Below are 57,169 nucleotides of genomic sequence, written 5' to 3'. Positions count from 1 at the left end.
CATGACGGATGAACAGATCGCCCAGCTGGCGCCCGCCGCGCGTCACGCGGTGATCGTACGTGCGGGCAATATGTCCCTGGGCGTGAACCTTCTAGTGCAGCTGACCAAGAAGGTCGCCGCTGCGCTGGACGAGGATTTCGATATCGAGGTGATCGAGGCGCACCATCACCACAAGGTCGACGCGCCTTCCGGCACTGCGCTGATGCTGGGCGAAGCCGCCGCCGAAGGGCGCGGGGTCAATCTGGCGGATGTCTCGGACCGGGGCCGCGACGGTATTACCGGTGCGCGTAAACGCGGCGATATCGGCTTCACCGCGATTCGCGGTGGTGACATCGTCGGGGAGCATGACGTGCTGTTCGCCGGTGCCGGAGAACGCATCGTGTTGCGCCACATGGCCACCGACCGCGCCCTGTTCGCCCGTGGCGCGCTGAAGGCGGCGCTGTGGGGGCAGGACAAATCCCCCGGTGAATACGACATGATCGACGTGCTGGGACTTTAAGCCGTCACCTTTTGGCTGTCATGGTGCCGCCCCCAACCTGAACAAGGGGCGGTGAAGGAACGCTGCCGATTAGAAATCGATGGCTATGCCTTTCTTTTCCCAGTCGCCATAGCGGGCGGGGTCGGGGCCGTCGCGTCCGCCAAGCTCGGTCGGGGGTGGTGCCTTGGCAGCTTCGGCCTTGCGGCGCTCTTCGGCTTCGGCCAGGGCGCGTTTGGCTGCGGGAGGCAGGTCTTTTTCTGCGGGGCCTTCCGGCGTGGTCTCGTCGCTCATCGCGGGTTCCTTTATGCTTGGGCCATGATATACGCCCCTGTCCGGCGGGAACAAGCCGCCGAGACGCAAAGCCCTTCTGATCCCTTGCTGGCTCTACGCCGCCATAGAAAGCCGAGACCCGATGTCCGACAAAGCCCCCGATGCGCTGCAGGCCCGCAGAACCACGATCTATCTTTTGGATCAGGTGCTGGGTGAGGGGCGGCTTCTGGCTGAATGTTTTGCGGCGGGTGCCCTTGAAAAACTGCAGCCGCAGGACCGCGCCCGCACCCAGCGGCTGGCGTTGGAAGTGCTGCGCAGCCTGGAGCGTGCCGATCGGATCCTGCAGAAGCACCTGAAAAAGAAACCGCCGCTGACGGTGATGAACGCGCTGCGCCTTGGCACGGTTGAGCTGTGCTCGGGCGGGGCCGCCCACGGGGTGGTCAATGCCATGGTGACCATCGTGTCGAAACACCGCCGCCATGGTCAGCTGAAGGGCATGGTCAACGCGGTGTTGCGCAAGGTTGCCGATCAGGGGCCTGCGGAATGGGCCAAGTTGCGCATTCCCCGCCTGCCGAACTGGCTGCGCAAGCCGCTGGTGCAGGCCTGGGGCGCTGAGGCGGTGCTGGGCATGGAGGCTGCGCATTTTGCAGGCGCGCCGCTGGATATCACCGCCAAACCCGGTGCGGACCTATCGGCGCTGGGCGGGGAACTCCTGCCCACCGGATCGCGGCGCCTGTCCGATGCCGGTCAGGTTTCGGCCTTGCCGGGGTATGAGGCCGGGGAGTGGTGGGTGCAGGATGCAGCCGCAGCGCTGCCCGCGCAGATGCTGGATGTGCAGCCCGGCGAACAGGTGTTGGATCTTTGCGCCGCACCGGGCGGCAAGACCATGCAGATGGCGGCAGCCGGGGCGCAGGTGACCGCCGTCGATGCCTCTGCCGGACGGATGGAGCGCCTACGCGAAAACCTTGCCCGCACCAGGCTGAGTGCGGATCTGATTGTGGGTGATGCACTGGAGCAGACCGGGCAATTCGATGCGGTGCTGCTGGATGCACCCTGTTCGGCCACCGGAACGATCCGGCGCCACCCGGATCTGCCCCATGCCAAGGATGGCAGCGAATTCGGCGGGCTCATTGAATTGCAGGCGCAGATGCTGGCCCATGCCTGGGATCTGGTCAAACCCGGCGGGCGCATGGTGTTCTGCACCTGCTCCCTGTTGCCGGATGAGGGCGAATGCCAGGTCGAAGAGGCGCTTGAGATGTTTCCGGACATGACAGCCGACCGTGAGTGTTTTGACGGTCTGGGCACAGATCCGGCCTGGATCACCGAGGAAGGCGGCTTGCGCCTGCGTCCGGATTACTGGGCGGATCGGGGCAGCCTGGATGGGTTTTACATGGCGCTCTTGCGCAAGGCGGGCTGACCTTTCTCCCACCGGAACGTGCTTTGATTTTGCCCGGCGGGGCAATTCCGCCGGTGCCGCCGGAGGGTGTCGCATTCGTCGGTGACTTGAACCCCTCCCCGGGTTATGCTGCGCCCAAAACGCCAACGGCGTGAGGCAGAAGAGCATGTCCAGATACGATAGAATGGCGGGGCGCAGCACCCGCCTGCTGAACCGGTTATATGCCTGGCGGGCGCGCAAGCAGCCTGCGGCGACGGGATTCGTATCGCAGCCTGAACCCCGCACCATTGGCAGCTTTGCCCGCGGCCGGCAGCTGGTGGCGGGGAACCTGCTGCTGGCGGGGTATCTGGTCGAATCGACAACCACCGGGCTTTGGGAAGTGACGGCGCCGGACGCCGCCTTTGACGCCGAGCGGCACGGTTTTGCCTGGCTCGACGATCTGGCGGCGGTCGGCGATATCAAGGCCCGCGTCAAGGCGCAGAATTGGGTCTGGGGCTGGATCAAGGCGCATGGGCGCGGCTCGGGGCCCGGCTGGTCGCCGGATCTGACAGGGCGGCGCGTGATTCGATGGATCAACCATGCGATTTTCCTGCTGAACGGCAAGGAACGTGCGGAATCCGAGGCCTTCTTTCGCTCGCTATCGCAACAGACATGGTTCCTGGCCCATCGCTGGCAGGGGGCCACGCCTGGCCTGCCACGATTCGAGGCGCTGGCGGGGCTGATCTATGCGGGGCTTGCCCTTCAGGGGCAGGAGGCGCTGGCTGATCCCGCCATCCGTGCCCTGAGCGCAGAATGCGACCGGCAGATCGACGCGCAGGGCGGATTGCCGACCCGCAATCCCGAAGAACTGCTGGAGGTCTTTACCCTGCTGACCTGGACTGCCGCCGCCTTGCACGAAGCCGGGCGCAGCGTGCCAGCGGCGCAGACCGCGGCCATTGAACGGATTGCGCCAACGCTGCGCACCCTGCGCCACAGCGATGGCGGGCTGGCACGGTTCCACGGTGGCGGCCGGGGGCTGGAAGGCTGGCTGGATCATGCGCTGGCGGCCAGCCACGTATCGGCGCGCCCGGTCGAAGGGTTGGCGATGGGCTATGCCCGCTTGTCGGCACGCCGGACCTCGGTGGTGATTGACGCGGCCTTGCCACCGCAGGGGCGGGCCTCGGCTAACGGTCATGCCTCCACCCTTGCCTTTGAACTGACCTCGGGGCGGCGGCCTTTGATCGTCAATTGCGGCTCTGGGGAAACCTTTGGTCTGGAATGGCGCCGCGCCGGGCGGGCCACACCTTCGCATTCGACCCTGTGCCTGGAGGGCCATTCCAGCGCCCGGCTAGCTCCGCCCAGCCGTGGCACCGGTCAGGAAGAACTGGTTGGCGGCCCCACTGACGTGCAGATTCAGCTGGAGCAGCTCAGCGATGGCAGCCGGTTTCAGGGCGGCCATGACGGATACGCGCGCGAATTCGGTCTGACCCACGCGCGCACGCTGGATCTGGGCTTTGACGGGCGCGCACTGGCGGGCGAGGACATGCTGGTAGCGCTGGATGAGGCGGCCGAGCGGCGCTGTTCAAAGGCGCTGGACAGCCATGGAGAACGCGGGATCGGCTTTGATATCCGCCTGCATCTGCACCCGGAAGTGGATGCAACCCTTGACTTGGGCGGCGCGGCGGTATCCATGGCGCTCAAGAGCGGCGAAATCTGGGTTTTCCGCCATGACGGCACCTGCGAATTGAAGCTGGAGCCGGGCGTTTACCTGGAAAAGACCCGCTTGAAGCCGCGTGCGTCAAAACAGATCGTTCTATCTGGCCGGGTCATCGACTATGCAACCCGCGTCCGGTGGACGCTCAGCAAGGCACAGGAAACTGCCGAAGCCGTGCGCGACCTGAACCGGGACGACCCCGAGATTTTTGATTGAGCCTGCAAAGGACCGCCCTGCCATGACCGATCTTCACCCCGTACGCCGTGCGCTGCTTTCCGTATCCGACAAGTCCGGTCTGATTGACCTTGGCAAATCGCTGGCCGAGCGTGGCGTCGAGCTGCTGTCCACCGGCGGCACCGCCAAGGCGCTGCGCGATGCGGGGCTGGACGTCAAGGACGTCTCTGACGTCACCGGTTTCCCGGAAATGATGGACGGCCGCGTGAAGACCCTGCACCCGATGGTGCATGGCGGGCTGCTGGCGCTGCGCGACAATGACGCCCATGTGGCGGCGATGAACGAACACGGCATTGGCGCCATCGATCTTCTGGTGGTGAACCTCTACCCGTTCGAGGCGGCACTGGCCCGTGGTGCGGATTACGATGAGATGATCGAGAATATCGACATCGGTGGTCCGGCGATGATCCGCGCGGCCTCGAAGAACCACCTGTTCGTCAACGTGGTGACCGACGTCGAAGACTATGACGCGCTGCTGGCCGAGCTGGACGCGAACGACGGTCAGACCTCTTATGTTTTCCGCCAACGCCTGGCGCAGATCGCCTATGCCCGCACCGCGGCCTATGATGCTGCCGTCTCCAACTGGATGGCGGGCGCGCTGGAGCTGGAAGCACCGCGCCGCCGCGCCTTTGCCGGTGAGCTGAAACAGACTCTGCGCTATGGCGAGAACAGCCACCAGAAAGCAGCCTTCTACACCGATGGCTCGAACCGTCCGGGTGTTGCCACCGCCGTGCAGCTGCAGGGCAAGGAGCTGTCCTACAACAACATCAACGACACCGATGCGGCCTATGAGCTGGTGGCCGAGTTCGATCCGGCGGAAACCGCTGCCGTCGCCATCATCAAGCACGCCAACCCCTGCGGCGTGGCGCGTGGAGCTACCCTGGCCGAGGCTTACCAGAAGGCATTCGATTGCGACCGCACCTCTGCCTTTGGTGGCATCGTGGCGCTGAACCAGCCGCTGGACGCCGAAACCGCCGCCAAGATCACCGAGATCTTCACCGAGGTGGTAATCGCGCCGGGTGCCTCGGATGAGGCGAAAGAGATCTTTGCCGCCAAGAAGAACCTGCGCCTCTTGCTGACAGACGCGCTGCCCGATCCGCGCAAGGCGATCACCGCCTACAAGCAGGTCTCTGGCGGTGTTCTGGTGCAGGACAAGGACGTGGGATACATCGGCATGGACGATCTGAAGGTCGTCACCGAAAAGGCCCCCACGGATGAGCAGATGCAGGACCTGCTGTTCGCCTGGAAAGTGGCCAAACACGTGAAATCCAACGCCATCGTTTATGTCAAAGGCAGCGCCACCGTGGGTGTCGGCGCCGGTCAGATGAGCCGTCTGGACAGCGCCAATGTCGCCGCCGCCAAGGCGCAGCGCATGGCGGATGAGCTGGGTCTGGATGCAAGCCTGGCCAAAGGCTCTGCCGTGGCGTCCGATGCCTTCTTCCCCTTCCCCGACGGTCTCCTGGAGGCTGCGGCTGCTGGCGCCACCTGCGTGATCCAGCCGGGCGGTTCGATGCGGGACGATGAGGTGATCAAGGCGGCCAATGAGGCTGGGCTTGCCATGGTCTTTACCGGCATGCGCCACTTCCGTCACTGATCAGCTGGAACCAAGCGGAAAATGGCAGTGCGTATGATGTTCTGGGGCGCGTTCTGGGCCTTTCTTCTGGATCAGGCCAGCAAATATCTGGTGATTCACTGGATGGGCCTGTCCCAGCGCCAGAGCATCGACGTGCTGCCGCCGCTGTTGAATTTCCGCTATGGCGAGAACACCGGCATTAACTTTGGCCTGTTCGATGGCGGCGAGGATACGGCGCGCTGGGTGTTGATCGGCCTCTCGCTGCTGATCTGTGCCGTGCTGGCCATCTGGATTCGCCGCTCGCACCGCCGCGCGCGCTGGATGGCGTTGGCGGCGGGGCTGGTGATCGGCGGCGCGCTGGGCAATGTCGCGGATCGGCTACTCTATGGCTATGTGCTGGATTTCCTCAACATGTCCTGCTGCGGCATCAACAATCCCTTCGTGTTCAATATCGCCGATGTGTTCATCTTTGCCGGTGCCATCGGGCTGATCCTGTTCGACCGGAACGCAAAAAAGCCCGCGTGACCTCGGGTGCAATATGCGTTAAAAGCGCGGGGAAACTGGCAGGAGTAACTGGGAATGCGGATCCCTTTCGGCATGATTGTTCTGGTAGGCGCGGTGGCCGTCGCGGGCTGCTCGCAAAAAGGTCTGCGTGATATTCGCAAGACCGGGACCGGGCCGGATGAATTCCTTGTGCTACCGAACAAGCCGCTGAACGAGCCCGCAGATTACAGCAGTCTGCCGGAACCAACACCGGGCGCAGGCAATATCGCTGATCCGACCCCTCAAGCCGATGCGGTCGCGGCGCTGGGCGGCAAGCCCTCTGCGCTGGTTCCTGGACAGGGTGTATCCTCCTCGGATCTGGCGCTGGTCAGTGCTTCCAGCCGCTATGGCGTGTCGCCAACGGTGCGTCAGGAACTGGCCGAGGAAGACGCCAAGTTCCTGAAGAAAAAGCGTATCACCGGGCGGATCCGCCTGTTCCCTGTCGACCGTTATGAGCAGATCTACGCCAAGCAGACACTGGACCCGTTCGAGACAACCGAACAGTTCCGCCGCGCCGGTGTGGCAACCCCTTCTGCGCCGCCGCCAAGCGGAGAGTGAGCCGCGCCTCTGCTGCGCAGCTTGACTGGATGGCCGTCCGCCGGGCGGGTTAGCACGTTCACAATTTTGACAATTCGCTATCGTGACAGGGCGCCTTGTCTCCCTGCGACCTTGGCTTAGGTTGCGGTTCGTCAAGACATCCCCAATATGGGTAGTACTATGCCGGGTGCGCTGGTGGCTGTCTTTGCACAGCCCGACAGGCCCCGGATGTGACGGACAGAGGCAGCATGTCTTTGGAGAAATCTATTGGAGGACGCCGCATGATCCGACGGATCGCACTGGCCGCCATCGCTGTAACAGCCGTTCTTGCCGCGCCGCTGCGCGCTGCAGAACCGGCTGAGGACATGGTGACGGCCTTTACCCTTGAAAATGGCATGGACGTGGTGGTGATCGAGGATCACCGCGCGCCAGTGGTTCAGCATATGGTCTGGTACCGCGCCGGATCCGCGGATGAGCCGCCGGGTCAGTCCGGGGTTGCGCATTTTCTGGAGCACCTTCTGTTCAAGGGCACCGACAAGATGGAGCCGGGAGAGCTCTCGGCGACGGTGGCAGCCAATGGCGGCCGGGATAATGCCTTCACCAGCTATGACTACACCGCCTATTTTCAGCGCATTGCAGCGGACCGGCTTGAACTGATGATGCAGATGGAAAGCGACCGTATGGTCAATCTGCGCCTCAGCGAGGAGGAGATCGTCACCGAGCGTGAGGTGATCCTGGAAGAGCGCAACCAGCGCACCGACAGCGATCCGCGGTCCCTGTTCCGCGAACAGCTGAGTGCGGCGCAGTATCTGAACCACCGCTACGGTCAGCCGGTGATCGGGTGGCGCCATGAAATGGAGACGCTGGACAGGGAGGACGCACTGTCCTTTTACGGAACCTATTATGCGCCCAACAATGCCATTCTGGTGGTTTCGGGCGATGTGGAACCCGAAGAGGTCCGACAGCTGGCCGAAAAATACTACGGTGTGATCCCGGCGAACCCCGACCTGCCGGAACGGTTCCGCAGCCAGGAGCCACCGCAGACGGCAGAGCGGCGCATGGTCTATCGCGATCCACGCGTGGCACAGCCCTATGTGCAGCGCTCTTATCTGGCGCCGGAACGCAACAGCGGTGCGCAGGAAAAGGCGGCGGCACTTTATCTTCTGGCTGAACTGCTGGGGGGCGGCAATACCTCCTATCTGGCCAATGCTCTGCAATTCGATCAGCAGCTGGCGGTCTATACCGGTGCCTTCTATTCGGGGGTGTCGCTGGACAAGACCAGTTTTTCCTTCCTTGTCGTCCCGGCCGAGGGCGTCGGGATGCAGGAGGCTGAGGATGCGCTTGACGCAACCTTTGCGCGCTTCCTTGAAGAGGGTGTCGACCCCGATCAGCTGGAGCGGATCAAGCTGCAACTGCGCGCGGCGGAAATCTATGCGCGCGACAATGTGGATGGGATCGCCAATCGTTATGGTCAGGCGCTGACCTCCGGGTTGACGGTGGAGGACGTGCAGGAGTGGCCCCATATCCTGCAATCGGTCACTGCGGATGAAATCATCGCTGTCGCCCGCGAAGTGCTGCAGCCCGAGGCGTCGGTCACTGGCTGGATGGTGCGCGCAGATGAGGAGGTCAACCAATGACGGGATTTGCCATGATACGTGCCGGGCTGGTCGCCTGTTTTGCCCTTCTGATCTCTGTGCTGCCGGTCAGCGCCGAGATCCGCATCAAGGAAGTCACCTCGCCCGGGGGCATCACCGCTTGGTTGGTCGAGGATCATACGATTCCCTTCACCGCGCTTGAGCTGCGGTTTCGCGGTGGCACTTCGCTGGATGCCCCGGGCAAGCGTGGCGCCATCAACCTGATGACGGGCCTTCTGGAAGAAGGCTCCGGCGAGATGCCGGCGCAGGACTATGCCCGTGCGGTCGAAAGCCTTGCGGCCAGTTTCTCTTATGACGCGGATAAGGAGGCGGTGTCGGTCTCTGCCCGCTTCCTGACCGAGAACCGGGACAAGGCCATCGACTTGCTACACCAGACCCTGGTGGCGCCACGGTTTGATCAGGACGCTCTGGACCGGGTGCGGGCGCAGGTTCTGTCCGGCCTGCGGTCGGACGCTGAGAACCCCAATGACATCGCCGGGCGTGCCTTTTCCAAGATGGCCTTTGGCGATCACCCCTATGGTTCGGACGGCTCGGGCACCATCGATACCGTGTCCACCCTGACGCGGCAGGACATGTTCGATGCACATGATGCGGTCTTTGCCCGCGACAGGCTGTTTGTCAGCGCCGTGGGGGATATCGACGAGGCCGCGCTGGGCGCCTTGCTCGACACGCTTCTAGGCGATCTGCCAGAGACTGGCGCACCGCAGCCGGGTCCGGCAGCGGTCACGATCGAGGGCGGAACCACCGTGATCGATTATGACACGCCGCAATCCGTTGCGCTGTTCGGGCATGTGGGGATCGACCGGGAAGATCCGCGGTTCTTTGCGGCCTATATCATGAACCAGATCCTGGGCGGCGGTTCCTTCGAAAGCCGCCTGATGACCGAAGTGCGCGAAAAGCGCGGCCTGACCTACGGGGTTTATTCCTATCTCCTGCCGCGTGATCTGGGCTCTGTGTACATGGGCTCGCTCGCCTCGGCCAATTCCAAGATGGCCGAAGCGGTTGCGGTAATCCGCGAAGAATGGAGCCGTCTGGCAAGGGAAGGCGTTACTGAGAAGGAATTGCAGGATGCCAAGACCTATCTGACCGGGGCCTATCCGTTGCGTTTTGATGGCAACGGCCGCATTGCCTCGATCCTGGTGGGGATGCAGCTGGACGGCATGCCGATCGACTACGTGCGCACCCGCAATGACAAGATCAACGCGGTCACTCTGGAAGAGATCAACCGTGTCGCCTCGGAAGTGCTGCAACCGGACAATCTGCATTTTGTGGTTGTGGGGCGGCCGGATGGATTGAAAACCGGCGGCTGAGCCTTGCACTTTCCCTGAAATGACAACGGGCCGGAGAGAGATCTCCGGCCCGTTTTGTTTCGGCATTCTATCCGGCGTTATTCGCCGTAGGGCACCCAGATGTTCTTGATCTCTGTCGCCGCCTCTAGGAACCGGCGGCTGTGGTCCGTGTCCCAATCCAGCGCGGTGCCATTGTTGACCCATGTGCGTTTGAGATTGCTGGCGGACGCCTTTTCGATCTCTGCCGACAGATCGGTGGAGGAAAAGCTCCAGACCGCATCGACGTTCATATGCGATGCCAGCGGTCCTGCCAGATCGACATGACTACCGGTCAGGATATTGATCACACCTGCGGGCACATCCGAGGTGTCCAGCACCTGATAGAAATCAGTTGCAGCCAGCGGGAAGGGTTCGGAGGCGGTCAGCACCACCCGGTTGCCCATGGCGATGGCGGGCGCCATCACCGAGACCAGCCCCAGAAGTGGCGCCTCATCCGCACAGAGCGCGCCGATCACGCCAACGGGTTCCTTCATCGCCAGCGCCACGCCGCGGATCGGTACGCCATGCACCTGACCGTCGTATTTGTCGGCCCAGGCGGCGGCGGTGAAAAGGCGCTGGATTGAGGCTTCGACCTCCTTGGTGCCGCTGCGCCGCCCGGTCATGTGGTCGATGCGATGGGCGAATTCCTCGGCCCGGGCCGAGAGATTCTCGCCGATATAATAAAGGATCTGCGCGCGCAGATGGCCGGTGGTCTTGGCCCAGCCCTTGGCCCCGGCGGCGGCCTCGACAGCGTTGCGCACATCCTTGCGGCTGCCAAGGCCGACATAGCCGAGAATGGCGCCCGATTTGTCATGCACCGCGCGGGAATAACCGCTGTCGGGGCGGGCCTGCTTGCCGCCGATATACATCTTGGCGGTGCGGTCGATGGGATCGGCGCCGCTGCCCTGACCGGTGAAGCCTTTGACCTGCGCCAGCGCCTTGGGTTTGCCGCGGGGTTTGGTATAGGCCGACAGCCCTTCCCAGCCCCCTTCGCGGCCAAAGCCGCTTTCGCGCACACCGCCAAATCCGGCGGCGGCATCGAACATATTGGTGCCATTCACCCAGACCACGCCGCAGGCCAGTTTCGGCGCGATATCAAGGGCGAGGTTGACGTTCTCGCTCCAGACACTTGCGGCAAGGCCATAGCGGGTGTTGTTGGCCAGCTCGACCGCCTCGGCCGGGGTGCGGAAGGTGCAGGAGACCAGCACAGGGCCAAAGATTTCTTCCTGCATCAGTCGGTCTGCGGGGGTCAGCCCCTCGATCAGAGTGGGGCGGAAGAAACAGCCTTCCTCGGGCATGTCCACCTGCGCCTGATAGGTTGCGCCTGCGTCATTTGCGGCGACCAGATCGGTGATCGTCTTCAGCTGCACCGGGTCAACCACGGCGCCCACGTCGATACATTTGTCCAGCGGATCGCCAAGGCGCAGCTTGTCCATGCGGGCGCGCAGTTTGGCGTGGAACTTCTCCGCGATATTCTCCTGCACCAACAGGCGCGAACCGGCGCAGCAGACCTGCCCCTGATTGAACCAGATCGCATCCACCAGCCCTTCGACAGCGCTGTCGATGTCGGCATCGTCAAAGACGATGTAGGGCGACTTACCACCCAGTTCGAGTGTCAGCGCCTTGCCGCTGCCTGCGGTGGCTTCGCGGATGCGGCGGCCCACGGCGGTGGAGCCGGTAAAGGCGATCTTGTCCACGTCGGCGGCCACGATCATCTCACCCACGGCGCCGTCGCCGGTAACGATGTTCACAACGCCCTTCGGCAGACCCGCCTGACGGCAGATGTCTGCAAACAGCAGCGCGGTGAGAGAGGTATACTCCGCCGGTTTCAACACCACGGTATTGCCCATGGCGATGGCTGGCGCCACTTTCCACGCGAGCATCAACAGTGGGAAGTTCCACGGGATGATCTGACCGCAGACCCCAAGGGCGGCGCGGTCCGGCAACTCGCTTTCCATCAATTGGGCCATGCCCGCGTGATAGTAGAAATGCCGCTGCGCCAGCGGGATATCGATGTCCCGGCTTTCGCGGATCGGTTTGCCGTTGTCCATGGTTTCCAGAACGGCAAACAGGCGGCTGTGTTTTTGGAGCAGGCGTGCGATGGCATAAAGGTATCTGGCGCGGCCCGGCCCGCCCAGTTTCTCCCACTTGGGCTGGGCGCTGCGCGCGGCGGCGACGGCGGTGTCCACGTCGGCCTGCGTTGCCTGGGTCAGGGTCGCAAGCACCTCTCCGGTGGCGGGGTTCTGGCTGTTGAAGCCATCGCCTGGCGCGGTAAAGGTGCCATTGATGAAATGGCCGAACCGGTCGCCCTGATCGACAAGCCAGGCGAGTGCCTCGGCGGCGCTTTCGGGAGCGGGTCCATAACTCATGGTGTCAAAGATCTCTTTAATGGACATTTCAACGTGCCTCAGACGGGCAGCCATTCGTCTTGAGGACGCGCTGTGATGACGGGGGATGGCGAAGAAGTGCTCCCGCTGGCCTTATTGGGCGTGCAACCAGATTTCCACCGCAATTCGGGCAGATCCCGCCAAGGATCTCATCGGTGCAATCGGCGCAGAAGGTACATTCGAAGGTGCAGATCCGTGCGTCCGGGCTTGCTGGCGGAAGATCGCGATCACAGCATTCACAGTTTGGGCGAAGTTCAAGCATACTCCTGCTCCTCTCAGGCCATCGGGTGGCGGTAGCCGACGGAATAGGCGCCGGTAACATGGTGTTCGAGCTGGCGTTCGATATCGCCCAGCAGGGAAGAGGCGCCAAAGCGGAACAGGTCGGGCTGCAGCCAGCGGTCGCCCAACTCCTCCTTGATCAGCGACAGGTAGACCAGCGCGTCCTTGGCCTTGGAAATACCGCCGGCGGGTTTATAGCCGACGCGGTAGCCGGTGCGTTCGTGATAGTCGCGGATGGCGCGGATCATCACAAGGCTGACGGGCAGGGTGGCATTGACGCTTTCCTTGCCGGTAGAGGTCTTGATGAAATCGGCGCCCGCCATCATGCAGATCATCGAGGCGCGCGCGACGTTGCGCAGACTGCCCAGCTCTCCGGTGGCAAGGATCGCCTTCACATGGGCATCGCCACAAGCGGCGCGGAAGGCTTTCATCTCATCATAGAGCGCCTGCCAGTTGCCACTCAGAACGTGGCGGCGCGAGATCACGATATCGATCTCATGGGCGCCTGCCTTGACGCTTTCCTCGATCTCGGCAACGCGCAGGTGGAAGGGAGAGAGGCCCGCTGGAAACCCGGTGGAGACCGCTGCGACCGGAATGCTGGTGCCCTTGAGCGCGGCAACCGCCGGGGTGATCATGTCGTGGTAGACGCAGACCGCGCCGGTGGTGATATCCGGGGTGCCAAGCGCCTGTAGAATGTCCGCGCGCACTGGCTGGCGCGCCTTGGCGCACAGGCGGCGTACCCGCCCCGCGGTATCATCGCCGGAAAGCGTGGTCAGGTCGATGCAGGTGATCGCCTTCAGCAGCCACGCAGCCTGATACTCTTTCTTGACGCTACGGCGTCCGGGCAGCGTCGCACAACGCCGCTCAATCGCCGAAGTATTGGCCTGCAGGCCAAGCGCCCAGTCCAGATCCAGCTCCATGCCGGGATTGCGCGGCTCACCGACCTGCGGCAGCTGCGCGTCGCCCGCGGCATTGGCCTGAGTGCTTTGCGCGGAGATGTGGCTTTCCATTGCGGGGATCCTCACCAAAGTTCTGCGCGAAAGTCGCACGGGTGCGGCATCTTGGCAAGCAAGCCGCCTGCTTTCCGTGCAGTAAATTGACCGTTTGGAAAAACCAGCCGTCTTTCTTGAGAATAATTCGCATTTACATTGACAGTTTTGAGAATCGTTCTCATATTGCCTTCAACACCGGCCTGAAAACCGGCATGAAGGAGAACGAGGATGAGAGTTTCGCTCAATGGCCTGATGCGGCTTGCGCTGTTGCTGGTACTGCCGCTGACACTGGCCTTTGCGGCGGGTCGCGCCGTGGCCGAGGCACCGCTGAAAATCGTAGCCACCACGGGCATGATCGCGGATGCCGCGCGTCAGGTCGGCGGTGATGCGGTTGAGGTGCGCGCCCTGATGGGGCCGGGGGTCGATCCCCACGCCTACCGGCAGACCCGGTCGGATATCGTCGCGATGACCCGGGCGGATCTGGTGCTGTATCACGGTCTCTACCTTGAGGCGCAGATGGAAAGCTTCCTGCACGATCTGTCCCGCAAGCGGAATGTGGTCGCGGTGGCCGAAGGTCTGCCAAAGGATCTCTTGCGCGCCCATGACGATTACGAGAACAAGTTCGACCCGCATGTCTGGATGACGCCGAACCTGTGGAAACGGGTGGTGATGAATATCGCTGCGGTGCTGAGCGAAGCCCGCCCGGCCGAGGCGCAAACCTTTGCGGCCAATGCTCAGGCACATCTGGCGGATCTGGACCGGTTGATCGCCTACGCGAGCAAAACGCTGGAAACCGTGCCGGAAAACAACCGGGTGCTGGTCACCGCACATGATGCCTTTGGCTATTTTGGCCGCGATTTCGGCTTCGAGGTGCTGGGCATTCAAGGCATCTCGACCCAATCCGAAGCGGGTCTGAATCGGATCGGTGAACTGGTCGATCTGCTGGTTGAGCGCAAAATCTCGGCGGTCTTTGTCGAAAGTTCGGTGTCGGACCGTTCCATGCGCGCCCTGATCGAAGGTGCGGCGGCGCAGGGCCACGAGGTGCAGATTGGGGGCGAGCTGTTCTCGGACGCGATGGGTGCCGACGGCAGCTATGAGGGCACCTATCTGGGTATGCTGGACCACAACGTGACCACCATCGCCGGGGCGCTGGGCGCAGATGTGCCAGAGCGCGGCATGGATGGTAAACTGTCGGCGGGGCTTTGATCATGACACAGACGGTTGAACTTGTGCGCGATGCCGGGGCAGACATCGCATCGACTTCCCCGGAAAACAGCCCGCTGGCCATTCGCGGCCTCACCGTTACCTACGGAGAGAAACCCGCTGTCTTCAGTGTCGACATGACGGTCGAGCCGGGCAAGATGACGGCCATCATCGGACCCAACGGGGCGGGTAAATCGACCCTTTTGAAATCCGCACTTGGGATCGTGCCGCCGGTGTCCGGCCGGGTGCAGGTCTTTGGCCGCCCATTGGAGGCAATGCGCGCCCGCATCGCCTATGTGCCGCAGCGCGCCAGCATCGACTGGGACTTCCCGACCCGTGTCATCGACGTAGTGATGATGGGGCTCTATCGTGAACTGGGGTTGCTGGGCCGGATCCGGGGTCATCACCGGACCGTGGCGCGTGATTGTCTGGATCGGGTCGGCATGGGCGATTTCGCCGACCGCCAGATCGGCCAGCTTTCGGGCGGCCAGCAGCAGCGGGTGTTCCTGGCCCGCGCACTGGCGCAGGATGCGGACCTGTACCTGCTGGACGAACCCTTTGCCGGGGTGGATGCGGCGACAGAAAAGGCCATCATCACCGTCCTGAAATCCCTGCGTGCTGCGGGTAAGACGGTTGTGGTGGTGCACCACGATCTGGCCACCGTCGCGGAATATTTCGACAATGTCTTTCTGATCAACACCCGAAAGGTTGCCGAAGGCCCGGTCGCCGAGGCCTTTACCGCGGAAACCCTGCAGGCCGCCTATGGCGGGCGCCTCGCGACGGCGCAGATCGATCAGCTGGCGGCGGCAAAGGTCTGATCCCATGTTGATGGACGCGCTTTTCCTGCAATTGGGCTACAACGCCACGCTGGTCTCCCTTGGGGCGGCCCTTTTGGGCGGCGCCGCTGGGATTACCGGCACCTTCCTGTTCCTGCGCAAACGGGCGCTGGTCAGCGATGCGGTCAGCCATGCAACCCTGCCCGGTGTTGCCATTGCCTTTTTGGTGATGGTGTTCCTGGGCGGTGACGGACGCAACCTGGCCGGGCTGCTGCTCGGGTCTGCCCTGTCGGCGGCGCTGGGCCTCTGGTGCATGAACTGGCTAACCCGCAACACCCGTCTGGCCGAGGATGCAGCCATCGGCGCAGTCCTGTCTGTATTCTTCGGGTTGGGGATCGTGCTGTTGACGGTGATCCAGACGCTGGGCGTGGGACGGCAGGCGGGGCTTGAGGGCTTCCTTCTGGGATCGACCGCCGGCATGCTGTTCAGCGATGCGATGATCATCGCCGCAGGCAGTGCAGCGGCCCTGCTGGTGATCCTCCTGACGCGGCGACCGATGATGATGGTGGCCTTCGATCCCGAATATGCCGCTGCGCGCGGCCTGCCGGTGCACCGCATCGACCTTTTGATGATGGGGCTCGTCATGGCTGTAACCGTGGTGGGGCTAAAGATCGTCGGCCTGATCCTGATCGTCGCCCTGCTGATCATCCCCGCCGTCACCGCCCGTTTCTGGACTGAGCGTTCGGATCGTGTCGTGGTCTATGCGGGGCTGGCAGGCGGTGCCTCTGCCTATGTCGGCGCGGCGATTTCCGCCTCGGCGCCCAACCTTCCGACCGGGCCGATCATCGTTCTGGTCAGTTTTGTGCTTTTTGCCCTGTCTCTGCTTTTCGCCCCCGGGCGCGGCGTGTTGGCGGCGGTGCTGCGTCACCTGCGGTTCCAGCGCCGGGTGCATCTGCGGCAGGGATTGCTGGCGCTGGCGCAGGAGCAACCGATCTACGAACCGCTGACCCTGCGGCTGTTGCGCCGCGCTGGATTGGTGCGCGCCGACGGAGTGGCCACCGACAAGGGACGCGCCCGCGCCGCCAAGGCCCTGCGCGATGAAAAACGCTGGGAACTGGTGCGCAGCGATCTGGCACATGAGGCCGCCGCTGCGCTCTATGACGGGCTGCGCGAGATCGAGACCGTGCTGACCCGCGATCAGATCAGCGAAATCGACCGCCGCATCGGCGGCCCGCAGGAGGTTCCCGCAGGATGATGGGCTCTGAATTCGTTCCCCTTTCGCTGACGCCGCTGCTGATCGGTACATTTGCCGCCGTGGCCTGCGCCCTGCCGGGCAATTTCCTGCTGCTGCGCCGTCAGGCCCTGATCGGGGATGCCATCAGCCATGTGGTGTTGCCGGGCATCGTGGTGGCCTTCCTGCTGACCGGAGCGATTGCGGCCGGGCCGATGCTGCTGGGCGCGGCGGGTGCAGCCGTCACCGCCGTCATCCTGATCGAGGCGGTGCGCCGTCTGGGCCGGATCGAGCCGGGCGCGGCCATGGGGGTGATCTTCACCACCATGTTTGCCGCCGGTGTGCTGCTGCTGGAACAGACCGATACCTCCACCGTGCATCTGGACGTGGAACATGCGCTTTATGGCAACCTCGAAAGTCTGATCTGGCTGGATGCTACCGGCTGGTCCTCTCTCTGGGATGCCGAGGCGCTGCGCTATCTGCCGCCGGAGTTGCCGCGCATGGGGCTGACACTGCTGGGCGTGGTGGCCTTCATCGCGCTGTTCTGGCGGGCGCTGAAAATCTCAACCTTCGACGAAGGCTTCGCCCGCACGCTGGGGATCCGCACCAATCTGCTGGGACTGGCGCTGGTGGTCACCGCTGCGGTGGCGGCGGTCGCCGCCTTTGATGCGGTGGGGTCGATCATCGTCATCGCCATGTTCATCTGCCCGCCTGCGGCCGCGCGGATGATGACCAACCGGCTGGAGGCGCAGGTCGGCTGGAGCGTCGTCTTTGCGGTGCTGTCGGCGGTGCTTGGCTATGTTCTGGCGGGCTATGGGCCGCTGTGGCTAGGCGGTACGGATGCGGTCAGCGCGGCGGGCATGATCGCTGCCGTCTCGGGCATGATCCTGGCGGTGACGGCCCGGTTCGGCCCTTGTCGCCGCCGCGCGGGGGCGCCTGCCGGAGGGTAATCCGCCGCTGCCTCGCGCGCTTTGCGGGTGGCAGAATCGAAGGGCTCCATGCTAAATTTTGCGGTATGAGCAGCCCAGACCCCCAAATCCGCGACAATTCCCGCCCCGTCATCCGGCAGCTGGAGGACAGCGCCATCAACCGGATCGCGGCGGGTGAGGTGATTGAACGCCCCGCTTCGGCCGTGAAGGAACTGGTGGAGAACGCCATCGACGCAGGCGCCACGCGGATCACGGTGGAGATTGCCGATGGCGGCAAGACCCTGATCCGGGTCACCGATGATGGCTGCGGCATGACGCCGGAGGATCTGCCGCTGGCCCTGTCGCGCCACGCCACCTCGAAGATCGACGGATCGGACCTGCTCAACATCCATACCTTCGGCTTCCGGGGCGAGGCACTGCCCAGCCTTGGCGCCGTAGGACGCCTCACGATCACCAGCCGCGCCGCAGGCAATGATGCGGCGCAGATCCGCGTTGCTGGCGGTGGCATGGAGCCGGTAAAACCCGCCGCCCTGCGCGCGGGCACCGTGGTCGAGCTGCGCGATCTGTTCTACGCCACCCCGGCGCGGCTGAAATTCATGCGCACTGACCGGGCCGAGGCGCAGGCGATCGGCGATGTGATCAAGCGCCTTGCCATGGCCGAACCCTCTGTTGGCTTCACCCTGCGGGATGTATCCGGCGGCGGCGAGGGGCGCGTCACCTTCCGCGCCGATCCCCTGTCTGGCGATCTGTTCGATGCGCTGCACGGGCGGCTCGGCTCGGTGCTGGGGCGAGAGTTTGCCGAAAACGCGCTAAAGATCGACGCCACCCGCGAAGGTTTGCGGCTTTATGGCTACGCGGCGCTGCCAACTTATTCCCGCGGCGCGGCGGTGGCGCAGTTCCTCTTTGTGAACACGCGTCCGGTGAAGGACAAGATGCTGACCGGCGCCCTGCGTGCGGCCTATTTCGATTTCCTCAGCCGGGACCGCCATCCGGTGGCGGCGCTGTTCATCGATTGCGATCCGACCCTGGTCGATGTGAACGTGCATCCCGCCAAATCTGAGGTCCGCTTCCGCGATCCCGGGCTTGCCCGAGGGCTGATCGTCTCAGCCCTACGGCACGCACTGGCCGAGGCTGGGCATCGCGCCTCCACCACCGTGGCCGGGGCGACGCTGGGCGCCATGCGCCCCGAACAGGCCACCCCGCAGTCGGCGCCACATGTCTACCAGATGGACCGCCCGTCGATGGGCGCCCGCACGGCGGCCTATAGCGCGCAGCGACCGGATTACGTGCCGGTGCCGCCCTATCAGCCCTCTCCGCCGCCGCAGAGCCAAGGCTTTGCCGAGATGCGCAGCGCCTTCAGCGGTCAGACCATCGAAGAGCCCGTGCAGCCCGCGGAACCGGGCATGCAGGAGGCGCAGTCCGAGGCCCTGCCATTGGGCGCAGCGCGCGGTCAGGTGCATGAGAACTACATCATCGCCCAGACTGCCGATGGCATGGTGATCGTCGATCAGCACGCCGCCCACGAGCGGCTGGTCTATGAAAAGCTGAAGCGTCAGATGGGTGAAAACGGTGTCGCGGCGCAGGCGCTGCTGATCCCGGAAATCGTCGAACTCTCCGACAATGACTGTGCCCGCTTGCTGGCGGTGGCGGATGAGCTGGGTAAATTTGGCCTTGGCATCGAGGCCTTTGGCGGCAATGCCGTGGCGGTGCGGGAAACCCCGGCAATCCTTGGCGAGGTCAACGCCGAGGCCATGGTGAAGGATATTCTGGACGAGTTGGACGATCAGGGCGAAAGCCAGCTGGTGCAGGCGCGGCTGGAGGCGATTCTGAGCCGGGTGGCCTGCCATGGTTCGATCCGTTCCGGGCGGCGGATGCGCGGCGAAGAGATGAATGCGCTGCTGCGGGAAATGGAGGCGACGCCCCATTCCGGCCAGTGCAACCATGGCCGCCCCACCTATGTGGAGCTGAAACTGGCGGATATCGAACGTCTTTTCGGACGCACGTGATGGACAGTATGGAGGAGGCCTTAGCAGCCATGGATCAGGTCGGGATGCTGGTCCTGATAGCGGGCGGCTTTGCGGCGCTGCTGATCCTGTTGCTGTTCCTCTCCATGCGCGCCTCGGCCCGCGCGGCCTCGGCGGTGGCGCCGATTGCGCAGCAGATGGAGTATCTGGGACAGTCCGTGCAGCAGCTGCGCGGCGGTTTGCAGCATGTGTCGGACATGCAGGCCAATGCGCAGGTGCAGATGGTGCAGACGGTTGAGGCACGGCTGACGGATGTGCAGCAGCATATGAACGATAGGCTGGCCGACAATGCTCTGCGCCAGGCCCGCGCCATGGCCGAGATGCAGGAACGCATGCAGGAAAGCCTGCACGGCAGCGCCAAACGCACGGTGACCTCTCTGACGCAGCTGCAGGAGCGGCTGGCGACCATCGACAAGGCGCAGGACAATATCACCAAACTGTCGGGCGATGTGCTGAGCCTGCAGGATATCCTGTCGAACAAGCAGACCCGGGGCGCCTTTGGGGAGATCCAGCTGAACGATATCGTCTCAAAGGCGCTGCCTGCGGATGCCTATACGCTGCAGGCGACGCTGAGCAACGGCAAGCGGGCCGATTGCCTGGTGCATCTGCCGAACCCGCCGGGGCCGATCGTGATCGACAGCAAATTCCCGCTGGAACCCTACGAGGCGCTGCGCCGTGCCGAAACCCAGGATGAGCTGGCCTATGCGGCGCGGCAGATGAAAACGGCCTTGCGGGCGCATATCCGGGCGATATCCGAGAAGTACATCATTGAGGGCGAAACCGCCGATGGTGCGATCCTGTTCCTGCCTTCCGAAGCGGTCTATGCCGAGCTGCACGCCAATTTCACCGGCGTGGTGCGCGAAGGGTTTGCGGCGAAGGTCTGGATCGTCTCGCCCACCACCTGCATGGCGACGCTGAACACCATGCGCGCGATCCTGAAGGACGCTCGCATGCGCGAACAGGCGGGGGCCATCCGCAGTGAGCTGGGCCTCTTGCACCGCGATGTGGAACGGCTGGGAGAGCGCGTCGTCAATCTGGACCGGCATTTTGCGCAAGCGGCCAAGGACGTCGCCGAGATCAAGATCAGCGCCGATAAGGCCGGGCGCCGGGCGCAGCGTCTCGACAACTTCGACTTTGAAGAGATCGACCAGGGGGCGGATCCAACCGGGACCGTGGTCCCGCTGGAGCATCCAGAGAGATGAGGGGCAGCGCAGCGGACCGGGAGTTGTGGCGGCAGGCTGAGGTGGAGGCCGAGCGCGTCGTCTCAGTTCTGCGGATCGGGGTGTCGCTGGGGCTGTTGCTGATCTTCTTTCTCACCGTCTGGGACAATGTTGAAACGGTGGAAAGCTACCTGCGCCGGCAATGGCTCTTTGCGCTGGCAACCATGTTTTCCTACCTGCTGCTGGGACTGTTCACCCTATGGCGCGCGCGCCGGGGGATGTTTCGCGGCTGGATGGTCTGGACCGGCGTGACCTTGGACTGCGCCTTCCTTCTGGTGAATGCCTGGGTGGGGCTTGAGAATACATCCCTGCCGGGGGGCGTGACCTTCCTGCTGCCACCGATCTGGCTGGTGCCGGGGGTGCTGGCCTTTGCGGTTCTGCGGTTCAACCCGTATCTGCAAGCTTATACGGTGCTTCTGATCGTCACGGGTCTGTCCCTGATGGTCTTCTGGCAGCCCGAACAGGTGCCGGTGCAGGCAGCGGAGCGGGCACTGTTCCTGTTGTCCTTACCCCCTAATATCATCCGCATTTCCATGATTGCCTTGGCCGGCATTGTTCTTGTCGTGGCCGCCTACCGGATGCGTGGGCTTTTGCACCGCTCGATCACCGAGGCACAGGCGCGCACCAATCTGACCCGCTACCTGCCCGCCCAGTTGGCCGGGCGCCTGGCGGGCGGCGGGCTGGAGGAGTTGCGACAGGGGCAGCGGCAGCAGATGGCGGTCCTGTTCATCGACATCCGCAGGTTCACCAGCTGGTCCGAGGGGCGCGATCCGCAGGAGGTCAGCGCCTATATCACCGAATTCCGCCGCCGGGTGCAGCGGGCTGCGGCGTGCAGCAACGGCTTGATCGACAAATACATCGGCGATGCCGCGATGATCCTGTTCGAAGGTGAGGACGGGGCGCAGCGAGCGCTCGATTGCGCCGGGGCGCTGGATGACGAACTGCAGCGCTGGACGGCCTTGCGTCTGGAGGCGGGGGAAGGGCCTGTCGAGGCGGGGATCGGCCTGCACTGGGGCGAGGTCTTCTCCGGCGTGGTCGGCAATGCCGAGCGTTTGGAATACAGCGTCTTTGGCGATACAGTGAATATCGCGGCGCGGCTGGAACAGCTGACACGGCAGGCAGAGGCCCGGATCATCGCCTCTGCCGCCCTGTTTGACGCAGCTGGAGCAAAGCCCGCGCGCGACGGCTGGATTGCCCTGACACCGGTGCATCTGCGCGGGCGCAGCAGCGGGCTCGACATCTTCGGATGGGGGCAAGGCGGCTTTGCCCCAGATCAAAGACCCGGAGAGGACACTGCTGTCTGATACCGGGAGAACCGCGAACAGCAGGAGACGAACGATGTTGGAGATTTCCGCCCGCAAGGTCGCCCAGGTGGCGATGATGGCCCGGGAACTGGACCGGGCCGAAGGGGAGCTGCGCGCCTTTATCGACCGGATGAGCGTCGATGAGCAGGCCGAGCTGACCGCAATCATGTGGATCGGTCGCGGCAGTTTCGAGGCGGAAGAGCTGTCAGAGGCGCTTGCGACGGCCCGCAGCGAAGCCACCACCCCGACCGCCGATTACCTTATCGGAACGCCGCATCTGGCCGACAATATCGAGGCCGGGCTTGAGGCCATCGGTGTGGATGTCGGGGATATAGAAGACGATGTGATCGGTCGCTGAAGGGCGCCTCACAACAAATAAAGACCCGCCTGAGCGGGTCTTTTGTGTTGGCAGAGCTGTTTGGTTCAGCCTGCGTGGTCGATGATTTCCAGATGCTGGGCCAGCTTGCCGATCTCGCCCATCCATTTTTCGATCAGCTTGGGATCGCTGGGGGCGGCGTGTACGCCAGCCGGGATCTGGCGGTTCATCACGGCCTCGATGGCAAAGCTGACCGGATAGGACACAAGGCGCGCCATGGCGGTACCGCGCTCGTCGCCCCAGGCATCCATCACATAGGTCTTGTGCCAAACGACCTTGCCGTCCTTTTCCGCCTTCAGGCTGACGCAGAGCACGACCCGGTCCGCTTCGCCTTCGTCATAGGCGTTTTCGTCCCAGAACTGGTCGGACATCTCTTTCAGGCGGGCATCGCCTGCTTCGCCTTCCAGGGTCTCTACTTCCTTGAAGACATCGGCCCAGGCCTCGGACCAGCCGTTGAGGCGCAGGGTGCCGCGCACGAATTCCTTCACCGGCCAGGCCTCTTCGAACTCGTATTGCGCCATGAAGGGCAGCGAGTCGCGGTTCGGGTAGACCTCAAAGCTTTCCGGGGTGGGCAGCGGCGCGTCATAGCTGCTGATCGCATCCCATGGCCGGTCCACGCGCAGCTCGGAATAATCCCGCACCGACCGCGAGGGTGAACGCAGCGCCTTCAGCACGCCGAGCGGTGACCAGCTGAATTTATAGCGGAACGGGTTCGGGGTCTTCGGAATGCCACCGCAGTAAGAGATAAAGCTGATGTGGTTCTCGGCATCATAGGCGTCCGATGCCTTGTAATCCTGCACAAGCGCGTGGGCCATCAGGTGGTCGATGCCGGGATCAAGGCCGACCTCGTTCACCAGGGCCACGCCTGCTTCGCGCGCCTTGTCATCCAGCGCGCGCATTTCCGGCGCAATGTAGGAGGAGGACACGAAATGGGCGCCTTTGGAGATCGCCAGTTCGGCCAGCTCCACGTGCCAGTCGCCGGGCAGCATGGAGACAACAACGTCCTCCGGGCTCAGCATCTGGGCCAGGTTGGCGATGGAAAAGGCGTGAATGTTGGTGGTCAGATCGCCCACCGCTTCGCGCGCCTTTTCGGGGGTGCGGTTCCACACCGCAACGTCATGGCCCGCCTCCAGAAGGCGGCGCAGGCCGGGGATGGCCGACAGGCCGGTTCCGCACCAGTGGATGGTCATGAGTGGTACTCCCTTATTTGTATTTCAGTTTGGCCAGAACGATGCTGATCACGATCAGCAAGGCACAGAAGTTGGCCAGGATCAAAGGCATGTCGCCCACCATAAGCCCGTAGATGAGCCAGAGCGAGACGGTGAGAAGAAACATCAGGTTGGCCGCCAGCGACAAGCCCGAGGTGTCCCGCGTGCTCCAGGCGCGCCAAGCCTGGGGGATCCAGCAGATCGTGCCCATCGTGCCGGCCAGATATCCGATGTACAGTTCCATCAGTTGCCCATGTTTTCGTCAAAGGTTGCTTTGGCCCGGCCCCAGACACCGCTGCCGAGATCGCCCAGCGTCAGAAGCGAGGGCAAAAGCTGCTCGGCGTAATCGACCGAGCTTTCGGCGGGCAGCATTGAGGGCAGGTTGTCGATGGCCATCACGTCCAGAACCGGGTCCTTGGCCACGCGCAGGGCAGGGGCATCCCAGGTGGTGGCGCGGTCATAGACCGGCACCGGGTTGTAATCGCTGTCCGGATCGCAAGCGACATCGCCGATGGCGGTCAGCTTGCGCGGCTCGGTCAGGGCAGATTGCGGTACAAACACAGGCGTGCCGGGGCGCGCAAAGATGCAGTTGAGGAACAGATCGTGCTCCAGGATTTCCGGGAAGGGGCCGCCATTGGCGGTTTCCGCCATGTCCCATTTGGTAACGATGACGCCCATGGTCTCTAGCAGATCCGCCGCGCCAGTGCCAACACGCCCGAGGGCTCCAATCACGATGGCGGTGGGGCGGGGGGCTTTCAGCGCGAACAGCTCGGAGGACAGATCGGCAATCAGCGAATCCTTGTCTTTGAAGACACCAACCGGGCCACAGATTTCGCCGCGCTGCTGGGCGGCCCAGCATTTCAACGTCACCGCCGCGCCTGCATAGCCGGCCCAATAGCCAAAGGCCGCAACCCGTCGGCCGCTTTCGTCCACCAGATATTCCAGGTCATAAAGCGTGCCGCCACCCTGGCGGAACCGCTCCAGCAACGCCTTGCCCGAGTGCTGACCCTTGAAGGCATGGCCGAACATGATGTGGCGGTGCGGCAAAGGCGTTCCGTCCTCGGGCAGTTCTTTCAGGCCAAAGATGATTGCCTCTGCCGGGGCCGTGGGCCAGCTGTTTTCGGCGGCGATATCGCAACCCGCATCCACATAGCCCTGCAAGGGGATCGCCCGGACCGAGCTTTTCTCGACCGTGACCTTGATGCCTGCATCGATCAGCGCCTTGGCGCCTTCGGGGGTCAGCCCGACCCGTTCTTCATTCGGGCGCTGCTCTGCCCGTACCCAGAGATGAGTCATTCTCTTGTCGTCCTTCACTCAAATATCAAAGCATGCCCTTGGCGCGGACTGCGCGCACTGAGGGGCGCTGATCCATGGTGGCCATGAAATCCCGGATCTTGGGATAATCCGCAACCGAAACCCCGTCCCCTTCGAGCCAGCTGCACACCACAAACAGATAGCAATCGGCGATACTGATCTCATCACCCAGCACAAAGGGCCCTTTAAGGCCGTTTTCGCTGATGTAGGCGGCAGAGGCGGCCATGGTTTCTGGCACTTTCGCTGTCATGTCCTCAAACGAGGATTGCTGACTGGCCCAACGGCTGCCGCGCATCTTGTGGGCATGGTTCACGTGCATGGTCGAGGCAAGGTAGTACATCACCTCGCGCATGCGGGCCTTCAGAACCGGGTCTTCGGGGCGCAGGCCTGCGTCGGGTGCAAGATCGGCGATGTAGTCCAGCAGCGCACCGGTTTCGGTCAGGATGCCGCCCTCGACCGCCAGCGCAGGTACGCGGCCCTTGGGATTGATCTGCCCATAGGCGGGTCTTGTCTGCTCGGCGCTGGCAAAATCCACCTTGACCGCCTCATAGGTGATACCGGCTTCCTCAAGCGCGATGGCCACTGCAATCGAGATCGTGCCGGGAGCATAATAAAGCTGCATCTGTTTCGTCCTTCAATTCTGTCGCGGGCGGTCTGCCCCATGGTCAAATCGTGGTCAAACCCGCGGTCAAAGATGGGTCTGTGCAAAATGGCGGTCGGGTGTTTCCAGATGGGGTACCGCGTTGAACAGTACCGGCGACCAGTGCCCGCCAATGGGGAACAGACGGTGCATCGAGGTATTCATGATCGCGAGCGCCATCCGGGCCATGCCGGTGATTTCGAGCATCATCGCCTGACGCATCGCCATGGAGATCAGCCCGCCCGAGGTCACCACCAATGCCGGACCTTCTCCCGCCGCGATTTCGGACAGAGCCGCTTGTGTGCGGGTTTCAAAATCGCTCCAGCTTTCGGGGGCATCATCGATTTCGCCTTCTGCCCAGGCGGCCAGCACCTGCGGCAGGTGGGCAATGAAGCCTTCGCGTTCCTGCGGGATGGCCAGCCCGTGCTGTTTCTCCATCGCCTGGGCGAGGGTGAAATACTCCATCTCGTTGAGACGGGGATCCTGCACCACCTCTTCGGTATATCCCATGCCCGCAGCGGTTTCGATGTGCCGGGTCAGGGTGCCGCAATAGATACGGGGGTGGCTGGCGCCGCTGGCGCGCAGATGCTCACCCAGCCAGGCCGCCTGCTGATGGCCCAGATCGCTGAGCCGGTCATAGCTGTGCTCGTCGCGGGCCTCGGTGTTTGCCTGCCCGTGGCGGATCAGCGTGATATGAGACATCGCTTCCGTTCCTCTGATCTTTGGCCTGACTCTTAGGTGAGCAGCCCGCGACATGGAAGGAAGGTTTCAGGGATGGCGTGAAATTTACCGGGTGCCGATTTGGCACGCGTGAAAAAAATGCAGGAACGACGTTCCGGAAAAAGGTTAACAAAATGTGGACATAACGCAAATGATGGAAGATGTAGGTTAACACCCGTTGGAACTGACGGGCCGTACACAAGACCGTGACCAAGGGAGAACCCGGAATGAAAATCAACTCCCAGAGATTCTTGGCGGATCTGCATACGCTGCGCTCGTTCGGGGCCTCCGGGGTCGGGAAAGGTGTGGTTCGTCCGGCCTATACCGCGGTGGACATCGCCGCGCGCCGCTGGCTGGCGAGCCGCATGCAGGAAGCGGGGCTTGAGGTTCGGTTTGACCGGCTTGGCAATCTTTTTGGCATTGCCGGAGAGAAATCCCTGCTGATCGGTTCGCACAGCGACAGCCAGCCCGAAGGCGGGTGGCTCGACGGGGCGCTGGGCGTCATTGCCGGCTTGGAAATCGCCCGCGCCAGCAAAGAGGCCGGAGGGCCGCCGATTTCCGTTGTCAGCTTTCAGGATGAAGAGGGGCGTTTCGGTGTTCTAACCGGATCGGACGTCTGGACCGGGCGGCTGTCGATGGCGGATGCGGATCAGCAGACCGATAACGAGGGGCAGACGCTGCGGGCCGCGCGGCAGCGGATGAAAGAAGGGACGGAAAAACCCGTGCCGACGGATCTGTTCACCGGCTTTCTGGAAATGCATATCGAACAGGGGCCTACCCTGGACACCACCGGCGAAAAGATCGGTGTTGTCACCAATATCGTTGGCATCCGGGATATGCGGATCACCTTTACCGGTCGTCAGAACCATGCGGGCACGACGCCGATGCATCTGCGGCAGGATGCTTTTCAGGCGCTTTCGGCCTTTAACACCCGCCTGAATGAACGGTTTGCCGAGATCGTCACCCCGGCAACCGTCTGGACCCTTGGCCATGTGGCGCTGCACCCCAATGCGTCTTCGGTGGTGCCAGGCAGGGTGACCTTCTCCATGCAGTGGCGCGATGCAGAGGCCGCGCGTCTGTTGGAGATGGAACAGATCATCCGCCAGACCTGTGACGAGATCGCAGCGGAACGCGACGTGGAGGTGGAGATGGGACCGGTGATGGGCATCGAACCCGTTGCCATGGATGACCGCATTCAGGCGGCCCTGCGCACGGCGGCCGAAGATCTGGCGCCGCAGCAATGGCGTGACATGCCGTCGGGGGCGCTGCACGATGCGGCCAATGTGGCGCGGGTCATGCCAACCGGGATGCTCTTTGTACCGTCAATCGGCGGCATCAGCCACGCCTTTGACGAGGACACGGACGAAGCCGATCTGACGCTGGGGCTGGAAGTTTTGGCCCAGGCGGCCGCGACCCTGTGAACAGAAATTAAATACAGAAACCGGCGGCCTACGGGTCGCCGGAGCGTGCTGCGTGATCAGTCGGCGGTGGCCTGCGATGCCAGTCCGTCGCGGTTATAGCCGCGTTTGATCATGCGGTTGCGGTGGCTGTCAGCGGCAACCGACGCCTCGCGCAGGTTGCCATAGATGTTGATCACGCTTTGCCCATCGCGCCCTGCGACGCCCCATTCCCGAAGGACAGAGACCTCGGAAAACAGGTTCATCGCCAGTTCGATCCGGTAAAACCGGGAGGGCCGGGATGGTGTTTCACGATAGAGAAGACAGGTAGCCATGAGGCGATTCTAATCGCGGTGATTCGGGTCGGCAAGAGAAAGGATGGTGAACCCGCACGGGCCGGGATCACTTTTGCACGGCTGGTTTGTTCCGGGCATCCTGGCGCCCGATGCCGACAGCCGATGATCAGCCTCAGAGCCAGTTCACATCGCCGAGGAAAATATAGCCTGCGCCGTAGATGGTCTTGATCAGTCGGGGGTTCTTGGGATCTTCGCGCAATTTGGTGCGCAGGCGTGACACACGCACATCCATGGCCCGGTCGAAACTGTCCCCGGCTGCCCCGCCAAGCGCCTCTTGCATCTGGGCGCGGGAGATCAGCCTTTTGGGACTGTCCAGAAACAGCCGCAGCACTTCGCCCTCGGCATGGGAAAAGGGCGTCTCGCCGCCGGTTTCATCCTCCAGAACGTAGCGGTCGAAATGGGCCGTCCAGCCAGAGAACTGCGCCGAATTCCCGCTTTGCACCTGGGCACGGGGGCCACCGCGCAGACGGGCGCGGATGCGGGCGACGACTTCGGTGGGGTCAAAGGGTTTGGTGATGTAATCATCGGCGCCCAGCTCCAGCCCGGTCACCCGGTCCTGCACCTGCGCGCGGCCGGAAATGATGATCACTGCCGCCCCCTGTTCCAGCGCCAGCCGGTGCACAAGTGTCAGCCCATCGGTGTCGGGCAGCGACAGATCAACGAGGCAGACATCTGGCGTCACCCGTTTCAAGGAAGCTTCGAATTCGCGGGCCCGGGAAAAACTCTGGGTGCGGAAACCGGCCTCTTCCAGGGTCTCGGTCAGGATCCGGCGGATTTCGGGTTCATCGTCCAGAATGGTGACAAGAGGCGCGGTCATGAAGGGGTCTCCGGTGTGATCAGCGCCGACAGCTGCTGCGTGGTAAAGGGTTTTTGCAGAACAGGCCCGCGTTTCAAAGCCTCCCGATGCATGGCATCGCCCGGGGGCAGCGACGTCATCAGGATGCAGGGCAGGGAGGATCCGGCCAGCCGGTCGACCAGATCGATCCCGGTGGCCTCACCCTCCAGCCGGATGTCGGACAGCACCAGCGCCATGTCCGGAATGTCAGCGGTCAGGGCCGAGGCTTCGTCTACGCTGGTGGCCTCGATCACGGAATAGCCAAGGTCGATCAGCATGTCGCGAAAGGTGGCGCGCAGGCTTTCGCTGTCTTCGACGAGCAGCGCGATCCCGCCCGAGGCATCCGGCGCCAGCCGGTAGGGCAGGCGCAGGGTGACGCTGGCGCCCGAGACCGTATTGGCGATACGCATGTCGCCGCCTGTGGATTTCGCCATGTCATAAACGGTCGGCAGACCCAAGCCCGAGCCTTCGCTGCCCTTGGTGGTGAAAAACGGGTTCAGCGCCTGTTTCAGCGCCTCGGGGGAAAAGCCGGGACCAGTGTCGCTGACGCTGATTTCCAGCCAGGTTTCCCCGACCGCATGGACGCTGACGGTGATCTGCCCGGTGGTGCCGCAGGCGTCGCGGGCGTTGAAAATAAGGTTCAGCAGCGCGTCCTGCAATTTGCCCGCATCCAGCAGCAGCATCACGTCGGGCGTATTGTCGAGAATGCTGAGGCCGATGCCCTGCGGCAGCGAGGGCGAGGCGAGGATCTTCAGTTCGTTGAGCAGCACATGCATGTCGGTGGCCTGCGGGCGCAGGGTGCGCTGACCTGTCATTTCCCCGATGCGGTTCAGAAGCCGCCCACCCCGCCGTGCCGCCGAAAGGGTGCCCTGGATTAGCTCATCCGCTTCGGGGGGCAGATCCATCTTGGCCAGTTTGCCCTGCATGCCGAGGATGATGGTCAGAAGGTTCGAGAAGTCATGCGCAAGGCCGGAGGTCATCTGCGCCGCCATTTCGCGGCGGCGGGCCTGTTGCAGGGCGACGCGGGCCTGGGTTTCCTCAGTCACATCCATCGACAGGATAAAAACGCCGCCGCTGTTGTCCGGGGTAAAGGCGACGCGGATGCGGCGGCTGCCGTGTTCCTCGGTAAACTCAAAAACTGGGCTGCCACCTTTGTAGGCGGCCATCAGATGCGGTTCGATCCGGGCAAAAGCAGATGGCCCCAGCGCATCCGAGATATGCATCCCCAGAATGTCAGAGGGACGGCCCGGAAAGACCGAGCTGAGCCGCCGGTTGGTGAAGGTGTAATAGCCTTCGCCATCCACGTGGGCGATATGGGCCGGCATCATTTCCGTCGTCAGACGGGTGCGGGCCTCGATCTCGGTGAGCTGGCGTTTGGCCTCTTCCAAGGCGCTGTTGGTGGCGGCCAGTTCGCGGTTCGCTGCCGACAGTTCTTCGGTATGCGCGATCAGACGGTCCGACATTTCCTCGGACCGGGCCCGCAGCAACAGTTCGACCCGTTTTGTCCGGGTGATATCGGTATAGACCGACACCCAGCCCCCCTGCGAAAGTGGTGCCCCTTCGATCGAGATCACCTGCCCGTTGGCGCGGGTGCGTTCCAGATAATGTGGAACAAAGGCAAGCGCTTGTTCGACGCGGGAGTCGACAAATTCGTCGATATCCTCGATCGGACCGTATTCGCCGCTTTCGGCGATATACCGGATGGTTTCGTCAAAGCGCGCGCCGGGGGTTACCAGCCTGTCCGGTAGGGCGAACATCTCCTTGAACCGACGATTACAGACTGCCAGCCGCAGATCGCTATCGTAGATCGACAGCGCCTGAGCGATCAGGTTGAGCCCGGCGGTCGTCATAGCGGCGCGTTGTTTGTCTGACTGTTTCATATGTTCTCCCGCGCTATGGCTACCACTGTGCGGCGGCGCGGCAAAGAGGTGGTCTGCTGCGGCGTGAGGGCGCGTGGCGCATTTTGCGGGTCTCGGTGTCGCGGTAAATCTGCGGTGGTTGAGGGGATGTGAAACAGGCCGGAACACATTCCTGTGATCCTGTTACAATTCGTAAGAATTGGGAAAACATCAGGAAAAAGTTGACGCACTACCATCAGACAGGTCCTAATCGGGATCAGAATCGCGGAACAGCGATCATCCGGCCAGGGGAGGCCGGAAAGGGAGGAGATAAAATTGGCTCAGACGCAGTCGGGCGCCGCAGGACTATTGTCTCTGCCGGCGCTGCTTGAACGTAACGCCACGGAATTCGCTAATCAGCCGGCTTACCGGGAAAAGGAATTCGGAATCTGGCAGTGCTGGACCTGGGCGGAAATCGCCAAGGAGATCGAAGCACTGGCGCTTGGCCTGATCAACCTAGGCATCAAGGAAGGCGATTTCATCGCCATCATTGGGCGCAACCGCCCCTACCTTTACTGGTCGATGGTTGCGGCGCAGTCCGTCGGCGCCATTCCGGTGCCGGTCTACAACGACTCTGCCGCCGAGGAACTGGCCTATGTGCTGGATCATTGCGGCGCCCGCTATGTGATCGCCGAAGACCAGGAACAGGTCGACAAGGTGATCGAGATTCAGGAGCAGCTGCACCAGCTGGAGCACGTTATCTATCTGGATCCGCGCGGCATGCGGAAATACGACCACCATGCCTTGCACCAGTACAGCCACGTGCAGGAGCAGGGCCGCGCCGCCTATGACGAATGGATCCCGGATCTGAAGGCGCGCAAGGCCAAGCTGACCTACGACAGCACCTGCGTGATGCTTTATACTTCGGGGACGACGGGCAAGCCAAAAGGCGTTGTCCTGTCCAACCGCAACGTGATCGAAAGCGCCAAGAACTCGGCTGATTTCGATAAGCTGACCCGCAACGAGAACATCCTCTCCTACCTGCCGATGGCCTGGGTGGGGGACTTCATCTTCTCGATCGGTCAGGCCTACTGGTGCGGCTTCTGCGTGAACTGCCCGGAAAGCCAGGACACCATGATGACCGACCTGCGGGAAATCGGTCCGACTTATTTCTTTGCTCCGCCGCGCGTCTTCGAAGGTCAGCTGACCAGCGTCATGATCCGGATGGAAGATGCAGGTCCGCTGAAGCGCAAGATGTTCCACCACTTCCTGGCCCACGCCAAGAAGGTCGGCGGCGACATCCTGGACGGCAGGCCCGTGGGGCTGATGGATCGGCTGAAGTACAAGCTGGGTGACATTCTGGTCTACGGTCCGCTGAAAGATACCCTTGGCTATGGCCGCATTCGGGTGGGATACACCGCGGGTGAAGCCATCGGTCCGGAAATCTTCGATTTCTATCGCTCGCTGGGGATCAACCTCAAACAGCTTTACGGTCAGACCGAGGCCACCGTTTTCATCACCGTGCAGCCCGATGGCGAAGTGCGGGCCGATACTGTTGGTGTCCCGGCGCCGGATGTGGAAATCCGCATCGACGACAATGGCGAGATCTTCTACCGCTCGCCCGGCGTTTTCGTGGAGTATTACAAGAACGCGGAATCCACAGCCTCGACCAAGGATCCTGAAGGCTGGGTCGCGACTGGCGATGCGGGCTTTATCGAAAACGATACGGGCCATCTGCGCATCATCGACCGCGCCAAGGACGTTGGCAAAATGGCCAGCGGTGCAATGTTTGCCCCGAAATATGTCGAAAACAAACTGAAGTTCTATCCCGACATCCTTGAGGCCGTGCTCTTTGGCAATGGCAAGGATCGTTGCGTGGCTTTCATCAACATCGACCTGACTGCCGTAGGCAACTGGGCCGAGCGCAACAACATCGCCTATGCCTCTTATCAGGAACTGGCCGGCCACCCGAAGGTTCTGGAGAGCATCCGGGAGCATGTGGAAGAGGTGAACAAATCCGTTGCCGCCGACGAAATGCTGTCGGGCTGTCAGGTGCATCGCTTTGTCGTGCTGCACAAGGAGCTGGACGCGGATGACGGTGAGATGACCCGCACCCGCAAGGTGCGCCGCCGCATCGTCGAGGACAAGTTCGCCGACATCATCACCGCGCTTTATGACGGCTCGGATCAGGTCTCGACCACCACCGAAGTTACCTATGAGGACGGCCGCAAGGGCGCCATCAGCGCCACGCTGAGCATCGTCGATGCCAAAGTTGTTCCGGTGACACCGCAGCAGGTGGCCGCAGAATGATCCGCGCGACAAAGACAGGCAGCCAGAAAAAGGGGCTGGGCACGTGAAAGACATGGAAGAAGGATACGTCACCGAAGACGGCCGCAAGATTGGCGGCGTGGTGATGGAAATGAAGAACATCACCCTGCGGTTCGGCGGTGTGGTGGCGATCAAGGACATCTCGTTCGACATCCGTCAGGGTGAGATCCGCGCGATCATCGGCCCCAACGGTGCGGGCAAGTCCTCGATGCTGAACGTGATCTCGGGGTTCTACGTCCCGCAGGAAGGTCAGGTTCTCTATCAGGGCAAGCCGCGTCCGCAGATGCGTCCCTATGAGGTTGCGCGTCAGGGTATCGCCCGGACATTCCAGAACATCGCGCTTTTCGAAGGGATGAGTGTTCTGGACAACGTGATGACCGGACGGCTCAACTACATGAAGACCGGCCTGCTGAGCCAGGCGCTGTGGAAGGGCAAGGCCGAGAAGGAAGAGACCGAGAACCGCGAAGCGGTGGAAAAGGTCATCGACTTTTTGGAAATCCAGCACATCCGCAAGACCCCGGTGGCGCGTCTGCCCTATGGTCTGAAGAAACGGGTGGAACTGGCCCGCGCCCTTGCGGCCGAGCCGAGCCTGCTGCTGCTGGATGAACCGATGGCTGGCATGAACGTCGAGGAAAAAGAGGACATGTCCCGCTTTATCCTTGATGTGAATGACGAATTCGGCACCACGATCGCTCTGATCGAACACGACATGGGCGTGGTGATGGATCTGTCCGACCGGGTGGTCGTGATGGATTACGGCAAGAAGATCGGCGATGGCACGCCGGACGAAGTCCGCAACAACCAGGATGTGATCGACGCCTATCTTGGCGTTGCGCATGACTGACCATCAGACCGGCTTGAGGGAGGCGAAACATGCCTGAACAACTGATTTTTGCGATGGAAGTCACGCTCAACGGTCTGATGGCCGGCGTGCTCTATGCGCTTGTCGCGCTCGGATTTGTCCTAATCTACAAGGCATCCGGCATCTTCAACTACGCCCAGGGCGTCATGGCGCTGTTCGCGGCGATGACCCTGGTGGGGATCATGAATGGTCAGGTGCCCTTTGCGCATCTGATCAACGCGGTCTTCGGCGGCCATATCACCCATTTCGGTTGGACGATCCCGTCCTTCCTGGCGGTGATCCTGACAGTGGCGGTCATGGTTTTGCTGGCCTGGCTGGTGCAGGTTCTGGTGATGAAGCATCTGGTCGGGCAGGAGCCGATCATCCTGTTCATGGCCACCATCGGTCTGGCCTACTTCCTGGAAGGCGTGGCTGACCTGATGTGGGGCTCCGAGATCAAGACGCTGGACGTGGGCATCCCGCAAGGCATCAACCTGTGGATTGATGAGACCACCTACAACATCTTTGGCTACGGCTTCTTCATCGACAACCTTGATATCGTGGCGACCGTGGTGGCGGCGCTTCTGGTGACCGGTCTTGTGATTTTTGCCCAATACACCAAGCAGGGCCGCGCAATGCGCGCCGTGGCGGATGATCACCAGGCGGCGCTGTCTGTGGGTATCTCGCTGAACTTCATCTGGGTTCTGGTCTGGTCGGTTGCCGGTTTCGTGGCGCTGGTCGCAGGTATCATGTGGGGCACCAAGTCGGGCGTGCAGTTCTCGCTGTCGCTAATCGCGCTGAAGGCGCTGCCGGTGCTTATGCTGGGCGGTTTCACCTCGATCCCGGGCGCCATCGTCGGCGGCCTGATCATCGGTGTAGGTGAGAAACTGTTTGAATTTGCTATCGGCCCGATGGTCGGCGGCGCGACTGAAAACTGGTTCGCATACGTTCTGGCGCTGCTGTTCCTGGTGTTCCGTCCGCAAGGCCTCTTTGGGGAGAAGATCATCGAAAGGGTCTGACGCAGCCCAATGACATCAAGGCCGGTTCCATTCGGGGAGGGATGGGGCCGCGCCGCAAGAGACTGAACGCAACATAAGAGGGAGGAAAGACGCATGAGAAAGCTCATTGCCATCGTCAATGTGATCGCCTGGTCTGGATTTTGGGCCTTTGGCTATCTGGCGCTGACCTCCGGAGATTTTTCCGACACCCAGGTCGTCATCTCCGCTCTTCTTGCTGCTGTCGGTCTTTTCACAGGGATCCTCGCCTATCTGCGACTGGCCCGCCTGGCCGAGGCCAGCGGATACGCGAAGAAGACAAATCAACTGGACGCAGCGGCCCGCAACCGCGCGCAGGAAAAAGGGAGCATCTGAAGCATGTTCTACCGTGAAGCCGGGGACTTTAAGGTCTCTTACCAGGATGACAGCCAGACGTTTCCGATCAAGTTTGATCGCTATCGTTACTACGCGGTGCTGGCCGTGGCCTTTCTGGTCATCCCCTTTGTCATCAACGACTACTGGGCGAATGCCATCCTGCTGCCGTTCCTGATCTATTCGATCGCGGCCATCGGCCTTAACATTCTGGTCGGATATTGCGGTCAGGTCAGCCTCGGGACCGGCGGTTTCATGGCTGTGGGTGCCTATGCGGTCTACAAGTTCATGACCGCCTTCCCCGAAGTCAGCATGTTCGTGCATGTTCTTTTGGCGGGTGGTGTGACCGCGCTGGTTTGTGTGGCCTTTGGCCTGCCGTCCTTGCGCATCAAGGGCTTTTACCTGGCGGTGGCCACGCTGGCGGCGCAGTTTTTCCTGGTCTGGCTGTTTAACCGTGTGCCGTGGTTCTACAACTACTCCGCCTCGGGCCAGATCAACGCGCCAGAGCGGGATGTCTTTGGCATCGTGATCACCGGTCCCAACGCACCGGCCTGGGCGACCTATTTCTTCTGCCTGATCTTCCTGACGTTCTGCGCCATCGTCGCCCGCAACCTGACGCGCGGCACAACGGGCCGGACCTGGATGGCGATCCGCGACATGGACATTGCTGCCGAGATCATCGGGGTGAACCCGCTGAAGGCGAAACTGACAGCCTTTGCCGTCTCCGGCTTCCTGATCGGTATCTCCGGGGCGCTGTTCTTCTCGGTCTACCTTGGCGCGGTTGAGGTCGGCGAGGCCTTTGGCATCAACAAGTCTTTCCTGGTGCTGTTCATGGTGATCATCGGCGGTCTGGGCTCGATCTTTGGCTCCTTCGCGGGCGCGGCCTTCCTGGTGCTGCTGCCGGTGGTACTGAAGGTTCTGGGCGTCGACGTGATGGGCTGGCCGACTGATATCGTGGCGCATTTCCAGCTGGTGATCGTGGGGGGGCTGATCGTGTTCTTCCTGATCGCAGAACCGCACGGGCTGGCGCAGCTGTGGCGCGTTGCCAAAGAAAAACTGAGACTCTGGCCCTTCCCGCACTGATGCGGGGACGGCAGACCATCGCGGGGACAACAGCAAGAGCCAACTCACGGGCCCCGCATCAAAAAATCGGATGAGACCAATGGGAGGAATGAACCCGATGAAACTTAAACTGACCACTCTGGCGCTGGGCGCGCTGATGGCCGCAGGGCCAGCCATGGCGGATCTCGTATTCCCGTCGCTGAGCTACCGCACCGGCCCCTACGCCGCAGGTGGCATCCCCTTCGCGGATGGCTATGCCGACTATTTCACCCTGGTGAACGAGCGTGACGGCGGCATCGGCGGCGTCAAGGCGAAGGTGATCGAATGCGAGACCGGCTATAACACCGAAAAAGGTGTGGAATGCTACGAATCCACCAAGGGCGAAGGCGCGCTGGTGTATCAACCGCTGTCCACCGGTATCACCTACCAGCTGATCCCCAAAACCGCTGCTGACGGTATCCCGCTCCACACCATGGGCTATGGCCGGACCTCGGCTGCCAACGGCAAGGTCTTTGGCAACGTGTTCAACTACCCGGCAAACTACTGGGATGGCGCCTCGGGTATCATCACCTACCTGCTGGACGAAAACGGTGGTGACATCAAAGGCAAGAAGATCGCCCTGCTGTACCACAACTCCGCCTACGGCAAGGAACCGATCCGCACCCTGGAAGAGCTGTCCAAAAAGCATGGTTTCGAACTGTCGACCCTGCCTGTTGACCACCCCGGTCAGGAGCAGAAGTCCCAGTGGCTGCAGATTCGCCGTGACCGTCCCGACTATGTCGTGATGTGGGGCTGGGGCGTGATGAACCAGGTTGCCATTCAGGAAGCCGCAAACGTCCGCTACCCGATGGAAAACTTTATCGGCGTTTGGTGGTCAGGTGCCGAGCATGACGTCCTGTCCGCCGGTGCAAAGGCCAATGGCTACAAGGCTGTGACCTTCCACAACGTTGGTCGCGACTTCCCGGTGTTTGATGACATGCAGAAATATGTTGTCGACAAGGGCCTGGCTGCCGGTGCAGGCGATCAGATCGGTAATGTGCTTTATAACCGTGGCATGTACGCGGCGATGCTGGCTGTCGAAGCGGCCAAGACCGCCCAGGAAATGCACGGCACCAAGGACATCACCCCAGCGATGATGCGCGATGGCATGGAAGCCCTGGAAATGCCCGAAGCCCGTATGTCGGCGCTTGGCATGCCCTACTTCGGTCCGTCTTTCAACGTTTCCTGTGAAAACCACGGTGGCCCCGGCCTCGTCGGCATGACCCAGTGGAACGCAGAGACAAAGACCTGGAGCCTGATCTCGGATTTCCAGAAGACCGATACCGCTGTAATCCAGCCGCTGATCGAAGCTGACTCCGCTTCCTATGCGGCGGAAAACAACATCGAACCGCGCTGCAACTGATAGTGCTCGTGGTCCCGCCTTTTGGGGCGGGACCGGACTCAAAACCGGTGTGGCGGCCAGCCGCCACACCACCTCCGAAGAGACACCGATCCGGGCGCCTGCGAATGAATACGGCTCGCCCCGGACCAGGCCGCAACAGGCCGTGACCGCATGAGGACAAACTTTGATGCTCGACGCAGCAAACACCACCGATGTGCAGGCCGAAACCCTGCTTGAGGTCAACAATATCGAGGTGATCTACAACCACGTGATCCTCGTGCTGAAAGGCGTCAGCCTGAAGGTTCCAAAAGGCGGTATCACCGCGCTGCTGGGCGGCAATGGCGCCGGCAAGACAACGACACTGAAGGCGGTTTCGAACCTGCTGCATTCCGAACGCGGTGAAGTGACCAAAGGGTCGATCAAATACCGCGGCGAGGTGATGCACGATCAGGATCCCGCCGAAGTGGTCCGCAAAGGCGTCATCCAGGTGATGGAAGGCCGCCATTGTTTCGAACACCTCACCGTTGAGGAAAACCTGATGACCGGCGCCTATACCCGCGCCGACGGGAAGGGCGATATCCAGCGCGATCTGGAAATGGTCTACAGCTATTTCCCTCGCCTGAAGGAACGCCGCAAATCCCAGGCCGGCTATACCTCCGGGGGTGAGCAGCAGATGGTGGCCATGGGCCGCGCCCTGATGAGCCGCCCGGAAACCATCCTGCTGGACGAACCTTCGATGGGTCTGGCGCCGCAGCTGGTGGAGCAGATTTTCGGCATCGTGAAATCGATCAACGAAAACGAAGGCGTGACCTTCCTGCTCGCGGAACAGAATACCAACGTGGCGCTGCGCTTTGCGCATTATGGATACATCCTGGAATCCGGCCGCGTGGTGATGGATGGACCTGCCGCCGAACTGCGCGAAAACCCGGACGTGAAGGAATTCTATCTCGGCATGTCGGACGAAGGGCGCAAGAGCTTCCGCGATGTGCGGTCCTACCGCCGCCGCAAACGGTGGCTGAGCTGATGCGGGGTGATGAGGACATGAGTTTTTTTGACATTCTTGAAACCCGCTCGGCGGATGAACGTGCCGCGGATATCGCCAAGGCGCTGCCGGAGCAGATCGCCCGCGCCAAAACCGCGCCGGGATATGGATCGGCGCTGGCCGATGTGGATCCTGCGGCGATCACCTCGGCTGCGGATCTGGCCGCGCTTCCGGTGCTACGCAAATCCGAGCTGAGCCGCGCCCAGGCCGAGAATGCCCCCTTTGGTGGCTTCACGGTGAAACCGGCGCATGGGTTCGCGCATATCTTCCAGTCGCCGGGTCCGATTTATGAACCGGGCGGCAGCGAACATGACTGGTGGCGCATGGGCCGCTTCCTGCACGCGGCAGGCATTGGCGCTGGCGATGTGGTGCAAAACTGTTTCGGCTACCACCTGACTCCGGCTGGCATGATCTTTGAAAGCGGCGCCCGCGCCGTTGGCGCTGCGGTTCTGCCCGCAGGCACCGGTCAGACCGAATTGCAGGTCACAGCCGCCCGCGATGTGGGGGCGACCGCCTATGCGGGCACTCCGGATTTCCTCAAGGTGATCCTGGACAAGGCCGATGCCATGGGCGTGAAGCTGGGCTATACCAAGGCGGCGGTCGGGGGCGGCGCGCTGTTCCCCTCGCTGCGTCAGGAATACGCCGACCGGGGCATCACCTGCCTGCAAAGCTACGCAACGGCTGATCTCGGCAACATCGCCTACGAGAGCGCCGCGATGGAAGGCATGATCGTTGACGAGCGTGTTATCGTCGAGATTGTGACACCCGGCACGGGCACCCCTGTTGCGCCGGGCGAGGTGGGCGAGGTCGTGGTGACGACGCTCAACCCCGATTATCCGCTGATCCGTTTTGCCACTGGCGATCTGTCTGCGGTTCTGCCCGGGATGTCGCCTTGCGGCCGCACCAACATGCGGATCAAGGGCTGGATGGGCCGCGCGGATCAGACCACCAAGATCAAGGGCATGTTCGTGCGCCCGGAACAGGTGGCAGCGCTGGTCGACAAGCATGACGAGATCGTCAAGGCGCGCGTCATTGCCACCCGTGACGGCGAAATGGACGCGATGACTGTTCAGATCGAAGCCACCGGCGGCGATGAGGTTGGGTTTGGGAAATCGGTGATCGAAGTGCTGAAGCTGAAAGGCAAGATCGAAGTGGTTGCCCCCGGTGCCCTGCCCAAGGACGGGCTGGTGATCGAGGATCAGCGCAGCTACGACTGATCCGCAGCCATACACAGACATGGAGAGCCGGGCCCCGTAAGGACGCCCGGCTTTTTTCTATCCGAAACCGGGGCCGGGCGTATTCGCCGCAGGGCAGGGCGCTTGCCAGTTTCCTGCTGGAGTTTCCGACAAAAATGATCGAAATAGAGGGGTGTTCCGACCCGCAGTGGGATTCACCAAAGCGATGAGCAACCGATGACTGAAGCCAGCCACACTCCAGACTACGCCCCAAAGGGAAGCCGCCTTGGGCGCAAGGCCGGGACACGCGTCTTTGCCGTGCTGGGCTGGGTCGTGGCGCTGGCTTGCGTCCTGCCGATGCTGGCCGTGGCGCTGGCGGGTATGGTCGGCGGCACGGATACCATCGCGCATCTGGCCGGGACGGTGCTGCCACGCTACCTGATCACGACGGTGGTGCTGGTGGTTCTGGTCTCACTTGGAACCCTGTTGCTGGGTGTCGGGGCGGCCTGGCTTGTCACCATGACCCGTTTTCCTGGCGTGCGCCTGTTCGAGGTCGCGCTGGTCCTGCCGCTGGCCTTCCCGGCTTATGTGCTGGCCTATGCCTATACCTTTGTTCTGGATCACCCCGGCATCGTGCAGACCACCCTGCGACAGGTGACGGGCTGGGGTCCGCGCGATTACTGGTTCCCGGAGATTCGCTCTCCAGGTGGGGCGGCGGTGATGCTGATCTTCGTCCTTTATCCCTATGTCTATCTGCTGGCGCGGGCGGCATTCTTGCAGCAAAGCGCTGGCGCCTTTCTGGCAGCGCGGGCGCTTGGCAAGAGCGCATGGGAGGCCTTCTGGCGTGTCAGCCTGCCGATGGCGCGGCCGGCGATTGCCTCGGGCGTGCTGCTGGCGGTGATGGAGACCATCGCCGATTTCGGTACCGTTTCCTATTTCGGGGTGCAGACCTTTGCCACAGGGATCTACACCAGCTGGTTCTCGCTCGCGGATCGCGCCGGGGCGGCGCAGCTGGCGCTCTGCCTTCTCAGCTTTGCGTTGATGCTGGCGGTTGTGGAACGCTCCACCCGCGGCAAGGCGCGCTATCATCAGGCGGGCAAGCACCACGCTGAAATGCCGCCTGCCGACCTTACCGGTTTGCGCGCCGTTGCGGCTTGGGTGCTCTGCGCGATTCCGGTGGTTTTGGGCTTTGTGCTGCCGGTGGTGATCCTGTGCAATATGGGGCTGCAATCCGAACAGGACCTGTTCAGCCGCCGTTATATCGGGTTCATCCAGAACTCTCTGCTTCTGGCCTCGACTGCTGCGGTGATCACCGTGCTGGCGGCGGTGATCCTTGGCTTTTATCAGCGACTGCGCCCGGGGCGCAGTTCTGCACTCGCGGCCTATATGTCACGGCTGGGCTATGCGGTGCCGGGCGGGGTGATCGCGGTGGGGCTGATGGTACCTTTCGCGGCCTTTGACAACGCTCTCGATGCCTGGATGCGGGCGACCTTTGATATCCGCACCGGCTTGCTGATCACCGGATCCATCTGGCTCTTGGTGGCCGCCTATATGGTGCGGTTCCTCGCGGCGGCTCTTGGTGCCTATGAGAGCGGCCAGTCCACTGTTCACGCCAATATGGATGCGGCCGCCCGGTCGCTGGGACAAAGCCCGCTGGGCATGCTGCGCCGGGTGCATCTGCCGATCCTGACGCCGAGCCTGCTGACCGCGCTGCTGATCGTTTTCGTGGATGTGATGAAGGAACTGCCCGCAACGTTGATCATGCGGCCATTCAATTACGATACGCTGGCGGTGCAGGCCTACCGGCTGGCCTCGGACGAACGACTGGAAGGCGCGGCAGTGCCGTCGCTGGTCATCATGGCGGTTGGTTTGCTGCCGGTGATTCTGATCTGCCGTCAGGTTGGACGCCGCCGTTAGGCGCTCGCGCCTGCCTGACTTGCGGTATCAGGCTGGCCGGTCCACCAGGCCTCGATCTGTTCGGGGGAAATCCGCCCGGCAGGCCCAAGCCCGACCAGAAGCGTTTCATCGGCATCGCAGTGACGGGCTTCGACATGGCGGCCGACGATATGCAGCTCATAGGCACCGCCGGTGGTCAGCACGTAGCCTTTCATGCGGTAAAGACCGTCGGGGCGGCTGGCCAGTTTGTCGCCCAATGCGCGGCGATCCAGAACGTCGCGGCTTTGATGTTGCCACGTGGCATAGGCGGGATGCGCGGCCACGGAGCGGCCTTTGGGCAGGGGCACGACGTCAAACAGGAGATCAGAAACTGGCGCACCATCCAGAACCGTCGGGGTGCGCGCCCCCGCGGCCTTCAATTGGTCTGCCAGATCCTCATCGATTGCTTCGCATTTGGAGACCAGAACCAGGTCAGCGGCGCGGATTTGCTGCAGAACCTGGGGGGCAATCTCTACATCCTGCAGAAGGGTATCGGCATTGAGCCCATCCACCACGGTGACAATGCCGGCATAGCTAAAGCCGCTTTCGCCCATGACGGTATTTGCGATGGCGACTGGATCGGAGATGCCGCTGGCCTCAATCACCAGATGGCCGGGCTGTTCCGGCCGATCCAGGATTTGCCGCAGCGTCAGCGCCAGATCCGTTCCCATGGTGCAACAGATGCAACCATTGGTCAGGGCGATGGTGCCGTTTTCCGTATCGCGGATCAGATCGGCGTCGATGTTGATGGCGCCGAAATCGTTGACGATGACGGCCAGGTCCAGCCCGTGCGACTCGGCGAGGATGCGATTGATGAGGCTGGTTTTACCTGCGCCGAGGTAACCGCTGATAATCGTGACAGGCACCCTTTTCACAGCATGGTTCCTTGTCGTGCGATATCCCGGAAACCCTGCATGTGCCTTTAACCCCTCACTTGAAAATTCCGCAAATCTATAGGCGGCAGTAGGGTGCAGGTCCAGAAATTCAGCAACAAAGTTGCCGGATTGCAGGCGTAAAGGCGCTAAAGGATCATTTTGGGAGCGGGCAATGGCCGATTCTGAAAATCCGGGTCTTGAGTTGAGACATTCTGACCATCTGCAATTCTCAAAAAGGACAAAAAGGCGCGAGGGGGTCTCGCGCCTTTTTTTAAATTCGAATCATCCTGAGGTGGATTATTTCCAGCCTACCGCATCAAAGATCTTCTGTGCTTCGGGGATGTTCTTGGCCACGTCGGACAGGTTGATGTCGTCGGGTTTGAAATGGCCAAGGGCAGCGATGCTGGGGGCGAGGCCCACGCCCGGCACGGCCGGGTATTCGTCATTGCCTGCCGAGAAATACTGCTGCGCCTGATCCGAGGCGAGATACTCGAGGAACTTGATCGCGTTATCGCGGTTCGGGGCATGTGCAGCAACGCCGCCACCGGACAGGTTCATATGCGCGCCCTGTTCGTTTTGCGCCGGGAAGATCCAGCCGATCATGTCACGCGAATCGGAGAGGCCTTTGACGTCTTTGCGGATCGAGCGGGCAAAGTAATAGCTGTTCGCCACGGAGATCTCGCATTCACCCGAGACGATGCCGCGCAGCTGGTCGGTGTCACCGCCCTGCGGATCACGCGCCATGTTGGCAACCACGCCTTCGGCCCAGGATTTGGCAACATCGCTGCCCTGGTGGGTGATGATCGAGGCCAGCAGGGTCTGGTTGTAGGTGTTGGTCGAGGAGCGGATACAGACCAGCCCCTTGTACGCCGGATCGGCCAGATCAAGGTAGGTCTGCGGCGGGTTGGCCACGTCAGCCTTGTCGTAGAAGATGATCCGGGCGCGCTGGGAAAAGCCGAACCACTGGTTGTCTGCGTCCTGCAGGTAACCGGGCACGCGCGCCTCCAGCACGTCGCTGTCGATGGATTGCAGCACGCCTGCATCCTTGGCGCGGGCCAGACGCGAGGTGTCGACGGTCAACAGGATATCGGCAGGGGAATTCTCGCCCTCGGCCTGCATGCGGGCAATCAGCTCATCCGCCTTGCCTTCGATCCGGTTGATGCGGATGCCGGTTGCCTCTTCGAAGTCCGAATAAAGGCGTTCATCGGTGTCGTAATGGCGCGAGGAATAGAGGTTTACCTCTCCCTCGGCGGCGGCAGAGGTTGCAATGGTGGCGGCCAGAGCGCCTGCCAGTATCGTGGTCGCTTTCAACATGGTTACTCCCATCAAGCTTCGGTATGTCTTTCCGACTGATTTAGTCGATTATAGGATTCCGAAGCGGAAGAAAACAAAAACTGACAATTTTACTTGGAGAAAATTCACGGGCTGGCTGCGGGTCAGTGGGCAAGGTCGTATCGGCTCGTTTCGGTAAGCGCCGCCGCTAAAACGCAAAAAACCGCATCCGAAGATGCGGTTTTCAAAATACGCTGTGACTGTCGTGCAGTCCCAGATCCGGTCTGGTGGATCTTAGCCCTGACGCGCTTTGAAGCGGCGCTGGGTCTTGTTGATCACGTAGACGCGGCCCTTGCGACGCACAACGCGGCAGTCACGGTGCCGGTTCTTGAGCGAGCGGAGCGAGTTCTTGACCTTCATGGTCCTTCTCCTGTTCTGCGGCGCGAACCAGCGCCTGGGTTAGCGGGTGTTCCGACCCGTGGGCCAAAACAATGAATTCATGGTGGGCGATACAAGGTTCGAACTTGTGACCCCTTCGATGTCAACGAAGTGCTCTACCGCTGAGCTAATCGCCCATGAAACCCTTGCAACATCCTGCCCCAGAAACAAACGGGGCGCGGGATGCCGCGCCGGTGAAGGGGTCTATAATAAGAGTCGCGGAGGGGTGCAAGAGCTTTTGACCCCAGAAATTTCCAGTCTATGCTGTTTTTAGATCTAAGGGGCCGGAGCCGGGATGTCCGACGCAGCATTTTCTGTCATGTCGCCGCAAAATCTGCGGTCAGCAATCGTTTTTGCATCGCCTCATAGTGGCGCCGATTACCCGCCGCAGTTCCTTGAACAATCGATTCTCGATCCGCACCGGATCCGCAGTTCCGAAGATGCCTTTGTCGACAGGCTTTTTGCTGCAGCGCCGGAATATGGCGCGCCGCTGCTAAGAGCGGTAAAGCCGCGCGCCTATCTGGATTTGAACCGCTCTCCGGAGGAGTTGGACCCGGCGCTGATCGAAGGGGTGATGCGGCGCGGCCAGAATCCCCGCGTGGCCTCGGGACTGGGGGTGATTCCCCGGGTCGTTGCGGGCGGGCAGGCGATCTACCGGGGTAAACTGCCCCTGACCGAGGCCCGCAGGCGCATCGACAGCTACTGGCGCCCCTATCACCGGGCGTTGCAGGGATTGCTGGATCAGGCCCATGTCGGGTTTGGCCATGCGATTCTGATCGATTGTCACTCGATGCCGCACGAGGCGCTGGAAACCATGCCCACCCGATCTGGGCAGATGCCGGACGTGGTACTGGGGGATCGGTTTGGGGCTGCGGCGGCGGGTGAGATCGTTGATCGTGTCGAAGCCGCCTTTACCAGTGTCGGTTTGCGGGTGGCCCGCAACGCGCCCTTTGCCGGCGCCTATATTACGCAGGCCTACGGCCGCCCGTCGCGCAATCAGCACGCGATCCAGGTGGAAATCGACCGCTCTCTTTATATGGATGAGGCCACGATCCGGCCCAATGGCAATTTCGCCATCCTTCAGGACGCTTTGCGTGGTGTCATCGCAGCAATGACAGATTCGGTGCAGGAACAGCGTCCGCTTGCCGCCGAGTAAGAGCCCGCTGCGGGTCTAGGCAGGAGCGATCCTAGCGCAGGGCACGCCCTTTCAGGATGGCGCCATCTCCAAACCGTTTGCGGATGGCATCACTTGCTCGTTCGGCCCCGGCACGCTGGCTGGCCTGCGGGTCCAGAAGGTCGCCGGTCACATCGGCCTGATCAGCGGGCACCAGATCGGAAATGCCGCAGCCAAGCAGGCGATAAGGCCCCTGATCGCCCACCTGATCCAACAGGGCGCGTGCTGTGCGATAGATCGTATCGGCCATCTGGGTGGGGCTGCGCAGGGCGATGCGGCGGGTCAGGGCCGAATGATTGGCCCGTTTCAGTTTCAGCGTCACCACGCGCCCGGCCTTTTCCTTGGCCTTGGCTCGGTCCGAGACCTGAGTCGCCAGCCGCCACAGATGGCCGTCCAGAACTTCGGTATTGGCTGTATCCTCAAAAAACGTTGTTTCCTTGGAGATCGATTTCACTGGCGCATTGGCAGAAACGCGGCGCCGGTCCTCGCCGCGGGCCAGATGCCACAGCCGGTCCCCCATCGAGCCGAAGCGGGCGTGCAGATCTTGCCGGTCCCAGCGCAGAAGATCAGCAAAAGTGCGAATCCCCGCCTTGTCCAGCGAAGCCTGCGCCGCAGGACCAATGCCCCAGATCAGCCGCACCGGTTTGTCGTGCAGGAAATCGGCGGTCTCCGCTTTGCCGATCACCGAAAATCCGCGCGGCTTATCCAGATCCGAGGCAACCTTGGCCAGGAACTTGTTGTGGCTGAGGCCGATCGAGCCGGTGATTCCCAACTCGTCCTTCATGCGTTTGACCAACCGCGCCAGCATCACGGCGGGCGGCGCCCCGTGCAGTTTTTCGGTGCCGGACAGATCCATGAAGGCTTCGTCCAGTGACAGCGGTTCCACATCCGGCGTCAACTCGTTCATCATTTCGCGCACGGCGCGGCTCACCTCGGCATAGACCTGCATCCGGGGTTTGATCACCACTGCATCGGGGCAAAGCTTCAGCGCCTGAAACATCGGCATCGCGGATTTGACGCCCCGGATACGCGCCACATAGCAGGCGGTGGAGACCACCCCGCGCCGCCCGCCGCCGATGATCACCGGCTTGTCGGCCAGTGCCGGGTCATCGCGTTTCTCCACGCTGGCATAGAAGGCATCGCAATCCATATGGGCGATGGTCAGCGAAAAAAGCTCGTCATGCACCTTGACGCGCGGACTGCCGCAGGCCGGGCAACGCAGTGGGCGCCGCTGCGGCGGTGCGATCTGGCGCAGGCAGTCTCGGCACAGGGCGGAAGACTGCGAAGATGTGGATGAGGCGGGCATGGCAGGCGGGTAGGGGGCTTCGTTGAAACGGTGCAGGATGAGTTTACTCCGGCCCGGCAATATTGTCTTTAGGCCATCGCGGGGCCATGTTCATGTCATGACATTTTCAGGTGCAAAACTGGCTTTGTTTCTGGGCCAGAAAATCGTGGTCATTCTGCGCGATGACAAGCCCGACATTCCCTATCCCGGTCATTGGGATCTGCCCGGCGGCGGACGGGAGCAAGAGGAAAGCCCCGAGGTTTGCGCGCTGAGAGAAACCGAGGAAGAGATCGGGCTGCAACTGGCCCCGTCTGATCTGGTCTGGTCGCGCCGCTACAGTCGGCCGCGCGGGTATGTCTGGTTCTTTGTCACCCATCAGCCTGCGGGATTGGTGTCGGACATCCGATTGGGTTCGGAAGGGCAGCGGTGGGCTCTGATGGATCCGCGGGAGTATTGCGAACATCCCCTTGCCGTGCCGCATTTCGCCGAACAGCTCTCGGGCTATCTGAGCGAGGCCAGAGCTTAGCGCCGGGCGCTGTGGAGGTTTTTCAAGAAAAATCCCCCGCGCGAAACGGCGGGGGCAGGTGACGAACCTCAGGAAGAAGAGTTCGTCTGGGGAGTGTTGAGACCAGAATCGCCGATCCGACTCCCTGACGCAAATTTTGTGCTTCCCCGAAATGGACGCTCTGCCACAGCCTGTGCTTTTCCGGGCACAGCTGTGTGGCGGCTCTGGGGAGGCCAGTTTTGGTATTCTAGTTAAATATTATAAGGTTGACGTTGGGTCAGGGCAGTTTTCAGGAAATTTCGGCGGGAAATGTTTTGCCGACCATGTCGTGCTAATTCTGCCTGAAAATTGGGCAAACCGCAGTGGTAAGGTTTGCCGGATGGGCGCGGCGGCCAAGACGGACGCACTGACCGCCACCCCTGATACGGTTATTGGGGCTGCGTTCAGCCGCAATGCGGCTCGCTGAATTACAGACTGCGCAGCTCGGACAGAATGTCTTCGGCGGCCTTGCGCGGGTCTGCTGCCTTCCAGATCGGGCGACCGACAACGATGTGATCGGCGCCATCGGCAATGGCGCTGGCCGGGGTGGCCACGCGTTTCTGGTCTCCCAGATCCGCACCGGCCGGGCGCACGCCGGGGGTGACGATCAGTTTGCCCGCTGCCTCGGGCAGGGCGCGGATCAGGGCGGCTTCCTGCGGGCTGGCGATCACCCCGTCGGCTCCGGCGGCAAAGGCATTTCCTGCACGCTCCTGCACCAGATCGCGGATCTCTCCGGGTTTGATCAGCGCCCCATCAAGGTCATCGCGATCCAACGAGGTCAGGATGGTGACGGCGAGGATCTTCATGTCCTTGCCTGCCGCGCCTTCCTTGGCCGCGCGCACCACATAGGGGTCGCCATGCACTGTCAGGAAATCCAGATCGAACTGCGCCAGCCCGCGCACGGCGTTTTCCACCGTGGCGCCGATGTCGAACAGTTTCATATCGAGGAAGATCCGCTTGCCCAGCTCCTGCTTCATCTCATTCGCCAGCGCCAGCCCGCCGCCGGTCAGCATGCCAAGACCGATCTTGTAAAAGGACACCGCATCGCCAAGCCGCTCGGCCAGTTTCAATCCTTCGATTGCGTTGGGAACGTCCATGGCAACGATCAGGCGGTCGTCGGCAATCGGGGCAGTGGCAGACATGGCGGGTCTCCGGTTTTGTGAAAACGTGACAGGGGATGCGGAATTGCGCTTTCCTAATCCGCACGGGGCGGTTGGGAAAGCCTAAAAAACAAGGCATTTGGCGCAGCGCCTGCCCATGAGAATTTGATTGAGGTCAGAGATTTTGCATCTCTTTGCGGTCAATATACTCTTGAAGAGGGGGCGAGACCTCCCAAATTGGAGTGTGAGGCCCGGACCGGGGCGTGCCGCAAAGCGGGCGCTGCCATATTGATCGGGCGCTTGTAAAAGGAGAGAGAGATGGACTTGACCAAGTTCACTGAGCGTGCACGCGGTTTCGTGCAGGCGGCGCAGACAATTGCACTGCGCGAAGAGCACCAGCGCATGGTGCCCGAGCACCTTTTGAAAGCTTTGATGGATGACGATCAGGGGCTTGCTGCCAACCTGATCACCCGCGCGGGCGGCGATGCCACCCAAGTTGCCGGATCTGCGGATGCGGCTGTTGCCAAGTTACCCAAGGTCAGCGGCGACGGCAGCCAGATGTATCTGGATCAGCAGACCGCCAAGGTGCTGGATGAAGCCGCCAAGATTGCCGACAAGGCAGGCGACAGTTTTGTCCCGGTCGAGCGTGTCCTGATGGCGCTTTGCATGGTGAAATCCAAGGCCAAGGAAGCGCTGGAGGCAGGCAATGTTTCTGCCCAGAAGCTGAACGAGGCGATTAACGACATTCGCAAGGGCCGCACCGCCGACAGCGCCACCGCCGAAGAAGGCTATGACGCGCTTAAGAAGTACGCTCGCGACCTGACCGAGGCGGCTCGCGAGGGCAAGATCGACCCGATCATCGGCCGGGACGAGGAAATCCGCCGTGCCATGCAGGTGCTGAGCCGCCGGACCAAGAACAACCCAGTGCTGATCGGTGAGCCGGGCGTTGGTAAGACCGCCATCGCCGAGGGCATGGCGCTGCGCATCGTCAATGGCGATGTGCCTGAGAGCCTGCGCGACAAGCAGCTTCTGGCGCTGGACATGGGGGCGCTTATCGCAGGTGCGAAGTACCGCGGTGAGTTTGAAGAACGCCTGAAGGCTGTTCTGACCGAAGTGACTGAAGCCGCCGGTGAGATCATCCTGTTCATCGACGAGATGCACACCCTAGTGGGGGCAGGCAAATCCGATGGTGCCATGGATGCGGCCAACCTGATCAAGCCTGCGCTTGCACGGGGTGAGCTGCACTGCATCGGCGCAACCACTCTGGATGAATACCGCAAGTATGTCGAAAAGGACGCGGCCCTTGCACGCCGGTTCCAGCCGGTGATGGTGTCCGAGCCGACGGTGGAGGACACCATTTCGATCCTGCGCGGTATCAAGGAAAAGTACGAGTTGCATCACGGTGTGCGCATCGCCGATGCGGCCCTGGTGGCGGCGGCGACCCTGTCGAATCGTTATATCACCGACCGCTTCCTGCCGGACAAGGCCATCGACCTGATGGACGAAGCTGCCAGCCGTCTGCGCATGCAGGTGGACAGCAAGCCCGAAGAGCTGGACGCGCTTGACCGCCAGATCCTGCAGATGCAGATCGAGGAAGAGGCGCTGAAGCTGGAAGACGATGCCGCCTCGCGTGATCGTTTGGAAACGCTGCAGAAAGAGCTGTCGGACCTGCAGGAGCAATCCGCAGAGATGACCGCCCAGTGGCAGGCCGAACGTGACAAGCTGGCCGGCGCCCGTGATCTGAAAGAGCAGCTCGACAAGGCGCGCGCCGAACTAGACATCGCCAAACGCGAAGGCAACCTCGCCCGCGCGGGTGAGCTGTCCTATGGCGTCATCCCGGGGCTGGAAAAACAGCTGGCTGAGGCCGAGGAGAAGGAACAGCAGGGTCTAATGGTCGAAGAGGCTGTCCGCCCCGAGCAGATCGCCGGTGTTGTCGAGCGCTGGACCGGGATCCCGACCTCCAAGATGCTGGAAGGCGAGCGCGAGAAACTGCTGCGGATGGAAGATGACCTGCATGCTCGCGTGATTGGTCAGAACTCTGCCGTGACGGCGGTGGCCAATGCGGTGCGCCGGGCACGTGCGGGGCTCAACGATGAGAACCGTCCGCTTGGCAGCTTCCTGTTCCTCGGGCCGACCGGTGTCGGTAAGACCGAACTGACCAAGGCCGTGGCTGAGTTCCTCTTTGATGACGACAACGCGATGGTGCGCATCGACATGTCCGAGTTCATGGAGAAACACGCGGTTGCGCGTCTGATCGGTGCTCCTCCGGGCTATGTCGGATATGAGGAAGGCGGCGTGTTGACCGAGGCCGTGCGGCGGCGTCCTTATCAGGTGGTTCTGTTCGACGAGGTCGAAAAGGCGCATCCGGATGTGTTCAACGTGCTCTTGCAGGTTCTGGATGACGGTATGCTGACCGATGGTCAGGGCCGCACCGTGGACTTCAAGCAGACGCTGATCATCCTGACGTCGAACCTTGGCGCGCAGGCGCTGAGCCAGTTGCCCGAAGGCGCTGATGCATCGGATGCCAAGCGCGACGTTATGGATGCGGTGCGGGCGCATTTCCGCCCCGAATTCCTGAACCGTCTGGACGAGACGATCATCTTTGATCGTCTGGCTCGCGCCGATATGGACGGCATCGTCAAGATCCAGCTCAAGCGGCTTGAGAAGCGTCTGGCCGATCGCAAGATCACCCTGCAACTGGATGAGGGTGCGCAGACCTGGCTGGCCGACGAAGGCTATGATCCGGTGTTCGGTGCCCGCCCGCTGAAGCGCGTGATCCAGCGTGCCTTGCAGAACCCGCTGGCCGAATTGCTGCTGGCTGGCGATATTCGTGACGGGGACACCGTACCGGTTTCTGCCGGGGCGGATGGTCTGATCATCGGCGACCGGATCGGAACCACCGACCGGCCCAAGCCGGACGATGCCGTGGTGCACTAAGCCCCCGCTCGATCCTTGCGAATGAAACGCAGAAGGCCCGCCAGAGATGGCGGGCCTTTTCTATAATTGGGGCAGGGGATGTTCAGAAGTCTTCCCAGGTCTCCACATTCCCCGGTGTGGCTGACTGCGCTGTCGCGTTGACTGTAGCCGCCGAAGGTGTTGCGACCGGGGCCTTTGTGCGTTGGGCGGCATTGAAGCGCACCACGTTCGCTGGGCCCTCAGTCCCGGCGCCGTTGCCGGTTCTGAACTGAGCCACTTGTTGTGACAGGTTTTTAGCGTTGTTGGCCATGATCTGGCTGGCGCCGGAGGCGTCTTCGACCATTGCGGCATTGCTTTGGGTGACTTCGTCCAGCTGTCCCATGCCCATGTTGATTTCGGACAGGGTCGCGGATTGCTCCTGCGTTCCCCGTGCGATGTCGCTGACGTGGCCGGAAATCGTGCTGACGCTTTGGATGATCGACTTCAGCTCACCGCCGGCGCGGCCGACCAGATCGACGCCCGTTACCACATGGCCCGAGCTTTCGGTGATCAGCAGCTTGATCTCTCCGGCGGCATCGGTCGACCGTTTCGCCAGCGCCCGCACCTCGGAGGCAACCACGGCAAAGCCACGGCCTGCTTCGCCCGCCCGGGCGGCTTCGACCCCGGCGTTGAGCGCCAGCAGGCTGGTCTGGAAGGAAATGTCGTCGATGACGGTCAGAATGGTTGAGATCTTTTCCGAGGAGGCGCGGATCTGATCCATCGCATCAATGGCTTCCTGCACGACGGTGCTGCTGCCCTCGGCGGTGGTCTGCGCCTCTGTCACGATTCGCTCCACATCCTGCGCGCCCTGCGCAGCGGATTTGACGGTTGTGGTCAGCTCTTCAATGGCGGCTGCGGTCTGTTCCAGGGTTGCCGCCTGGGTTTCAGTGCGCTGTGACAGTTCTGTCGAAGACTGACTGATGCCAGTCGCCGCGTGTTCTACAGTTTCCGACACGGATTTGACCGCCGAGATGACCGTTTCCAGCTGCCTGACCGCCGCGTTGAAATTTCCGGCCACGGCGCCAAGGTCGGGAATGTCAGAGACTGGAATGCGGTGATCCAGCGCGCCGTCGCGCAGTGCGACCAGCCCGTGCGAAATATCCTGGATCGCCTTGCGGCGGTAGGTGATGTCGGTGCCCAGCTTGATGATCTTGCGCACCTGCCCCGCCGCGTCCAGAACCGGCGCAAAGGTCGCCTGGATCCAGACTTCGGTGCCTGATTTGGACCGCATGGGGAACTGGTCGGTGAAATGCTGCCCCTGTCCAAGCGCCTGCCACAACTCCCGGAACTGAGGGCCACTGGCATAGTCTGCAGAGACAAGCATTCTGTGGGCCTTGCCGGTGATTTCCTGTTCGGTATAGCCGAGAGAAGAGAGAAAATTCTCGTTTGCGCGCAGGATCGTTCCGTCGGGTGTGAATTCGATGACTGCTTGTGTCTTCTCTATGGCTGCCAATGTACCCAGCAAATCGTCTTGTTCTTGTGTGCGTTCTGCAGACTTGAATTTGAAAAACATTGGACCTCTTCTTCAGCAATGCATTTCCCGGCAGGCGGGATGAAGAAGAGATATTTTCGCGGTATTAATTTAGCATGAAATTTAGTGACTTATCGAGGGCCGCCGACAGTAGCACCCCGCCCGGAACCGTTGATCCCGGTCCCGGGCAATCTCTGTGCTGACCGCACACACATATATATGTGTGTGTTCAGGGGCGGCGCCTTATTCCTCGATCGCTTCGCGGGCGATGCCGTCCAGCAGTTCCTGAATCACCTGCATCTCGCCCTCGGGGAAGGCACGGAAGCCGATGGTGATCTCTTCCTCGCCGGGGATCTGGGCGACGAAGATGTCATAGGGGCAGAACATGATGTTCATCGGGTCGGCTTCCATCACCTGCCGCGACAGTTGCGCCGAGCAGAAGGAATAGACGTCAGCCTTTTCGAACAGAACGACGTCAGAGCCGACATCGGCGCGGGTGCGTTCCAGCATATCGCCCACGTGGCTGATGTGATCGACCACCAGACCGCGGTCGGTGATGGCGCTTTCCAGGCCAAAGGTCACGTCATCAAAGGACAGCGTGGTTTTGTAGCTGACCATGCCTTCGGCCTGGGCGCTGGCGCCGAGGGTCAGGGCGGTGGCCGTGGCGGCAACGGTGGCTGCGAAAAAATTCATGATATATCTCCCTTTTGTGAGCAAAGCTCGCTTGCCCGCCCCGGCGTTCCCCCTCAGTCTGGGGGCAGGGCAGGCGGTGTCTGGGCCGCGCGCCTTACTGAATATATAGGTATATAGGAGTTTTTGCATGGGTATTGCGGCGAATGCCATAGAATTCCTGGCGCTTGCATTTGTTTTTGCGCTGGGGGCGGTCGGGCTGCTGTTGCTGGTCCTGTTTCTTGTGGACAGGCTTCAGACCGAGGATGCGATCCGGCGCAACTACCCTGTCATCGGACGCTTCCGGCATCTGTTCAGCACGCTGGGCGAATTCTTCCGTCAGTATTTCTTTGCCATGGATCGCGAAGAACTGCCGTTCAACCGGGCGCAGCGCGACTGGGTGAGCCGGGCCAGTGAGGGCAAGGGAAACACGGTCGCCTTCGGCTCGACCCGCAATACCTCGGTGCCGGGCACGGCGATCTTCGTCAACGCACCTTTCCCGCCCCTTGATGACCAATACGCCAGTTCCGAACCCATGGTGATCGGTGCAGGGGCACGGGTGCCCTATCTGGCGCCCTCCTTTTACAACATTTCCGGGATGAGCTACGGCGCCCTGTCACGCCCCGCTGTCCGGGCGCTCAGCCGCGGCGCGCGTGAGGCGGGCGTCTGGATGAACACCGGTGAAGGCGGGCTCAGCCCGTTTCACCTTGAGGGCGGCTGCGACATTGTTTTCCAGATCGGCACCGCGAAATATGGCGTGCGTGATGAACACGGCAATCTGAGTGACGAAAAGCTGTGCAAGGTGGCCGAACATCCGAACGTGCGGATGTTCGAACTGAAGCTGTCGCAAGGGGCCAAACCGGGTAAGGGCGGCATCCTGCCTGCGGCCAAGGTCAACGCCGAGATTGCCGAGATCCGCGGCATCCCCGAAGGCAAGGCGAGTATATCTCCCAACCGCCACCCCGAGATCGGAACGTTCGATGATCTTCTCGACATGATTTCTCATGTGCGCGAGGTCACGGGCAAACCGGTCGGGATCAAAACGGTGGTCGGCTCCGAAGCGGTGATGCGGGAAATGTTCATGAACATCGCCTCGCGCCCGGATGATGCGCCGGACTTCATCACCATCGATGGCGGCGAAGGTGGCACCGGCGCAGCCCCCATGCCGCTGATCGATCTGGTCGGCATGTCGGTGCGCGAGGCGCTGCCGATGGTCTGTAACCTGCGCGATGAATACGGGATGAAGGAGCGCATCCGCCTGATCGCCAGTGGTAAGCTGGTCAATCCGGGCGATGTGGCCTGGGCGTTGGCCGCAGGGGCCGATTTCGTGACCTCGGCGCGCGGCTTCATGTTCTCCCTTGGCTGCATTCAGGCGCTCAAATGCAACAAGAACACCTGCCCCACCGGTATCACCACCCATGATCCGCGCCTGCAAAAGGGTCTGGTGGTCGAGGATAAGGACAAGCGCGTGGCCCGGTTTGCCCGCGAGGTGATCCACGAGGTCGAAACCATCGCCCATTCCGTGGGAGTGGCCGAGCCGCGTCAGCTGCGGCGGCGCCACGTGCGCATCGTACAGGGGGATGGCACCTCCCGTCCGATGAATGAGATCATGCCAGGTTACGGTGCTATCGCGGAGTCGTGACTGGATATGTTTTGGTCCGTGGCCTCTCCCGCGCTAGCTCTGGTAACGAACATGGAAAAAGGAGCCCGCAATGGCACGTCGCTGGACCAATACCCTGACCGAGGCTGATATCACCCCCGAAGCGGCCTTCTGGAACCGCCGCCAGATCATGGCGGGCATGGCCGGGCTTGGGCTGAGCACGCTGGCGGGCGGCGCCAAGGCCGAGACGCTGGAGCCCAACAGCTGGGACGACGTGACCAGCTATTGCAATTTCTACGAATTCGGCACCGGCAAGGGCGATCCCGCAGCCTATGCCGGACAGATGACGACCGAACCCTGGAGCGTCCGGATCGATGGCCTGGTGGACCGGCCCGGCGCCTATGACTTTCAGCAGATCCTCAGTGAGATGACGATCGAGGAACGCATCTACCGTTTCCGCTGTGTCGAGGCTTGGTCGATGGTGGTGCCCTGGAACGGATTCGAACTGGCGGATCTTCTCAATATGGCGGGTGTGCAGGAAGGGGCGAAATACGTGGCCTTCGAAACGCTCTATCGCCCCTCGGAAATGCCGGGCACCGCCTATCGGGTTCTGGACTGGCCCTACCGCGAGGGCCTGCGCCTTGATGAGGCGATGCATCCGCTGACCCTGATGGCCACCGGCATCTTCGGCAAGCCGCTGCCAAACCAGAACGGCGCCCCCCTGCGTCTGGTGGTGCCATGGAAATACGGTTTCAAGTCGATCAAATCGGTGGTGCGCATCACTGTGACGGATCAGGAACCGCCCACCAGCTGGAACATGGCCAATGCCCGCGAATACGGATTCTACAGTAACGTGAACCCAAAGGTGGATCATCCCCGCTGGAGCCAGGCCACCGAACGGCGTATCGGCGGCGGTCTTTTTGCAGGCCGGGAGCCGACACTGATGTTCAATGGCTATGAAAAAGAGGTCGCCTCTCTTTACGAGGGGATGGATCTGGTCAAACACTTCTGATGGATGGCCTGAACCAGCTGCTGCGCCGTGTTCCGGTTTGGAGTGTCTATCTGCTGGGCCTCCTGCCGGTGCCGGGGCTGTTCTTTCTGGGACTCACCGGCGGCCTTGGTGTCGAGCCGGTCAAGGCGCTGGAGCACGAATATGGCGAACTGGCGCTGAAGTTGCTGGTGGCGGTGCTGGCGGTGACTCCCTTGCGCCGTTACGCCGGGCTGAACCTGATACGGTTCCGCCGGGCGCTGGGGGTCCTCTCCTTTATATATGTGCTGTGCCACCTTTTGGTGTGGTTGCTGCTGGATGTGCAGATCCCATCCCAGATTCTCGCTGATATCCTGAAACGTCCCTATATCACCATCGGCATGGCGGCCTTTGTGCTGCTCCTGCCGCTCGCGGTGACATCGAACAATGCCTCTGTGCGCCGACTCGGTCCGCGCTGGCGCATTCTGCATCGCCTGACCTATCCGGCCATTGCCCTTGGGGCGCTGCACTATGTGATGCTGGTCAAAGGGTTTCAGATCGAACCGCTGGCCTATCTGGCCGTGATTCTTACGCTTCTGGCCCTGCGCCTGCCCGTAATCCGCAGAAAAGCCACCACCTGATCGTGCCTCGGGCCCATCAAATCGCTTAAAACATGGGCGCATGAAGGTTTTTTGAAAAAACCGCCCGGAATCGAAAATTTCTGCTTGCGCCCTCCGGCCCTTAGGACTAGAACCCCCTTCACCGGCGGCGCTGAGGCGCTACGGGGCGCGGCGGAGACGCTGCTGACGGATCGGAAAGACGGTTGAGACACTCAGGAGAGACTGAGGCATCTTTGAGGATGAGGCAGGCGGGCGCGCTGAGAGATTGGCGCATCTGTTTGTTTTGGCCGCTGGGTGTTGCTCTTTGACATTGATAGATAACTGAAGAGATA

51 protein-coding genes and 1 tRNA gene (1 of these 52 cut by a window edge) are annotated in these 57,169 nt (G+C 62.0%); 32 read left to right on the top strand and 20 right to left on the bottom strand.

Going from position 1 to position 57,169, the window contains the following annotated elements; translation table 11 throughout:
- A protein-coding gene (dapB, locus tag SM766_RS09060; RefSeq protein WP_274833053.1) for a 4-hydroxy-tetrahydrodipicolinate reductase crosses the window boundary here: on the top strand, positions 1-499 show its 3' portion. The gene continues 311 nt to the left of window position 1, outside the view; 499 of the gene's 810 nt are visible here — the last part of the coding sequence; its start codon lies off the left edge, out of view; it ends in the stop codon at positions 497-499.
- Between the two features lie 69 nt (positions 500-568).
- Here dapB and SM766_RS09055 read toward each other — a convergent pair whose 3' ends face one another.
- The gene (locus SM766_RS09055; protein WP_065271810.1) at positions 569-769 is read right to left on the bottom strand and encodes a DUF1674 domain-containing protein; all 201 of its coding nucleotides are present in this window, start codon (positions 767-769) and stop codon (positions 569-571) included.
- Positions 770-890: 121 nt separating this feature from the next.
- On the opposite strand from SM766_RS09055, the gene SM766_RS09050 reads away from it, so the two are divergent.
- The 7 genes from SM766_RS09050 to SM766_RS09020 all read left to right on the top strand — a co-directional run bounded on the left by SM766_RS09050 (position 891) and on the right by SM766_RS09020 (position 9,689).
- Positions 891-2,165 (top strand): RsmB/NOP family class I SAM-dependent RNA methyltransferase, encoded by a 1,275-nt coding sequence (locus SM766_RS09050; RefSeq protein WP_368947573.1) that lies wholly within the window; start codon positions 891-893, stop codon positions 2,163-2,165.
- A 145-nt stretch (positions 2,166-2,310) separates the two neighbouring features.
- Positions 2,311-4,053: a heparinase II/III family protein gene (locus tag SM766_RS09045; RefSeq protein ID WP_274829843.1), complete on the top strand. Its 1,743-nt coding sequence runs from the start codon at positions 2,311-2,313 to the stop codon at positions 4,051-4,053.
- A gap of 22 nt (positions 4,054-4,075) precedes the next feature.
- The gene (gene purH / locus SM766_RS09040) at positions 4,076-5,665 is read left to right on the top strand and encodes a bifunctional phosphoribosylaminoimidazolecarboxamide formyltransferase/IMP cyclohydrolase (RefSeq protein ID WP_065271807.1); all 1,590 of its coding nucleotides are present in this window, start codon (positions 4,076-4,078) and stop codon (positions 5,663-5,665) included.
- A gap of 21 nt (positions 5,666-5,686) precedes the next feature.
- A complete protein-coding gene (gene lspA, locus SM766_RS09035) occupies positions 5,687-6,169 on the top strand; it encodes a signal peptidase II (RefSeq protein WP_368947572.1) in 483 nt (160 codons plus the stop codon).
- Between the two features lie 54 nt (positions 6,170-6,223).
- Entirely contained in the window at positions 6,224-6,745 is a 522-nt protein-coding gene (locus SM766_RS09030; protein ID WP_065271805.1) for a DUF3035 domain-containing protein, read from the top strand.
- 260 nt (positions 6,746-7,005) lie between these two features.
- Positions 7,006-8,361, top strand: a complete 1,356-nt coding sequence (locus tag SM766_RS09025; protein WP_368947571.1) for a M16 family metallopeptidase — start codon at positions 7,006-7,008, stop codon at positions 8,359-8,361.
- Between the two features lie 11 nt (positions 8,362-8,372).
- Positions 8,373-9,689 (top strand): M16 family metallopeptidase, encoded by a 1,317-nt coding sequence (locus tag SM766_RS09020; protein WP_368947704.1) that lies wholly within the window; start codon positions 8,373-8,375, stop codon positions 9,687-9,689.
- A gap of 77 nt (positions 9,690-9,766) precedes the next feature.
- Here the strand turns inward: SM766_RS09020 and SM766_RS09015 are convergent, their stop codons facing one another.
- From SM766_RS09015 to deoC, 3 genes are read right to left on the bottom strand one after another with little or no spacing between them, the layout of a single operon-like run.
- The gene (locus tag SM766_RS09015) at positions 9,767-12,103 is read right to left on the bottom strand and encodes an aldehyde dehydrogenase family protein (protein ID WP_368947570.1); all 2,337 of its coding nucleotides are present in this window, start codon (positions 12,101-12,103) and stop codon (positions 9,767-9,769) included.
- A gap of 1 nt (position 12,104) precedes the next feature.
- Positions 12,105-12,356 (bottom strand): DUF1272 domain-containing protein, encoded by a 252-nt coding sequence (locus SM766_RS09010; protein ID WP_274829840.1) that lies wholly within the window; start codon positions 12,354-12,356, stop codon positions 12,105-12,107.
- Positions 12,357-12,369: 13 nt separating this feature from the next.
- The gene (gene deoC / locus SM766_RS09005) at positions 12,370-13,383 is read right to left on the bottom strand and encodes a deoxyribose-phosphate aldolase (RefSeq protein WP_368947569.1); all 1,014 of its coding nucleotides are present in this window, start codon (positions 13,381-13,383) and stop codon (positions 12,370-12,372) included.
- A gap of 210 nt (positions 13,384-13,593) precedes the next feature.
- Between deoC and SM766_RS09000 the strand changes: the two genes are divergently transcribed.
- From SM766_RS09000 to SM766_RS08965, 8 genes are all read left to right on the top strand, one after another.
- Positions 13,594-14,571, top strand: a complete 978-nt coding sequence (locus SM766_RS09000) for a metal ABC transporter solute-binding protein, Zn/Mn family (protein WP_490363350.1) — start codon at positions 13,594-13,596, stop codon at positions 14,569-14,571.
- A 2-nt stretch (positions 14,572-14,573) separates the two neighbouring features.
- A complete protein-coding gene (locus SM766_RS08995; protein ID WP_274833047.1) occupies positions 14,574-15,386 on the top strand; it encodes a metal ABC transporter ATP-binding protein in 813 nt (270 codons plus the stop codon).
- 4 nt (positions 15,387-15,390) lie between these two features.
- Positions 15,391-16,599: a metal ABC transporter permease gene (locus SM766_RS08990; RefSeq protein ID WP_368947568.1), complete on the top strand. Its 1,209-nt coding sequence runs from the start codon at positions 15,391-15,393 to the stop codon at positions 16,597-16,599.
- Complete coding sequence (locus tag SM766_RS08985; protein ID WP_274829836.1) at positions 16,596-17,525, top strand: metal ABC transporter permease; 930 nt, start codon at positions 16,596-16,598, stop codon at positions 17,523-17,525. Before SM766_RS08990 ends, SM766_RS08985 begins: the two co-directional genes overlap by 4 nt.
- Positions 17,526-17,590: 65 nt before the next feature.
- Complete coding sequence (gene mutL, locus SM766_RS08980) at positions 17,591-19,510, top strand: DNA mismatch repair endonuclease MutL (RefSeq protein ID WP_368947567.1); 1,920 nt, start codon at positions 17,591-17,593, stop codon at positions 19,508-19,510.
- Positions 19,510-20,730, top strand: a complete 1,221-nt coding sequence (locus SM766_RS08975) for a DNA recombination protein RmuC (RefSeq protein WP_368947566.1) — start codon at positions 19,510-19,512, stop codon at positions 20,728-20,730. The genes mutL and SM766_RS08975 overlap by 1 nt, the downstream gene beginning before the upstream one ends.
- Positions 20,727-22,052 carry an adenylate/guanylate cyclase domain-containing protein gene (locus tag SM766_RS08970; RefSeq protein WP_368947565.1) on the top strand — a complete coding sequence of 442 codons (1,326 nt, stop codon included), beginning with the start codon at positions 20,727-20,729 and terminating at the stop codon, positions 22,050-22,052. The genes SM766_RS08975 and SM766_RS08970 overlap by 4 nt, the downstream gene beginning before the upstream one ends.
- Before the next feature lie 34 nt (positions 22,053-22,086).
- Positions 22,087-22,410, top strand: coding sequence for a DUF3775 domain-containing protein (locus SM766_RS08965; protein ID WP_065271795.1), 324 nt, complete (start codon positions 22,087-22,089; stop codon positions 22,408-22,410).
- Positions 22,411-22,475: 65 nt separating this feature from the next.
- Here the strand turns inward: SM766_RS08965 and SM766_RS08960 are convergent, their stop codons facing one another.
- From SM766_RS08960 to SM766_RS08940, 5 genes are all read right to left on the bottom strand, one after another.
- Positions 22,476-23,618 (bottom strand): saccharopine dehydrogenase family protein, encoded by a 1,143-nt coding sequence (locus tag SM766_RS08960; RefSeq protein ID WP_368947564.1) that lies wholly within the window; start codon positions 23,616-23,618, stop codon positions 22,476-22,478.
- Positions 23,619-23,631: 13 nt separating this feature from the next.
- Positions 23,632-23,880: a SemiSWEET family sugar transporter gene (locus tag SM766_RS08955; protein WP_065271793.1), complete on the bottom strand. Its 249-nt coding sequence runs from the start codon at positions 23,878-23,880 to the stop codon at positions 23,632-23,634.
- Positions 23,880-24,932 (bottom strand): saccharopine dehydrogenase, encoded by a 1,053-nt coding sequence (locus SM766_RS08950; protein ID WP_065271792.1) that lies wholly within the window; start codon positions 24,930-24,932, stop codon positions 23,880-23,882. The genes SM766_RS08955 and SM766_RS08950 overlap by 1 nt, the downstream gene beginning before the upstream one ends.
- 25 nt (positions 24,933-24,957) lie before the next feature.
- The gene (locus SM766_RS08945; RefSeq protein WP_368947563.1) at positions 24,958-25,572 is read right to left on the bottom strand and encodes a glutathione S-transferase family protein; all 615 of its coding nucleotides are present in this window, start codon (positions 25,570-25,572) and stop codon (positions 24,958-24,960) included.
- Positions 25,573-25,638: 66 nt separating this feature from the next.
- Positions 25,639-26,292, bottom strand: a complete 654-nt coding sequence (locus SM766_RS08940; RefSeq protein ID WP_065271790.1) for a histidine phosphatase family protein — start codon at positions 26,290-26,292, stop codon at positions 25,639-25,641.
- 245 nt (positions 26,293-26,537) lie between these two features.
- Between SM766_RS08940 and SM766_RS08935 the strand changes: the two genes are divergently transcribed.
- Entirely contained in the window at positions 26,538-27,731 is a 1,194-nt protein-coding gene (locus SM766_RS08935; RefSeq protein WP_368947562.1) for a hydantoinase/carbamoylase family amidase, read from the top strand.
- Positions 27,732-27,787: 56 nt separating this feature from the next.
- On the opposite strand, the gene SM766_RS08930 is transcribed toward SM766_RS08935, so the two are convergent.
- The 3 genes from SM766_RS08930 to SM766_RS08920 all read right to left on the bottom strand — a co-directional run bounded on the left by SM766_RS08930 (position 27,788) and on the right by SM766_RS08920 (position 30,778).
- Positions 27,788-28,042, bottom strand: coding sequence for a WGR domain-containing protein (locus SM766_RS08930; RefSeq protein ID WP_368947561.1), 255 nt, complete (start codon positions 28,040-28,042; stop codon positions 27,788-27,790).
- Between the two features lie 133 nt (positions 28,043-28,175).
- On the bottom strand, positions 28,176-28,880 hold the full coding sequence (locus tag SM766_RS08925; RefSeq protein ID WP_065271788.1) for a response regulator transcription factor: 705 nt from the start codon (positions 28,878-28,880) through the stop codon (positions 28,176-28,178).
- Entirely contained in the window at positions 28,877-30,778 is a 1,902-nt protein-coding gene (locus tag SM766_RS08920) for a hybrid sensor histidine kinase/response regulator (protein WP_274833040.1), read from the bottom strand. The genes SM766_RS08925 and SM766_RS08920 overlap by 4 nt, the downstream gene beginning before the upstream one ends.
- 294 nt (positions 30,779-31,072) lie before the next feature.
- Between SM766_RS08920 and SM766_RS08915 the strand changes: the two genes are divergently transcribed.
- The 9 genes from SM766_RS08915 (at position 31,073) to SM766_RS08875 (ending at position 41,849) form a co-directional block, all read left to right on the top strand.
- The gene (locus SM766_RS08915; RefSeq protein WP_274838150.1) at positions 31,073-33,046 is read left to right on the top strand and encodes an AMP-binding protein; all 1,974 of its coding nucleotides are present in this window, start codon (positions 31,073-31,075) and stop codon (positions 33,044-33,046) included.
- 52 nt (positions 33,047-33,098) lie between these two features.
- Positions 33,099-33,908: an ABC transporter ATP-binding protein gene (locus SM766_RS08910; protein ID WP_116560346.1), complete on the top strand. Its 810-nt coding sequence runs from the start codon at positions 33,099-33,101 to the stop codon at positions 33,906-33,908.
- A 29-nt stretch (positions 33,909-33,937) separates the two neighbouring features.
- Positions 33,938-34,924 (top strand): branched-chain amino acid ABC transporter permease, encoded by a 987-nt coding sequence (locus tag SM766_RS08905; protein WP_065271784.1) that lies wholly within the window; start codon positions 33,938-33,940, stop codon positions 34,922-34,924.
- 93 nt (positions 34,925-35,017) lie between these two features.
- A complete protein-coding gene (locus SM766_RS08900) occupies positions 35,018-35,275 on the top strand; it encodes a hypothetical protein (protein ID WP_065271783.1) in 258 nt (85 codons plus the stop codon).
- Between the two features lie 3 nt (positions 35,276-35,278).
- Positions 35,279-36,355: a branched-chain amino acid ABC transporter permease gene (locus SM766_RS08895; RefSeq protein ID WP_065271782.1), complete on the top strand. Its 1,077-nt coding sequence runs from the start codon at positions 35,279-35,281 to the stop codon at positions 36,353-36,355.
- 97 nt (positions 36,356-36,452) lie between these two features.
- A complete protein-coding gene (locus SM766_RS08890) occupies positions 36,453-37,736 on the top strand; it encodes an ABC transporter substrate-binding protein (RefSeq protein ID WP_065273619.1) in 1,284 nt (427 codons plus the stop codon).
- Positions 37,737-37,902: 166 nt separating this feature from the next.
- Entirely contained in the window at positions 37,903-38,739 is an 837-nt protein-coding gene (locus tag SM766_RS08885; RefSeq protein WP_065271781.1) for an ABC transporter ATP-binding protein, read from the top strand.
- Between the two features lie 17 nt (positions 38,740-38,756).
- Complete coding sequence (locus SM766_RS08880) at positions 38,757-39,974, top strand: phenylacetate--CoA ligase family protein (protein WP_274835304.1); 1,218 nt, start codon at positions 38,757-38,759, stop codon at positions 39,972-39,974.
- A 195-nt stretch (positions 39,975-40,169) separates the two neighbouring features.
- Positions 40,170-41,849, top strand: coding sequence for an ABC transporter permease (locus tag SM766_RS08875; protein WP_065271780.1), 1,680 nt, complete (start codon positions 40,170-40,172; stop codon positions 41,847-41,849).
- Here the strand turns inward: SM766_RS08875 and SM766_RS08870 are convergent.
- The 4 genes from SM766_RS08870 to SM766_RS08855 form a co-directional block, all read right to left on the bottom strand.
- Complete coding sequence (locus SM766_RS08870; RefSeq protein WP_368947560.1) at positions 41,846-42,742, bottom strand: CobW family GTP-binding protein; 897 nt, start codon at positions 42,740-42,742, stop codon at positions 41,846-41,848. The genes SM766_RS08875 and SM766_RS08870 overlap by 4 nt on opposite strands.
- A 297-nt stretch (positions 42,743-43,039) precedes the next feature.
- On the bottom strand, positions 43,040-44,056 hold the full coding sequence (locus tag SM766_RS08865; RefSeq protein WP_065271778.1) for a Fe(3+) ABC transporter substrate-binding protein: 1,017 nt from the start codon (positions 44,054-44,056) through the stop codon (positions 43,040-43,042).
- A gap of 252 nt (positions 44,057-44,308) precedes the next feature.
- A complete protein-coding gene (ykgO, locus tag SM766_RS08860) occupies positions 44,309-44,434 on the bottom strand; it encodes a type B 50S ribosomal protein L36 (RefSeq protein WP_008562923.1) in 126 nt (41 codons plus the stop codon).
- Positions 44,435-44,514: 80 nt separating this feature from the next.
- A tRNA-Val gene (locus tag SM766_RS08855) sits at positions 44,515-44,589 on the bottom strand.
- Between the two features lie 158 nt (positions 44,590-44,747).
- On the opposite strand from SM766_RS08855, the gene SM766_RS08850 reads away from it, so the two are divergent.
- Positions 44,748-45,608 (top strand): N-formylglutamate amidohydrolase, encoded by an 861-nt coding sequence (locus SM766_RS08850; RefSeq protein WP_368947559.1) that lies wholly within the window; start codon positions 44,748-44,750, stop codon positions 45,606-45,608.
- A gap of 31 nt (positions 45,609-45,639) precedes the next feature.
- Here the strand turns inward: SM766_RS08850 and SM766_RS08845 are convergent, their stop codons facing one another.
- Complete coding sequence (locus SM766_RS08845; protein WP_368947702.1) at positions 45,640-46,932, bottom strand: DNA polymerase IV; 1,293 nt, start codon at positions 46,930-46,932, stop codon at positions 45,640-45,642.
- Positions 46,933-47,029: 97 nt separating this feature from the next.
- Between SM766_RS08845 and SM766_RS08840 the strand changes: the two genes are divergently transcribed.
- Positions 47,030-47,437: an NUDIX hydrolase gene (locus SM766_RS08840; protein WP_347508284.1), complete on the top strand. Its 408-nt coding sequence runs from the start codon at positions 47,030-47,032 to the stop codon at positions 47,435-47,437.
- A gap of 446 nt (positions 47,438-47,883) precedes the next feature.
- Here SM766_RS08840 and pyrF read toward each other — a convergent pair whose 3' ends face one another.
- Positions 47,884-48,597: an orotidine-5'-phosphate decarboxylase gene (gene pyrF / locus SM766_RS08835; RefSeq protein ID WP_274838155.1), complete on the bottom strand. Its 714-nt coding sequence runs from the start codon at positions 48,595-48,597 to the stop codon at positions 47,884-47,886.
- 276 nt (positions 48,598-48,873) lie between these two features.
- Here pyrF and clpB point away from each other — a divergent pair, with 276 nt between their 5' ends.
- Positions 48,874-51,492 (top strand): ATP-dependent chaperone ClpB, encoded by a 2,619-nt coding sequence (gene clpB / locus SM766_RS08830; RefSeq protein WP_368947558.1) that lies wholly within the window; start codon positions 48,874-48,876, stop codon positions 51,490-51,492.
- 82 nt (positions 51,493-51,574) lie between these two features.
- Here the strand turns inward: clpB and SM766_RS08825 are convergent, their stop codons facing one another.
- Together SM766_RS08825 and SM766_RS08820 are read right to left on the bottom strand one after the other, a co-directional pair.
- Positions 51,575-53,023, bottom strand: coding sequence for a methyl-accepting chemotaxis protein (locus SM766_RS08825; protein ID WP_368947557.1), 1,449 nt, complete (start codon positions 53,021-53,023; stop codon positions 51,575-51,577).
- 201 nt (positions 53,024-53,224) lie between these two features.
- The gene (locus tag SM766_RS08820) at positions 53,225-53,674 is read right to left on the bottom strand and encodes a DUF302 domain-containing protein (RefSeq protein WP_368947556.1); all 450 of its coding nucleotides are present in this window, start codon (positions 53,672-53,674) and stop codon (positions 53,225-53,227) included.
- A 127-nt stretch (positions 53,675-53,801) separates the two neighbouring features.
- On the opposite strand from SM766_RS08820, the gene SM766_RS08815 reads away from it, so the two are divergent.
- From SM766_RS08815 to msrQ, 3 genes are all read left to right on the top strand, one after another.
- Positions 53,802-55,292, top strand: a complete 1,491-nt coding sequence (locus tag SM766_RS08815) for an FMN-binding glutamate synthase family protein (protein WP_368947555.1) — start codon at positions 53,802-53,804, stop codon at positions 55,290-55,292.
- A 70-nt stretch (positions 55,293-55,362) separates the two neighbouring features.
- Positions 55,363-56,262, top strand: a complete 900-nt coding sequence (gene msrP, locus SM766_RS08810; RefSeq protein WP_368947554.1) for a protein-methionine-sulfoxide reductase catalytic subunit MsrP — start codon at positions 55,363-55,365, stop codon at positions 56,260-56,262.
- Positions 56,262-56,858 (top strand): protein-methionine-sulfoxide reductase heme-binding subunit MsrQ, encoded by a 597-nt coding sequence (gene msrQ / locus SM766_RS08805; protein WP_368947553.1) that lies wholly within the window; start codon positions 56,262-56,264, stop codon positions 56,856-56,858. Before msrP ends, msrQ begins: the two co-directional genes overlap by 1 nt.
- The last annotated feature ends 311 nt before the right edge of the window (positions 56,859-57,169 follow it).

It is taken from the genome of Pseudophaeobacter sp. A-200-2, assembly GCF_041008815.1.
Taxonomy (GTDB): Bacteria; Pseudomonadota; Alphaproteobacteria; order Rhodobacterales; family Rhodobacteraceae; genus Phycobacter; species Phycobacter gallaeciensis_A.
This window is presented reverse-complemented; position numbering and strand designations above follow the sequence as displayed.

Coding starts and splice junctions, on each gene's coding strand:
- ykgO (WP_008562923.1), bottom strand. CDS start 44,434: ATGAAGGTCAAGAACTCGCTCCGCTCGCTCAAGAACCGGCACCGTGAC.
- SM766_RS08925 (WP_065271788.1), bottom strand. CDS start 28,880: ATGACCGCGCCTCTTGTCACCATTCTGGACGATGAACCCGAAATCCGC.
- SM766_RS08815 (WP_368947555.1), top strand. CDS start 53,802: ATGGGTATTGCGGCGAATGCCATAGAATTCCTGGCGCTTGCATTTGTT.
- SM766_RS09030 (WP_065271805.1), top strand. CDS start 6,224: ATGCGGATCCCTTTCGGCATGATTGTTCTGGTAGGCGCGGTGGCCGTC.
- SM766_RS08995 (WP_274833047.1), top strand. CDS start 14,574: ATGACACAGACGGTTGAACTTGTGCGCGATGCCGGGGCAGACATCGCA.
- SM766_RS08890 (WP_065273619.1), top strand. CDS start 36,453: ATGAAACTTAAACTGACCACTCTGGCGCTGGGCGCGCTGATGGCCGCA.
- SM766_RS09055 (WP_065271810.1), bottom strand. CDS start 769: ATGAGCGACGAGACCACGCCGGAAGGCCCCGCAGAAAAAGACCTGCCT.
- SM766_RS08985 (WP_274829836.1), top strand. CDS start 16,596: ATGATGGGCTCTGAATTCGTTCCCCTTTCGCTGACGCCGCTGCTGATC.
- SM766_RS08845 (WP_368947702.1), bottom strand. CDS start 46,932: ATGCCCGCCTCATCCACATCTTCGCAGTCTTCCGCCCTGTGCCGAGAC.
- SM766_RS09010 (WP_274829840.1), bottom strand. CDS start 12,356: ATGCTTGAACTTCGCCCAAACTGTGAATGCTGTGATCGCGATCTTCCG.
- SM766_RS08865 (WP_065271778.1), bottom strand. CDS start 44,056: ATGTTGAAAGCGACCACGATACTGGCAGGCGCTCTGGCCGCCACCATT.
- SM766_RS09000 (WP_490363350.1), top strand. CDS start 13,594: ATGAGAGTTTCGCTCAATGGCCTGATGCGGCTTGCGCTGTTGCTGGTA.
- msrP (WP_368947554.1), top strand. CDS start 55,363: ATGGCACGTCGCTGGACCAATACCCTGACCGAGGCTGATATCACCCCC.
- SM766_RS08900 (WP_065271783.1), top strand. CDS start 35,018: ATGAGAAAGCTCATTGCCATCGTCAATGTGATCGCCTGGTCTGGATTT.
- SM766_RS08875 (WP_065271780.1), top strand. CDS start 40,170: ATGACTGAAGCCAGCCACACTCCAGACTACGCCCCAAAGGGAAGCCGC.
- SM766_RS09050 (WP_368947573.1), top strand. CDS start 891: ATGTCCGACAAAGCCCCCGATGCGCTGCAGGCCCGCAGAACCACGATC.
- SM766_RS08950 (WP_065271792.1), bottom strand. CDS start 24,932: ATGACTCATCTCTGGGTACGGGCAGAGCAGCGCCCGAATGAAGAACGG.
- SM766_RS08825 (WP_368947557.1), bottom strand. CDS start 53,023: ATGTTTTTCAAATTCAAGTCTGCAGAACGCACACAAGAACAAGACGAT.
- SM766_RS08910 (WP_116560346.1), top strand. CDS start 33,099: ATGGAAGAAGGATACGTCACCGAAGACGGCCGCAAGATTGGCGGCGTG.
- SM766_RS09045 (WP_274829843.1), top strand. CDS start 2,311: ATGTCCAGATACGATAGAATGGCGGGGCGCAGCACCCGCCTGCTGAAC.
- SM766_RS09025 (WP_368947571.1), top strand. CDS start 7,006: ATGATCCGACGGATCGCACTGGCCGCCATCGCTGTAACAGCCGTTCTT.
- SM766_RS08905 (WP_065271784.1), top strand. CDS start 33,938: ATGCCTGAACAACTGATTTTTGCGATGGAAGTCACGCTCAACGGTCTG.
- SM766_RS09020 (WP_368947704.1), top strand. CDS start 8,373: ATGATACGTGCCGGGCTGGTCGCCTGTTTTGCCCTTCTGATCTCTGTG.
- SM766_RS08820 (WP_368947556.1), bottom strand. CDS start 53,674: ATGAATTTTTTCGCAGCCACCGTTGCCGCCACGGCCACCGCCCTGACC.
- SM766_RS08965 (WP_065271795.1), top strand. CDS start 22,087: ATGTTGGAGATTTCCGCCCGCAAGGTCGCCCAGGTGGCGATGATGGCC.
- SM766_RS08945 (WP_368947563.1), bottom strand. CDS start 25,572: ATGCAGCTTTATTATGCTCCCGGCACGATCTCGATTGCAGTGGCCATC.
- SM766_RS09015 (WP_368947570.1), bottom strand. CDS start 12,103: ATGTCCATTAAAGAGATCTTTGACACCATGAGTTATGGACCCGCTCCC.
- deoC (WP_368947569.1), bottom strand. CDS start 13,383: ATGGAAAGCCACATCTCCGCGCAAAGCACTCAGGCCAATGCCGCGGGC.
- SM766_RS08955 (WP_065271793.1), bottom strand. CDS start 23,880: ATGGAACTGTACATCGGATATCTGGCCGGCACGATGGGCACGATCTGC.
- SM766_RS08940 (WP_065271790.1), bottom strand. CDS start 26,292: ATGTCTCATATCACGCTGATCCGCCACGGGCAGGCAAACACCGAGGCC.
- SM766_RS08970 (WP_368947565.1), top strand. CDS start 20,727: ATGAGGGGCAGCGCAGCGGACCGGGAGTTGTGGCGGCAGGCTGAGGTG.
- clpB (WP_368947558.1), top strand. CDS start 48,874: ATGGACTTGACCAAGTTCACTGAGCGTGCACGCGGTTTCGTGCAGGCG.
- SM766_RS08990 (WP_368947568.1), top strand. CDS start 15,391: ATGTTGATGGACGCGCTTTTCCTGCAATTGGGCTACAACGCCACGCTG.
- SM766_RS08975 (WP_368947566.1), top strand. CDS start 19,510: ATGGACAGTATGGAGGAGGCCTTAGCAGCCATGGATCAGGTCGGGATG.
- lspA (WP_368947572.1), top strand. CDS start 5,687: ATGGCAGTGCGTATGATGTTCTGGGGCGCGTTCTGGGCCTTTCTTCTG.
- SM766_RS08960 (WP_368947564.1), bottom strand. CDS start 23,618: ATGACCATCCACTGGTGCGGAACCGGCCTGTCGGCCATCCCCGGCCTG.
- purH (WP_065271807.1), top strand. CDS start 4,076: ATGACCGATCTTCACCCCGTACGCCGTGCGCTGCTTTCCGTATCCGAC.
- msrQ (WP_368947553.1), top strand. CDS start 56,262: ATGGATGGCCTGAACCAGCTGCTGCGCCGTGTTCCGGTTTGGAGTGTC.
- SM766_RS08850 (WP_368947559.1), top strand. CDS start 44,748: ATGTCCGACGCAGCATTTTCTGTCATGTCGCCGCAAAATCTGCGGTCA.
- SM766_RS08885 (WP_065271781.1), top strand. CDS start 37,903: ATGCTCGACGCAGCAAACACCACCGATGTGCAGGCCGAAACCCTGCTT.
- mutL (WP_368947567.1), top strand. CDS start 17,591: ATGAGCAGCCCAGACCCCCAAATCCGCGACAATTCCCGCCCCGTCATC.
- pyrF (WP_274838155.1), bottom strand. CDS start 48,597: ATGTCTGCCACTGCCCCGATTGCCGACGACCGCCTGATCGTTGCCATG.
- SM766_RS08895 (WP_065271782.1), top strand. CDS start 35,279: ATGTTCTACCGTGAAGCCGGGGACTTTAAGGTCTCTTACCAGGATGAC.
- SM766_RS08920 (WP_274833040.1), bottom strand. CDS start 30,778: ATGAAACAGTCAGACAAACAACGCGCCGCTATGACGACCGCCGGGCTC.
- SM766_RS08880 (WP_274835304.1), top strand. CDS start 38,757: ATGAGTTTTTTTGACATTCTTGAAACCCGCTCGGCGGATGAACGTGCC.
- SM766_RS08930 (WP_368947561.1), bottom strand. CDS start 28,042: ATGGCTACCTGTCTTCTCTATCGTGAAACACCATCCCGGCCCTCCCGG.
- SM766_RS08840 (WP_347508284.1), top strand. CDS start 47,030: ATGACATTTTCAGGTGCAAAACTGGCTTTGTTTCTGGGCCAGAAAATC.
- SM766_RS08935 (WP_368947562.1), top strand. CDS start 26,538: ATGAAAATCAACTCCCAGAGATTCTTGGCGGATCTGCATACGCTGCGC.